Origin of the sequence: Streptomyces zingiberis, from assembly GCF_012034935.1 — a bacterium.
In the GTDB taxonomy this organism is placed as follows: Bacteria; Actinomycetota; Actinomycetes; order Streptomycetales; family Streptomycetaceae; genus Streptomyces; species Streptomyces zingiberis.
In genome coordinates this window covers 1-57,671 of the sequence record NZ_JAATEN010000023.1, presented here as the reverse complement: position 1 = coordinate 57,671, position 57,671 = coordinate 1, and the positions used below count along the sequence as shown (strand labels likewise).

Annotated in this window: 46 protein-coding genes and 1 tRNA gene (1 of these 47 running past the window's edge); 27 read left to right on the top strand and 20 right to left on the bottom strand. The window is 72.4% G+C overall.

The window, feature by feature from the left end:
* From HCK00_RS23000 to HCK00_RS22930, 15 genes are all read left to right on the top strand, one after another.
* A protein-coding gene (locus tag HCK00_RS23000; protein WP_168103937.1) for a hypothetical protein crosses the window boundary here: on the top strand, nt 1–347 show its 3' portion. 133 nt of this gene lie to the left of the window's left edge; the window shows 347 of its 480 coding nt (coding positions 134–480); its start codon lies off the left edge, out of view; the stop codon is at nt 345–347.
* Between the two features lie 19 nt (nt 348–366).
* The gene (locus tag HCK00_RS22995) at nt 367–963 is read left to right on the top strand and encodes a hypothetical protein (RefSeq protein ID WP_168103936.1); all 597 of its coding nucleotides are present in this window, start codon (nt 367–369) and stop codon (nt 961–963) included.
* A 29-nt stretch (nt 964–992) separates the two neighbouring features.
* Nucleotides 993–1,835 (top strand): hypothetical protein, encoded by an 843-nt coding sequence (locus HCK00_RS22990; protein WP_168103935.1) that lies wholly within the window; start codon nt 993–995, stop codon nt 1,833–1,835.
* 198 nt (nt 1,836–2,033) lie between these two features.
* On the top strand, nt 2,034–2,306 hold the full coding sequence (locus HCK00_RS22985) for a hypothetical protein (RefSeq protein ID WP_168103934.1): 273 nt from the start codon (nt 2,034–2,036) through the stop codon (nt 2,304–2,306).
* A 164-nt stretch (nt 2,307–2,470) separates the two neighbouring features.
* Nucleotides 2,471–3,409, top strand: a complete 939-nt coding sequence (locus tag HCK00_RS22980; RefSeq protein ID WP_168103933.1) for an alpha/beta fold hydrolase — start codon at nt 2,471–2,473, stop codon at nt 3,407–3,409.
* Nucleotides 3,410–3,432: 23 nt separating this feature from the next.
* Entirely contained in the window at nt 3,433–4,305 is an 873-nt protein-coding gene (locus HCK00_RS22975; protein WP_206320773.1) for an adenine nucleotide alpha hydrolase family protein, read from the top strand.
* Nucleotides 4,305–5,570 carry a DNA cytosine methyltransferase gene (locus tag HCK00_RS22970; protein WP_311765445.1) on the top strand — a complete coding sequence of 422 codons (1,266 nt, stop codon included), beginning with the start codon at nt 4,305–4,307 and terminating at the stop codon, nt 5,568–5,570. Before HCK00_RS22975 ends, HCK00_RS22970 begins: the two co-directional genes overlap by 1 nt.
* Nucleotides 5,570–6,703 carry a DnaB-like helicase N-terminal domain-containing protein gene (locus HCK00_RS22965; protein ID WP_168103931.1) on the top strand — a complete coding sequence of 378 codons (1,134 nt, stop codon included), beginning with the start codon at nt 5,570–5,572 and terminating at the stop codon, nt 6,701–6,703. The genes HCK00_RS22970 and HCK00_RS22965 overlap by 1 nt, the downstream gene beginning before the upstream one ends.
* A 63-nt stretch (nt 6,704–6,766) precedes the next feature.
* On the top strand, nt 6,767–8,137 hold the full coding sequence (locus HCK00_RS28555) for an SPDY domain-containing protein (RefSeq protein ID WP_168103930.1): 1,371 nt from the start codon (nt 6,767–6,769) through the stop codon (nt 8,135–8,137).
* 197 nt (nt 8,138–8,334) lie between these two features.
* Nucleotides 8,335–9,606: a helix-turn-helix domain-containing protein gene (locus HCK00_RS22955; protein WP_277348291.1), complete on the top strand. Its 1,272-nt coding sequence runs from the start codon at nt 8,335–8,337 to the stop codon at nt 9,604–9,606.
* A gap of 9 nt (nt 9,607–9,615) precedes the next feature.
* The gene (locus tag HCK00_RS22950) at nt 9,616–10,863 is read left to right on the top strand and encodes a restriction endonuclease-related protein (protein ID WP_168103928.1); all 1,248 of its coding nucleotides are present in this window, start codon (nt 9,616–9,618) and stop codon (nt 10,861–10,863) included.
* Nucleotides 10,860–14,171, top strand: coding sequence for a hypothetical protein (locus HCK00_RS22945; RefSeq protein ID WP_168103927.1), 3,312 nt, complete (start codon nt 10,860–10,862; stop codon nt 14,169–14,171). Before HCK00_RS22950 ends, HCK00_RS22945 begins: the two co-directional genes overlap by 4 nt.
* A gap of 39 nt (nt 14,172–14,210) precedes the next feature.
* Nucleotides 14,211–17,360 carry an RNaseH domain-containing protein gene (locus HCK00_RS22940; protein WP_168103926.1) on the top strand — a complete coding sequence of 1,050 codons (3,150 nt, stop codon included), beginning with the start codon at nt 14,211–14,213 and terminating at the stop codon, nt 17,358–17,360.
* 110 nt (nt 17,361–17,470) lie between these two features.
* The gene (locus HCK00_RS22935) at nt 17,471–18,994 is read left to right on the top strand and encodes a gamma-glutamyltransferase (RefSeq protein WP_311765441.1); all 1,524 of its coding nucleotides are present in this window, start codon (nt 17,471–17,473) and stop codon (nt 18,992–18,994) included.
* 416 nt (nt 18,995–19,410) lie between these two features.
* Nucleotides 19,411–20,487: a hypothetical protein gene (locus HCK00_RS22930; RefSeq protein WP_168103924.1), complete on the top strand. Its 1,077-nt coding sequence runs from the start codon at nt 19,411–19,413 to the stop codon at nt 20,485–20,487.
* Nucleotides 20,488–20,762: 275 nt separating this feature from the next.
* Here HCK00_RS22930 and HCK00_RS22925 read toward each other — a convergent pair whose 3' ends face one another.
* Nucleotides 20,763–21,653, bottom strand: a complete 891-nt coding sequence (locus HCK00_RS22925; protein ID WP_168103923.1) for a DUF5655 domain-containing protein — start codon at nt 21,651–21,653, stop codon at nt 20,763–20,765.
* A 210-nt stretch (nt 21,654–21,863) separates the two neighbouring features.
* On the opposite strand from HCK00_RS22925, the gene HCK00_RS22920 reads away from it, so the two are divergent.
* Nucleotides 21,864–21,936 (top strand) — tRNA-Arg (locus HCK00_RS22920).
* A gap of 476 nt (nt 21,937–22,412) precedes the next feature.
* Here the strand turns inward: HCK00_RS22920 and HCK00_RS22915 are convergent.
* Complete coding sequence (locus HCK00_RS22915; protein WP_168103922.1) at nt 22,413–22,895, bottom strand: hypothetical protein; 483 nt, start codon at nt 22,893–22,895, stop codon at nt 22,413–22,415.
* Between the two features lie 332 nt (nt 22,896–23,227).
* Between HCK00_RS22915 and HCK00_RS22910 the strand changes: the two genes are divergently transcribed.
* The 5 genes from HCK00_RS22910 to HCK00_RS22895 all read left to right on the top strand — a co-directional run bounded on the left by HCK00_RS22910 (nt 23,228) and on the right by HCK00_RS22895 (nt 25,988).
* Nucleotides 23,228–24,196: a hypothetical protein gene (locus tag HCK00_RS22910; protein WP_168103921.1), complete on the top strand. Its 969-nt coding sequence runs from the start codon at nt 23,228–23,230 to the stop codon at nt 24,194–24,196.
* Between the two features lie 158 nt (nt 24,197–24,354).
* Entirely contained in the window at nt 24,355–24,477 is a 123-nt protein-coding gene (locus HCK00_RS28550; RefSeq protein WP_311765440.1) for a Scr1 family TA system antitoxin-like transcriptional regulator, read from the top strand.
* A gap of 20 nt (nt 24,478–24,497) precedes the next feature.
* Nucleotides 24,498–24,701: a Scr1 family TA system antitoxin-like transcriptional regulator gene (locus HCK00_RS28255; RefSeq protein ID WP_206320771.1), complete on the top strand. Its 204-nt coding sequence runs from the start codon at nt 24,498–24,500 to the stop codon at nt 24,699–24,701.
* Nucleotides 24,698–24,922: a DUF397 domain-containing protein gene (locus HCK00_RS22900; protein WP_168103920.1), complete on the top strand. Its 225-nt coding sequence runs from the start codon at nt 24,698–24,700 to the stop codon at nt 24,920–24,922. The genes HCK00_RS28255 and HCK00_RS22900 overlap by 4 nt, the downstream gene beginning before the upstream one ends.
* A gap of 199 nt (nt 24,923–25,121) precedes the next feature.
* Nucleotides 25,122–25,988, top strand: coding sequence for a hypothetical protein (locus tag HCK00_RS22895; RefSeq protein ID WP_168103919.1), 867 nt, complete (start codon nt 25,122–25,124; stop codon nt 25,986–25,988).
* 152 nt (nt 25,989–26,140) lie between these two features.
* Here the strand turns inward: HCK00_RS22895 and HCK00_RS22890 are convergent, their stop codons facing one another.
* The 10 genes from HCK00_RS22890 to HCK00_RS22845 form a co-directional block, all read right to left on the bottom strand.
* Nucleotides 26,141–27,130, bottom strand: a complete 990-nt coding sequence (locus tag HCK00_RS22890; protein ID WP_168103918.1) for a glycoside hydrolase family protein — start codon at nt 27,128–27,130, stop codon at nt 26,141–26,143.
* Nucleotides 27,131–27,306: 176 nt separating this feature from the next.
* Nucleotides 27,307–28,674, bottom strand: coding sequence for a TRAP transporter large permease subunit (locus HCK00_RS22885; protein WP_168103917.1), 1,368 nt, complete (start codon nt 28,672–28,674; stop codon nt 27,307–27,309).
* Between the two features lie 8 nt (nt 28,675–28,682).
* Nucleotides 28,683–29,423, bottom strand: coding sequence for a hypothetical protein (locus HCK00_RS27940; RefSeq protein WP_240966049.1), 741 nt, complete (start codon nt 29,421–29,423; stop codon nt 28,683–28,685).
* A 371-nt stretch (nt 29,424–29,794) separates the two neighbouring features.
* Nucleotides 29,795–31,909: a hydantoinase/oxoprolinase family protein gene (locus tag HCK00_RS22875; RefSeq protein ID WP_168103986.1), complete on the bottom strand. Its 2,115-nt coding sequence runs from the start codon at nt 31,907–31,909 to the stop codon at nt 29,795–29,797.
* Between the two features lie 574 nt (nt 31,910–32,483).
* A complete protein-coding gene (locus HCK00_RS22870; protein ID WP_168103916.1) occupies nt 32,484–34,112 on the bottom strand; it encodes an FAD-dependent oxidoreductase in 1,629 nt (542 codons plus the stop codon).
* A 193-nt stretch (nt 34,113–34,305) separates the two neighbouring features.
* Nucleotides 34,306–35,391, bottom strand: a complete 1,086-nt coding sequence (locus HCK00_RS22865; protein ID WP_206320770.1) for a LacI family DNA-binding transcriptional regulator — start codon at nt 35,389–35,391, stop codon at nt 34,306–34,308.
* Nucleotides 35,392–35,851: 460 nt separating this feature from the next.
* The gene (locus HCK00_RS28545; RefSeq protein ID WP_168103915.1) at nt 35,852–37,018 is read right to left on the bottom strand and encodes a PP2C family protein-serine/threonine phosphatase; all 1,167 of its coding nucleotides are present in this window, start codon (nt 37,016–37,018) and stop codon (nt 35,852–35,854) included.
* A 100-nt stretch (nt 37,019–37,118) separates the two neighbouring features.
* A complete protein-coding gene (locus HCK00_RS27925; RefSeq protein WP_168103914.1) occupies nt 37,119–38,282 on the bottom strand; it encodes a PP2C family protein-serine/threonine phosphatase in 1,164 nt (387 codons plus the stop codon).
* Nucleotides 38,283–38,372: 90 nt separating this feature from the next.
* Nucleotides 38,373–39,503, bottom strand: a complete 1,131-nt coding sequence (locus HCK00_RS22850; protein WP_168103913.1) for a PP2C family protein-serine/threonine phosphatase — start codon at nt 39,501–39,503, stop codon at nt 38,373–38,375.
* A 365-nt stretch (nt 39,504–39,868) separates the two neighbouring features.
* Nucleotides 39,869–40,225: a hypothetical protein gene (locus HCK00_RS22845; protein WP_206320769.1), complete on the bottom strand. Its 357-nt coding sequence runs from the start codon at nt 40,223–40,225 to the stop codon at nt 39,869–39,871.
* Nucleotides 40,226–40,453: 228 nt separating this feature from the next.
* Between HCK00_RS22845 and HCK00_RS28250 the strand changes: the two genes are divergently transcribed.
* On the top strand, nt 40,454–40,579 hold the full coding sequence (locus tag HCK00_RS28250; protein WP_277348289.1) for a hypothetical protein: 126 nt from the start codon (nt 40,454–40,456) through the stop codon (nt 40,577–40,579).
* Nucleotides 40,580–40,755: 176 nt separating this feature from the next.
* Here the strand turns inward: HCK00_RS28250 and HCK00_RS22840 are convergent, their stop codons facing one another.
* Both HCK00_RS22840 and HCK00_RS22835 read right to left on the bottom strand, forming a co-directional pair.
* The gene (locus HCK00_RS22840) at nt 40,756–41,205 is read right to left on the bottom strand and encodes an SPW repeat protein (protein ID WP_311765439.1); all 450 of its coding nucleotides are present in this window, start codon (nt 41,203–41,205) and stop codon (nt 40,756–40,758) included.
* A gap of 193 nt (nt 41,206–41,398) precedes the next feature.
* Complete coding sequence (locus tag HCK00_RS22835) at nt 41,399–41,569, bottom strand: hypothetical protein (protein ID WP_168103912.1); 171 nt, start codon at nt 41,567–41,569, stop codon at nt 41,399–41,401.
* A gap of 425 nt (nt 41,570–41,994) precedes the next feature.
* Here HCK00_RS22835 and HCK00_RS22830 point away from each other — a divergent pair, with 425 nt between their 5' ends.
* Nucleotides 41,995–42,741 carry a hypothetical protein gene (locus HCK00_RS22830; RefSeq protein ID WP_168103911.1) on the top strand — a complete coding sequence of 249 codons (747 nt, stop codon included), beginning with the start codon at nt 41,995–41,997 and terminating at the stop codon, nt 42,739–42,741.
* Nucleotides 42,742–43,181: 440 nt separating this feature from the next.
* On the opposite strand, the gene HCK00_RS22825 is transcribed toward HCK00_RS22830, so the two are convergent.
* Nucleotides 43,182–46,496: a glycosyl hydrolase 115 family protein gene (locus tag HCK00_RS22825; RefSeq protein ID WP_168103910.1), complete on the bottom strand. Its 3,315-nt coding sequence runs from the start codon at nt 46,494–46,496 to the stop codon at nt 43,182–43,184.
* A gap of 257 nt (nt 46,497–46,753) precedes the next feature.
* A complete protein-coding gene (locus tag HCK00_RS22820) occupies nt 46,754–49,783 on the bottom strand; it encodes a helix-turn-helix transcriptional regulator (RefSeq protein WP_168103909.1) in 3,030 nt (1,009 codons plus the stop codon).
* Nucleotides 49,784–50,141: 358 nt separating this feature from the next.
* On the opposite strand from HCK00_RS22820, the gene HCK00_RS22815 reads away from it, so the two are divergent.
* Both HCK00_RS22815 and HCK00_RS22810 read left to right on the top strand, forming a co-directional pair.
* Nucleotides 50,142–50,954 carry a helix-turn-helix transcriptional regulator gene (locus HCK00_RS22815; RefSeq protein ID WP_311765438.1) on the top strand — a complete coding sequence of 271 codons (813 nt, stop codon included), beginning with the start codon at nt 50,142–50,144 and terminating at the stop codon, nt 50,952–50,954.
* A gap of 892 nt (nt 50,955–51,846) precedes the next feature.
* Nucleotides 51,847–52,422: a TerD family protein gene (locus HCK00_RS22810; RefSeq protein ID WP_168103908.1), complete on the top strand. Its 576-nt coding sequence runs from the start codon at nt 51,847–51,849 to the stop codon at nt 52,420–52,422.
* A 198-nt stretch (nt 52,423–52,620) separates the two neighbouring features.
* On the opposite strand, the gene HCK00_RS22805 is transcribed toward HCK00_RS22810, so the two are convergent.
* Nucleotides 52,621–53,064 carry an ATP-binding protein gene (locus HCK00_RS22805; RefSeq protein ID WP_168103907.1) on the bottom strand — a complete coding sequence of 148 codons (444 nt, stop codon included), beginning with the start codon at nt 53,062–53,064 and terminating at the stop codon, nt 52,621–52,623.
* A gap of 360 nt (nt 53,065–53,424) precedes the next feature.
* Between HCK00_RS22805 and HCK00_RS22800 the strand changes: the two genes are divergently transcribed.
* Nucleotides 53,425–53,697, top strand: coding sequence for a GlsB/YeaQ/YmgE family stress response membrane protein (locus HCK00_RS22800; protein WP_168103906.1), 273 nt, complete (start codon nt 53,425–53,427; stop codon nt 53,695–53,697).
* A gap of 175 nt (nt 53,698–53,872) precedes the next feature.
* On the opposite strand, the gene HCK00_RS22795 is transcribed toward HCK00_RS22800, so the two are convergent.
* A complete protein-coding gene (locus tag HCK00_RS22795) occupies nt 53,873–54,361 on the bottom strand; it encodes a hypothetical protein (RefSeq protein ID WP_168103905.1) in 489 nt (162 codons plus the stop codon).
* Between the two features lie 284 nt (nt 54,362–54,645).
* On the opposite strand from HCK00_RS22795, the gene HCK00_RS22790 reads away from it, so the two are divergent.
* Nucleotides 54,646–55,785 (top strand): PucR family transcriptional regulator, encoded by a 1,140-nt coding sequence (locus tag HCK00_RS22790; protein WP_168103904.1) that lies wholly within the window; start codon nt 54,646–54,648, stop codon nt 55,783–55,785.
* 246 nt (nt 55,786–56,031) lie between these two features.
* On the opposite strand, the gene arsB is transcribed toward HCK00_RS22790, so the two are convergent.
* Nucleotides 56,032–57,171: an ACR3 family arsenite efflux transporter gene (gene arsB / locus HCK00_RS22785; RefSeq protein ID WP_168103903.1), complete on the bottom strand. Its 1,140-nt coding sequence runs from the start codon at nt 57,169–57,171 to the stop codon at nt 56,032–56,034.
* Nucleotides 57,168–57,476, bottom strand: a complete 309-nt coding sequence (locus tag HCK00_RS22780) for an ArsR/SmtB family transcription factor (RefSeq protein ID WP_168103902.1) — start codon at nt 57,474–57,476, stop codon at nt 57,168–57,170. Before HCK00_RS22780 ends, arsB begins: the two co-directional genes overlap by 4 nt.
* Nucleotides 57,477–57,671 lie beyond the last annotated feature (195 nt).

Here is a 57,671-nt window from a genome sequence, read left to right as displayed (position 1 = left end):
CCCACCACCACCTCAACGAGGACCAGCAGACCTCCTCCGCCCGGCATCCGGCCGAAACCCTCAGCCAGACCGCAGGACATGTCGGCCGTGCCGTGGCCCACTACACCCTTGCCCTCACCCCGCTCGCCGCACGCGCCAAGCCCGGCGCCCGAGCCTCCCTCGACTGGCAACTCGACGCGATCGACCGCCACAGGGACCTGCACGCGCACCTGAGCCACGCCCACCAGGCCCTGGACGAGGCCCGCGCCTCACTGACCGGCCCCAACCCGCCACCCGGATCCCAAGGCTCCACTCCACCACCGCCCACCACAGCGGCGCGTACCAATCCGCGCCCGCTCTGCCGCTGACCCGACCACCCGGACTGCTATGGCCATCACCGACCACCACGACGTCTTCATCGGCTCGACCGACGACGGATGGACCTTCGTCATCGTCAACCGCCCTATCCGCAACGCCGCCCGCATGCTGACCGGGGCGGGATTCACCGCCCGCGAGCACCAGGGCCGCACGCTCTACCTCCTGCCACCCCAGACTGGCGAGGACGCGCACGAACGCGCCGGTGTCGCGGCCTATGGGCTCATGGCCCACACCCTGGACCTCGTCGACCTCGCCTGGACCACACGCCACCCGAGCGCCAACAGCGCTGAGCCCGAGGCGACCATCCGCTTCCACGACGGCACAGTCACCGCCACCGCCCTCACGGACCGCGCCGGCGATGTCCTCGCCCAGAATGGCTTCACCCCCACCAAGGCGTCGCAGAATTACACACTGTCTGCCGAGCTGAGCGAATCCGACGGCGTGAGTGCGGTCGTCCGTGCCGAGACCCACCTTTACTCCTACGGCGTCAACGTGCGCGTCGACCTCGGGATCCCGACCCTCCAGGACATCCCGCCCGCGCCCTCGCGCCCTCCGTCCGCGCCCGCGCTGCCCTCCCCGGGCCAGGCCCAGCGGCGCCGCCGCTAACCACCACGTCCCCTCCCCGGAACAGCACCATGCAACAGATCGATCTGAACGCCGAGATCGCCCGCCTGCGGCAGCTCGGCAGCGATTTCGAGGACCTGCACAGCGAGATCCGCTCCCTCACCCTCACACCCGGCACCAACGCCCGGCAGCAGCTCACCTCGAAGATCGTGGCCACCCACGAGCTGGTCCAACGGGCCATGGAACGCCTCGGCGCCCTCGACGGCAGTCAGTACACCGCGGTACCCGGCAGCCGCCCGTCTCTGGAAGCACTCGCCTCTGTCGTCTCCGCCGCCAGCATCGCCGCATCCGACCTGGCCTGCGCGCTGGAAACCAATCCGCTGGAGGGCGCCGCGTTTCCCGGCCCGCCGACCGATGAAGCAGCCGTGCGCCAGGCACGGCACGCGGAGGCAGTCCCGGCCATGGCGGGGCACCTCGCGGATGCCGCCCATCAGCTCGACCTGGCCCACACCGGCTGCTACTACCTCGCCAGCGGCATCACCCGGGACCTGAAGCAGCACGCCGAACAGAACCAGAACCAGGCGATCCCACCGCCGAAGATCACGGACAGCCAGTACGCCGTCCTCGCCCGGCTGTCCGCAGGCGGCGGCATCCGCTACGTGATCAGCCGATACGGCGTGCTCAAGGCCATCGACAAGGACAGGGCCACCGTGAACGTCGCCACGCTCAACGCCCTGATCAAGCGAGAACTCGTCGGCGTGGACACCACGACGTCCCTGCACCAGGGCCAGCGCCTCCAGGTCACCGCCAAAGGCCACCGTGCCCTCGCCCATCACAACCCCTCCACATCCGTCACCCAAGCAGCGGCGGTAACGCCTCCAGCAACGAAGCAGGCCGCGGGACGCACGCGATGACCGGCGCCCCGCCACCCCGCCCGCCCTCCCCTTCCACGGAGTGGCGACACCCAGCCCTGCGGCCCTGCCGAACCGCCGTTCTCCGCCTCCGGGCTGTCCGCCATCGCGCGCCGCCTGAGCTGGCAGCAGCGCGCCGCCCTGCGGGTCCTCGCCCGGACACCCAGCCGGGTCCGGCTGCGGAGTAACGGCTCGCCGTACGTGGACACCCAGACCTCGTCACACATCGCGATCACCACGTGGCACGCCCTGGAACGCAAGGGCCTGGCCTACCGCGACGCAGCCGCCCACCCCGCATCTCTCATCGGCCAGCGCCTGGCACTGACCCACAAAGGGCTGGCCGTCCTCAACCACCTCGCTCAGGCCACCTTCCCGGCCTCGGTGACCCACCTGTGGCCACCCGCGCCACCGCGGCACTTCACCGCACACCCCACCGCTCAGGACAGCAGCGCGCCGAGTGCCCGCCGCCGCTGAGCGCCCGAGCCCGCGAAGCCCGCTCCTTGGCCCCGCCCGTTTCACGTGGCCAGCCGCCATGTGGACCGGACGACTTCCCACCCAAGCGCCGCATGGACGGCGCCCGGACTCAACTAATCCCTCTCCGGAGTCCCTCTGTGCTCAATCCGCGTTCTGCCACGGAGGTGTTGTCGGTCCCCACCGCTGACGGCACGGCACTGTCCGTCTACCGCGACATCCCAGCCCGCCCGCAGCCCAACGGCGCAACGATCGTGCTGGTGCACGGCGCGTCGGTCACCGCGGACCTGTGGCGCCTCCACACCCGGCACCTGACCAGCCTGGGCTTCAACGTGCTGCGCTACGACCAGCGCGCGCACGGCCGCACCCCGCGCGGCCAAGCACCGCTGACCATCGAGCAGCTCGCCGACGACCTGCACCACATCCTGCGCGCCCTCGCCCCCACCGGACCGCTGGTGCTCGCCGGCCACTCCCTGGGCGCACTCGTCCTCCAGGAACTCGCCGCACTGCACCCCCAGCTTCTGCCCCGGATCCGGGGCATGGTGCTGCTGTCGGCCACCGCCCACGGCGCGAGCGTGCTGCCCGGCCGCAGCCCGCGCGCCCTGCTTCTGGCCGCCGGACGCAGCCTGTTCGCCCTGACCTGCGCCTACGCACCCCAGGCGGTAGACCGGGTGCGACGCCTGCTGCCGGACACCCACCGCTACACCCTTACCCCCCGCCCCGGCACCGGGCCGGACGACGGGCCGCCGCCGTGCCGTCACGGCGTACGCCACACACCCACCGCCGATCTCGCCGCGCTCTGGCAGTCCCTCCGCCGCTACCGGGCCCGCCACCTGCCCACGCTGGAGCAGCTCGGCGGGCGACTGCTGCTGATGGCCGGCGCGGACGACCAGCACATCCCCGCCACCCACACGAGGCAGCTGGCCGATCGCCTGAGCAGGTCCCGTCTGGAGATCCTCCCGCGCACCACGCACGCCCTGCCCATCCGCCACCCCGCACTCATCAGCGCGCGCATCGCCCACCTCGCCACCGGGCCAGACGCTGACTCTCACCTCCCGAAGGACCCGTCATTTCCGAACGTCCCGCTTTCCGAGCAATTTCACTAGGCGCCGGGATTCAGTCCAGCGCCATGCTCGCCCTGTCAGCCAAACGAATTCTCCCCAAGGTCGACTACGCGATTTTCGCCGACACAGGATGGGAACCCAGGGCCGTATATGCACATCTAGACCGCCTGGAACGCGAGATAGCCGAACCCGCAGGCATACCTGTCCTGCGCGTCTCCTCCGGAAACATTCGCAAGGACGCCCTGGACCCGGACCACCGATTCGCGTCCATGCCGCTCTACGTCCTCAACAAGGATGCCAGACCCGGTATGACCAGGCGCCAATGCACCGGGGAATACAAAATAAAGCCGATCAAGAAGAAAGTCCGGGAACTCCTCGGCTACCCCTATCCGGCACGCATCCCCAAGGGCGTGTTCGTCGAGCAGTGGGTCGGCATTTCCACCGATGAATTCCATCGGGCCAAGGACGCCGATGTGAAGTACATGCGCAACCGGCACCCGCTCATCGATATGGGCTGGTCGCGATCCGACTGCGTTCGCTACCTGACCTCGCTCGGGCTGGCCGACACCCCGAAGTCGAGCTGCCTCGGGTGCCCGTTCCACGGAAACGCCCAATGGCGGAATATCCGCGACAACTCCCCTGAGGAATGGGAAGACGTGGTGGAGTTCGATGCGGCCATCCGCAAGGGGAACGCCCGCGCCAACGCCACCGGCAACAGGCTGCTCGGTGAGGCGTTTCTCCACCGCTCCCGCGTCCCTCTCAGCGAAGCCCCGATCGACCACGTCACCGCCGCCGAATGGGCGGCGATGCAGGAGGAACTCACCGACACCGGACCGGACCTTGAGGAACTGGAGCAGGGCGTCATCGACGGTTGTTCCCCGTGGGCCTGCCGCGGTGAAGTCGAGCTGGCCCAGGACGACTTCGGACTGGCCTCTTGATCACTCTGGACCTGTTTGCGGGACCGGGTGGATGGAGCCACGCTCTGAACGTCCTCGGCGTACGGGACATCGGGCTGGAATGGGACGAGTGGGCCTGCAAGACCCGTGCGGCAGCAGGGCAGTTGACGATTCGCACGGACGTGGCCATGTATCCCGTCCGGCCGTTCCTCGGACGGACCGTCGGGCTCATTGCGAGTCCTCCGTGTCAGGCGTGGTCGATGGCCGGCAAGCGCCTCGGCTTGGTGGACCAGCCGCTGGTGCACCAGGCCGTCGCGGATCTCGCCGCCGGCCGCGATACCCGCGCCAAGCTGCTCGCCTCTTGCCGGGACGAGCGCAGCCTGCTGGCCGCCGAGCCCATGCGCTACCTCCGCGCCCTGAACACGGTGGGCGAACCGGAGTGGGTCGCGATGGAGGAGGTCCCCGACGTGTTGCCGCTGTGGCGCCAGTACGCGGCCATCCTCCGCCGGTGGGGATTCTCTGTGTGGACCGGCATTCTCAACGCCGCCGACTACGGCGTACCCCAGACGAGAAGGCGCGCGATCCTGCTCGCTTCCCGCGTCCGTACGGCCGAACCGCCCGCGCCCACCCACGCCCAGGTCGCCGAGCCCCATTCACTGTTCGGGCCGGGCCGCGCCCGATGGGTGTCCATGGCCGAGGCTCTCGGCTGGGGCGCCACCGACCGGCCCGTCCCCACGGTGTGTGCAGGCGGCGGACCAGGAGGCGGCCCCGAGCCCTTCCCCTCCGGCTCACGCAAGACCCTCTCCGACGCCCGCGATCGCGGCACCTGGGCACCCCGCGTCGGCGCGGAGATCGTCCTGGCCTCCCGGCGCGAAGGGTCGGGCTGGGCCACGCGCCCCAAAGAGAACCGTTCGGCCACCGCCCCGGCTCCCACGTTCACCGCCGAGGCACACCGCTGGTCCTGGTCCCTGCGCAGCAACAACCAGGCCAACGCCACCGTCAGATCGATCGAGGAGCCGGCCGGGACGCTGTTCTTCGGGCATCGGGCGAACGAGTGCACCTGGATCGCCGAGCCCATCGGCACCCGGCCAGAGGACGAGGCCCAGGCCGCGCCGGAGCCGATCCGGATCACCGCCCGCGAAGCCGGCATCCTCCAGACCTTCCCCGCCGACTACCCCTGGCAGGGAAACAAGGGCCAGAAGTTCTCCCAGATCGGCAACGCTGTGCCCCCGCTGCTCGCCGGCCACCTCCTCGCCCCGCACCTCCGCGTGTCCCTCGACCCCGACGACTTCACCCTGGCTGCCTGATGCCCCGCACCCTCGCCCCCGACGAACCCGAGGACGACCTCGACGACCTGCCCGACACGCATCCGTCCCAGCCCGTGTACTACGCCGAGCAGGCCCTCCTCGGCGCCCTCCTCCTTCAACCCCACCGCCTCACCGACGCAGCCGGGATCGAACCCGACTCGTTCTCCAACCACGCGCACGGCACCCTGTTCGCCGCAATCCGCGCCCTGCCAGCCCCCGACCCAAACCAGCACGCCAAGGACACCACCTGGCTGAACGCGGTACTCACCGCCGCCCGCGAGCACGCCCGCGGACTGACCGCCTCCTACCTGCACACACTCATCCAGGTCTGCCCCTGGCCCAAGCACGCGTCCGCGTACGCCCGGATGATCGAGACCGAGCATGCCCGCCGTACCCTGCGCGCCCACGCCGAGCGCCTCGCGCAGACCGCGACAGACGTCACGCTCCCGCACCCGGTACCCACCACCCTCGCCGCAGCCGACGCCCTCACCCGCGCAGTGGACAACATCGCCGCCAGGTTCCCGGCGCACTCCGGCTACCTGCCCCGCACCCCCGCACCCGCGCTGGCAGCCAACTTCGACAACGATGAGGAAGCATTCGAGGAGGAGCGGCTGCTGCTCGCAACCGCGACAGCGCACCCAGCTGACGTCGAGCAGATGCGGTGGCTGACCGCCGACGACTTCACCCATCCTCTGCACGCCGGTCTGTGGCAGTGCCTGACCGCTCTGGCCCGGCGCCGTGCCCCTGTTGACCCGGTCACCGTCCTGTGGGAGGCCCAGCAGCGCGGCCTCCTCGCGTCGGGGGCCGAACCGGCAGAGCTGCTCGACCTCCTCGGAGCGCCAGCCGGTTCCGCTGAGTACTGGGGCGAGCGGATCCTCCAGCGCTCCGTCCTGGCGACCGCGCATCAAGTGGGGCGCCGTATCGAGGCGTTCACCGACGACCCGGCGATCACGCCGTACCAGCTCGTCGTCGGCAGCCGCCGCGCGCTCGCCGACCTGTCCGCTGCACGCGCCCGCTGGCACCACGCCACCTCACCCGCACCCACGACCACGCCCGCGCGCACCAGGGCCACCGCACCGCCCAGGGCCGGCCCGCCACGGACCACGGTGCCACCCGCCCGTATCTCCCGCTGACCCCGAACCCGCCGGTGGCCGGCCCTTCAACGATCCGGCCACCGGCAGAAGCGAGCACCCTTCGTGACGTCCCCCTCCACCGACGCATATGTCTGCCTCGACACCCACCCCACCCACACCAGCGCCGTCACCGCCACGATCACCGGCCCTCAACGAGGGCAGGCCCGCGCTGCGCTGACCGCCCACGGCTTCGAAATCCTCGACGAAGACACCCTGGTCATGGCCCGCATCGACCACGAAGAGCCCCACTGGGCCGAGAAGGCCGCACAGGCGCTGGCCGTAGACGGCCTCATCACCGAGATCACCCCCCGGCTCCGCGAAGCGATCGAGGAGGAATGGACCTGGGCCAACTACCCGATGCCCTGGTGCACCCGGGCGGAGATCCGGGAGGTCTCCAACGAAGCTCAGAAGATCTACGACGACATCCGTCACGGCCGGCTCATCATCCACGCCCACGCCGACGACAGCGGCACCACCGTCGCCGTCGCCACGTACCGCGACAGCGGCAAGAGCGTCTACCTCCACGGCGAGAACCACCTGCGGCAGATCGCTGACACCTTCGACTCACCCGCCCAGGCCCTCACAGCCTTCGAACGCCTCCACGGCGACACCATGCGCCCTGGCCCTGCGCCCATGACCGACACCGAGCGCGCCGCCGCCGAAGCCCGCACCTCGCTCGACATACCCGCCACAGAAGCCGAACCACCCGCCCCGGAACCGGAGATCGTGCCCGCCTACGCCGCCGATGCCGGCGACCACGACGCCCTCCTCGACCAGTTCCTCGCGGCACACGGCGACTGGGAGAAATGGCGCACCTTCTCCGACGACACCACCCACGCGATCCACGAATCCCAGACCCTGCGCATCGAGCGCGTCCACGAAGCCCACCCCCGCGAGACCGCCTGGACCGTGGCGGCCTACGAGACGCCCGTCTCCGACCGGATGTGGCACCTCACCGCGACCGGCACCACCCCCGCCCCTGTGCTCCAGACCCTGCTGCACCACCTCGCCGAAGGCGACGGATGGGACACCGCCATCGGGAGCCCCGTCAACGAGAAGACCGTCACCGCCGCCACCAAGCCCCTCACCGACGCCGGATGGAAGCACACCATCGACGGACGCTGGATCCACTGGACAACCCCGTCCGGGGACGCTGGCATCCAGTTCGACGCCTTCGCCGCCCAGACGCCGAACAGCACGCTCGTCACCTGGACCCTCTGGGCCGGCCCCAGCATCGACCGCCCAACCTGGAACGTCACGGCATCCCCCTATACCCCCAGCTCGCTGCTGGCCGACCTCGCCGAGACCCTCGCCCACGGCACCGGACCCCGGACGCACAGCCCCGTGAAGGTGAGGCACACCATGCACCCCATCACCACTCCCACAGCACCGCCTCCGAGTGCAGCCACGGGACAGGCCAGCCGATCCCGCTGACAGAGTTTGTGCTCGGCGTGCCCATCACTGCACGTGCCACGGCCAGGTGGCTTATCTCGCGGCACGGACGCAACCCTGGTTCGGCGAGAACTGACTTGCGTACCACTGAGACGAATACCTATCTTTCTTGGATCTTTTGGACTCTAGCTGTTTCGGACGGTTGCGTGGAACTGTTCCATGCTGTTCTCTGAAGCGGTATGGGACGAGAAGAGTCGTTCAAACCTGAAGTTCTTCGGCAGTTGCGGGAACTAGGGGGAGTGAGCCGTCGCGCGCTCGCTGACGCGGTAGGCGTCACTCAGCGGACCGTCGCCTACTGGGAGAGTGGTCAGCGCAAACCGGAAGCCCGCCAACTGCACGCTCTGATGAGCTTCTTCAAGGTCGATGTTCACTACCTCACGAACCGCCCCAGGGGGAGTGCGACTCTCCGCGATCTTCGACGAGAAGCCGGGTTCAGCAGTGCTGACCACGCGGCGCAGGCCGTATCCGGCAGGAAAGTCATGCGCGGCATCAGCTTCGACAGCGCCAAGCTGCTCCGCCTTGAACGCGGCCTGCCCGTACGCGGTACAGCCTGCTCCACCCCCGAGCACGCCGGCCGCCTGGCCAAGGCCCTCGCCTTGGTTTACAAGCTCCCCGAGCACGTGGTCGTTGATGCATGGCGCAGAACCCGGCCTGACGAGCCCGCCCCGGTACTGCCGAGGCCGGGACCCCGCACGGAACTCTCCACCCACACGGAAACGTGGAACAGTCTCAATGACCGCCAGCGGATCTACCTGGAAGCCTGCTTCCTCCAAGACATGGAAGAACAGCGGGCAGAGCGTGAGCGCTACGCGCACACCGGCCAGCGCCGCCCCGCCGCCGAGTGGCGGAAGATGACGCTCGCCCTCTACGCCCCGCCGGAGATCACTGGCTACAGCCGTCTTCAGGAACGCCTCCGCGACCGCGGCGTCCATGACCCCGGCACTGGCCCCTCCATCGCCGCACTGAATCGGCGCGGCCTGATCACTGTTCACCACGACACCGTCACGATTCCCGGAGCCGGGCTGATCAAGCGGACCCGGGTCGAGATGACCAAGCGGGGTAGGGCAGTTGCCCGCGCCGGCCTCGGCGTTTCCCGTAGCCAGAGCACTCCCGCCCCCATGATGTCGGTGTGGTTGTGGCGCACATTGGTGCGCGTTGCCTATGCCAGTCAGGACGGCGGCGATTACGACCTGGTCGGCCGGGCTCGCCTCCACTTGACGGTCAAAACCGGTCCCGGCCAGGAAGCACCCTCTCGGGGCTACCTCGAACACAGACTCCCCGACGGAGCAACCTGGGGGCGGCACGCCTGGTATCCCTCAGCCTCCGGCTGGAGACACATCGCCGACTACCTCTCCCAGTACCGCGAGCTGTATCCGACGGTCCCCACCGACGGCCTTGAAGACCTCATCCCGCCGCAGTACCGGACCCCGACTGTCAGTGGTGGCTCGTAGGCTGCCCGCATGTCCGAGCACGGCGAAGCACACACTGACCAATGGCAGTTCGACGAGACAGTCCTGCGGGCCGCCAGCGCGTTTGTACTGTGCGAGGAGGCCCGCTACAACGACGGTCTCTCCTCCGGGCAGCGCGTCGAGAAGCTAATGGAGGCCCAGGGAGTGATCATGGCGACGGTCGGCCCCGGGCACCGCGTCACCTTCCGGGACCTTCTCGATCGTCTTTCCGGGGACCAGGCCGGAAGCCTCGTCGGCATCTTCCCCGAAGAGGCACTCACGGGCCCCCTGCGCAACCTCCGCTTCCTCGACAGTGTGGGCGTGTCCACCCAGGAGGGATGCGACCTGCTATGGGAAGCCGCGGAGATCTTCAAGATCGCCGACAAGAAGCAGAGACGCGGGGAGAGGTTTACTCACTTCGAGCTCGAGAGTGAGTTCGGCCAGGAGCAGGTATTCAAAGCCATTAAGGGCGGCCTCTACGAGCGGCACCGCCGGAACATCATCGAATACCCTGTCTGCGACAAGGAACAGCTGGAGGAACTCGGATTCCCTCCTGCCGTGGCTCAGGTCTTCTATCAGGACATCCCCTCTTACTGCCTCTACAAGCGGCAGTGGTGGTTCGGATGTCCCGCGTGCGCCTATCCCATGCAGGTGATTCCGCACGACGACGGCAGGACCTACGCCGTCAGATGCCTCTACCCGTGGCACCAGGACACCGGAGCCCGCTTCACCTTCACTGCCACCCGCGACCAGGCCCCGGTCCTCCATGCCGAGGACCGCATCTACATCCCCAGCAAGGCCGAGATGCCGCTCTATACGGGAGCATCACGTGAAACCCCAAGGGCCCGGCCTGCTGAGGGATACCGTGCGCTGGTGCGACGTGTCTGGCGCAGCACCTGCATCCCCGGACTCCCGGAACTCAGGCTTGCCGACGTCCTGAAGGAAGCCGCTGCCGGGACACGGTTGACGGTCCAGGTCTGGCCCGACAACGACCGCGTCGACATCGAGGTCAAAGACGGTGACACGGTCGTCTTCTCCATCGACGTCAAGGACTACACCTGGCCCGGAACCCTGGCCAAGAAGCTCATCGAGGACCGCGGGGACAAGGGCGGAGCCACCTGGCTCGTAGTGCCCGACCACCGCCGCCAGCAGGTCGGCTACCTCACATCCGTCATCCACCGTGAACGCATTGGTATGACGGCCATGGCCGCGTCCGACTTCCTGGCCCTGTTCACCGACCGCCTGAAGGAGTACATGTGAGCAGCGGACGCTCCCCCGAACAGGACGCCCTCCTCGCCGCGTTCGCCCTGGCAAGCCACCTCTTCCCGGCAACCAGCGACGACGGCACTCCCATCGCGTCCTTCCGGCACGTGGCCCTGCTCGCCGAACGCAAACCCTGGTCGTTGAAACAATGGGACCAGCTCACCACAGACGAATACCGCGTCTTCGCGCGTGTCGTCAGAAAGCTGCCCTCTTCCTACACGTCGGCCGACGCTGTCCGCGTTGCGTTCCGGGCCATGCTCGGCGACGACAGCGAACATTCCGTGGACCTGACCGACGGACTGTTTGCGCTGCCCTCCGACGGCACTACCGGGCATGTGCTCTGCTACCTGCCCGAGCCGCCACTGGACTACGCCGGCAGCATCATTCGCGGCTACTACACCATGGGCAAACGCCCGCGCGCGCTGGAATTCGCCGGCCCCGGCCACTACACGACCCGCGTCGCCTACCTCGGCAAGGATCTCGGCCGGGCCGCTGTCGGCCTCACCTTCCCCTCAGCCCCGGACTTCGACGAGGCCCCCGGTCACGACGCCCTTCCCCACATCGTCACCGTCCCTGAGACACCCGAGCTCTCGTTCAGCAAGAAAGAGATCCTGGAGGTCGCCGAACTCCTCAGCCGTCCCGAACGCAGGGCCGGGACCAAGTACATCCGCCGGACCGTGAAGAAGTTCCTGAAGAAGCTCCGTTGCCCCAGCGGCAAGGTCAAGGCCCTTGAGCTGATGAACGGAAGCTTCCAGATCCTCAACGCGCCCACCGGCAGTGGGAAGACGGTCCTGGTGCGGGTGCTGGCCGCGCTGATGGCCAAGCGGGACCTGCGTCTGGGGATTGTCGTCCCGGACGTCAAGGCCACCTTGAAGATGAAGCGGGACATCGGCAGCGATCTCGACTGGCTGTACCAGTTGGAGGAACTCCCTGAGCCCAAGACCTGCGCTGCGCTGATGTCCCCGGCCAAGCGGCACGAACGTGCCTTGGAGTACGGGGCGCTCATGAAGGACACGCCCATCGAGCAGTGGGACGGTAAGAACCTGGAAGATCTCGCCGAAGTGGGCTACGCGTGCGCCCAGAAGGCGTACATGACGGTCCAGGACCCGTTCCCGGCCGGCGAGGAGAACTGCCTGACGCTGAGCAAGCCCGGAGAAAGTGGCACCTACGCCTGTCCGTTCATCCCGGTGTGCGACAAGTTCCGGCCCCTCTACGAGGCGACCCGTGCCAGCGTCATCATCACCAACCACATGAACTTCGTGGAAGGAACTCTGCGAACCGGAGTCGTCTTCGACGGCGACTCCTTCCAGAACAAGCCCCGAGGGACCCGTGGAGCGTCCGTGTTCGAAGCAATGGCACGCATGTGTCATTTGCTCGTCGTGGACGAGGTGGACGCCCTCCAGCTGAGTGCCATCAAGGGATGCGCCAAGGAAGCGGTCCTCGCGTCTCTGATGAAGAAGTCGCTGCTGGACATCGTCGATGACGACAGGCGCAATCTCCCCCCGCACCTGCGCGAACTGCTCACGAACCCCCTCAGCCACGCCCGCTTGACCGCCGAGAACCTGCTTCTGTGGCTGGCGAACAAACAATTGATCCTCAACCCGCCCGCGCTCACCAAAGCCCGGGACGACAAGGACGACGCCTACCGCGACAACAAGGGGTGGCGGACCGCGACGTCCCGGGACCGGGAGATCATCAACTACCTGTTCCCCGACGATCACGACGTCGACGAGCCGATCCCCGATGAGCTGTTCAGCCTGCTCAACCAGCTCATGCCCGGCAAAGACTCTGGCGAAGACGAGCCCGTCGAGCTGCTGCCGATGCCGGAGGGAGCCGATTGGGAGCGTCTTACCGACCAGCTCTACGACCTTGTCTCCCCACGCGGCCGGCACAACCTGCTTCCTGTAAAGCAGGCCATCCACGAGTCCATTGAGGAGACGGTCACCGAGGACACCGTACGTGCCCGTCTCGTCAACCTCATCACCGTGCGCGCCATCCTGCTGGAACTGGGACAGGCACTTTCTCTCCTGCGTGAACAGGCGCAGAAGGTCCAGGACCACGACAGCGCCGCAGCCCGGGACATCCTCGCCATGACCTACCGGAGCACGGTCTCCAAGCTGTACCCGACCGGCATGCTGGGCCGCGACATCCACGGATACCAGGTGACCGGAATCGGTGACGACAGCAAGCCGACAGCCGAACTCCGCGAGAGCGCCACCATCGGTGACCCTCACACGTTCATCGGCGAACTCGGCCGTCTGACCTCGTTGATGGCGGCCGGGGTACGACGTCCCGTCCTTGGCCTGTCGGCCACTGCGTTCTTCCCCCACGCCTCCGGAGAGCACGTCCACGCTCCGGTGGCCTGGTGGATGCCCGACGTCAAGGAGTCCATCAGGGCCAACAGACTGCCCGTCACCAACAGCGACGTGCCAGGCGGAGAGGGAATTCAGATCGCCGGCCTCTACGACGAGCACAAGCTCTCGGCATTGCGGGAGATGGGCCAGGCGATCTACGAACAACAGCTTCGGGGGCGTCTGGACTGGCTTGCCCGCAACGACCCCGACCGAGCCCGCTGCATCCTCCAGGTCAACGGCTACAAGCAAGGGCTCTACCTCGCCATCGGCATGGCGCAGGCGGAGGGGATGACACATCGCGTATGCGTGCTGCTGCGCCGTGAAGATCTCGCGGAGTACAGAAACATCCTCCCCAAGGGGGTGCGCGCGATCGTTGCCGAGGAACTGGAGGACTTCCACGAGTTCGGTGACATCCTCATTGCCCCCATGGCCCGGATCGCCCGCGGCCTGAACATCGTGGTCGAGACCCGCTCGGCCATCAGCGACGTCTACCTGTGCGTCCGGCCAGTCCTCAGCATCGAGGACCCAGCATGGATGCATGGCAGCGTCAACGCATGCGGCCAACGTGCCGCGCGCTCCTTCAGCGGGGACGACCCGTACGAGGCGATCGAGCACGCCCGCACCGCATCCCGCGAGCACCTGGTCAAAATCCTGCGCTCTCCCACGCGGTTCTCCAGCATGCATCAAGACCTTCAGATGGAGTTGATCAGCTCCATGCTCGTGGAGCTGATCCAACTTGCCGGACGGGCACGACGCGGCGACACCGACATGGATCTATTCGTAGTCGATCAGGCCGCCTTGGGCACCAAATACACGACGGGCCTCGCAGAGGTCATCCGGCTCATCTACGATGCTTGGTCACCGGAGGAACGCGAGATGATGAACCGTTTGTACGGTCGAGCCATCATCGAATTCCTGCGCTACGCCGAGGTCTCGCACTCGTTCTCCTGACCCCGGCCGGTCTAATCGAAGAGAGGTTCCGGCAGCCGCATGGCCAAGCTCACCACCATCTACACCTCTTCTCTCCTCCTGAACGACGCTGTGCTGGCCGGCCAGTACGCGTACGTGTGGTCCTTCCACGACTGGAGCGACTTCGGCGGAGAAGGAAGAAAAGACAAGCCGGAGATTCTCGTCGAGTGGCACAAGTATGTTGCGTGGGCTGGGGAGAGCCGGAAGAACAAGAATCTCCCCGAGGGTGTGGACGCGGCGATGCTGTGGCCGCTCAGCATTGCCACCACCGCCCTGCAAGCCCTCGCCGAGGGCTACGTCTACCTCGACAAGCACTTCCGCTACATGATCTCCCTCAAGGAGATCGACCCCGGCAAGCTCGCCAAGCTGTTTACCTACCTCGAAGCCGCGGTCAAGGGCACGTCGCTCGACAGCGCCTCCGACACCGGGAAGTCCACACTGCCGGGCCTCGTCCGTGCCACCACGCCGGCGAAGCTCTCCCTGGCCGATGTCATCCTCAACCGCGGCAGCCTGGCCCCCAACCCGCCTGACTGGGCCTACCAGGCCGTGCGCTGGTGCATGGCCGACAAGTTCGCCGGGACTCACTTCACCGAGTACGCCATGAAGCCGGTAATCCCGAAGAACGAGGAGTCCGAACAGGCAGAGGACGAGAAGGAATCAGGGGAGACGGCCAAGCCCCGGCAAGCGGGATGGGCAAAGGACACCGAAACCGCCGTCACGCTCGCCTACCGACCACTCAGCGACGGCAGCGTCATCGCCTGGGACCACCCCTTCGGACCTGCCTTCGCACACATCGGACACCCCCCAAGCGCCGAAGCGACACAACAGATCGCTGACAACTGGTCCGAACTCCCCGATGACTGGAGTTCCCGGGACTACGCGCTCTCCCGCGTTGACACCAAGATGGCCACCTTCACCGGCTACGCCAACCCCGTCATCCACTTCCACGGCAGCAACCGGCGCATCAGCAACGCCGTCATCTACGCCAAGACCGCCATGGTTGACTGCGGCGGCGACAAGCCGGTCCTCTCCCTCAAGCTGGACGGCCCCGGAGGCTTGAAGTCCGCCAACCGATACGGACTGGAGATCGCCGCCCGTCTGGACGTCGACCACACGGGCCTGCTCGCTGTCCAGACCCGGGCCAATACGGAGATCGACAAACGCAACAAGGACGAATCACTCACCATGGAGGCGCCCGGCAAGGTCCGGCCCCTGCATGCCACCATGCCCAAGAGCAACGGTGTCGGCACCGGCACCGGCACCCATCACCACCGTCTGATCATGGAGCACCTCCACGCCTCCTTCGCCCCGGAACTGACCGGGAGCGGCGAAAGTGACAGCGAAAGCGGCGCGGTACCCGTGATGACCCTGGTCAGTGACAGCAAAGGCTTCGGCAAGCGGTACTTCCAGGACACATCCCACCTGCAGTGGGCGCAGGGGAAGGCAAGCGACGACGAGAGCAGCAAGAAGGCGGCTGCCCGTTTCCAGGACAAGGTCGGCCTCCCCTCCCCAGAATCCATTCAGCGCTCCATCGAAAATCAGGGTGAGAGCGAGCTGGTGTATCTCGGCCTGTGGTACCGGTACCCCACGCGTCGGCGCATGGTGCAGGCCCTCGCCTGCGCCTATGGCATCGATCCGGAGACGATCAAACCCTCACTCAGCGAGGTCGAACTCCGCCCCGGTATCCGCCTGGTGCTTCACAAGGCAGAAGAACTCCTTCAGCACGGCACAGGACGCGCTGGCATCCGCCGCGCTGAAGTCAACGCGATCATCAACCGCTACAAGGAGCCGGGGACCCGCCTGGTTGTCTGGTGCGAAACCGAGATGCCCCGCGCCGACCAGGACGGTGCAAACACGCCGGCCAACGGCAGCCGCATGCGGAAGAGGGCTGAGGAGAGCGAGAGGAACGAGAAGGACGCCAAGCATGCGGTGCGTGGTCTCTTCGCTGAAGCACGCGTGCCCAGCCAATTCACCATCGGCGCCAGGCTCCAGTACCGCAAGGGAACGGCCGAACGCGTCCTGACCGAGATTCAGCCCCAGAAGAAGGAGTACCACAAGGACCACGCCGCGTTCGCCGCTGTCCTTGACATGCACCGCAGCCTCGGCGTTGTCGACGACCGGTACGAGGCCATCCTGCACCCCGAGAAGAACCCGCTGCCCCGCATCGCCTACTGCGGCCTGCACTGCCGGATGCAGACCAAGAGCAACAGCTACCGGGGCGAGCCCCTCTGGATCACCACTGCTGCTGTGCTCATCCCACCCAGCAAGCCCGGCGGTGTGTGGTCCATGCTCGGCTGGAGCAACATCACCAACACCTGGGCCCCGTATTACGACGCGAACACCGCCTTCCACGCCAAGAACTATCCCCTGCACAACGAAAGAGACGCGAGCAAGACGCGAATGGACCGGTGGTGCGAGGTCGGCAGCGACGCGGCCCGTGCGCTGGTTCAGCTCCAGCAGAGGCCCGAAATGGCCGGTCTCGATCTCGCAGTCATGCTCGATGGCCATGCGTGGCGTCGCATTTACCCTGGCTTCCACAACAGGAGCTTCGGCCTGACCCGCGACAGTCTGCCCGAGGATGACAGGCGTCTATGGACTCCGCACCAGGACATTGCGGACGAGCGTCTGCACCCGATCAGCTACATCCGCGTCAACACCATGCAGGACGAACTTCCCCGCTTCGTCTACGCCGAGAAAGAGGGCATGACCAAGAGCCGGCTGGCCAAGGGACTGGACCCCTTCATCAAGGTCAGCCAGTATCTCGCCTGGCCCGGCCACCGGCCCGAGGGACACCCCTGGTTCCTCTTCAGCGAATCCCGTACCCACAACCGCAGCCGCCTCGGGGACGACCGCACCCGCTGGCGCGCCAGCGACGAGAGGGACACGCGGGGTGAGAGTGAACTCAACGGCAACTGGCACTCCATCACCACCCGGGAGATCAATCCCATGTTCACCAACCCGCGCTACTCCCGGGAAGACCTCGCCCGAGCCACCGCCTGTCTCTCCCACCAGGCCATGGCCTGGTCCGAGCGCACCCGCTACCCCGCCCCCCTGCACGCCGCACTCCAGATGGACCTCGACCACCCCCAGTACAGGCGATCCGCCCCAAGTAACAGGGACGCCGACCAGGAACAGAAGGACATCATCGACTCAGCCACCGGAGCCCGCTGAATACCGGCACGCACGAGCGTTCCGCATTCAGAGCCCCCGAACGCGATCAACTCCGACCAGCCACGCAAGGTTGACACGAGAGAAAGACAGCCGGTGCCACAGTGACTGGCGTGATTCCCGCACACGTGAACGACGCTCCGCCCCCCGTCTACGCCGACAGCCTGGACATACCTGTGCTGTTCCGCGACGGCCCGGCACGGCGCCCCTATCCCCAGTGGCGCACCGCCCCGCACGCACCCTGGGACACAGCAGCTGCCTTCCCGGCCGGCGACGGGTGGTATGCCCCCACCACCACGTGGCGGGAGATCATCAAAGCGGCGACCGAGGTGGGCCGCGACGTCACGCCGAACCTGCAGCAGGTTCCGCAGCTCGCGCGGGGTGAACTCGTCGCCCGGGTCTCCCCGCTGTATGCATATCTCGGTCTTCACGATGTCACGCCTAAGCACCCCCTCCCGCATAGCGTGGGGCGGCGCCTGACCCTCAACGCGGTCTACGAATACGGCACCGAGCGGACCGCGAAGAACGCCCTCGGCTACCGGCTGGGCATGACCATGGCCGAGTGGGCCTGCCGCTCGCTGATGGGCCTTGGACAGACATGGCACCTGGAAGACGGTGGCCCCCACCCGGCGCTCGCCGACACCTTCAAGGACCCCACCCGGCGCCTGCCGGACCTGTGGGGCCTACACGAGGCGGAGAACGCGTACTGGCTCATCGAGGCGAAAGGCGGCAACGTCGGCAAGACGACCCTCAGGGATGGCTGGAAGCAGCTGAGCGAAGGAAGCAAGATTCTCCACGCCTACGCCCACCGCCGGATCCTGGTCGGTGCAGCGGTACAACCCCAGGGCGACCTCTTCCTCACCATCGACCACGACCAGCACCCCGGCCAACCACCTCTCGATACCGGCGGCATCTGCCCCACGGCGACCATTCCCGGCAGCCCCGAAGACCACCTCGGCGCCAGCGACGACGCCCTCATGGGCACAGCCCGCACACAGATGCTGGTCTACCTCGCCCTGCGCTCCGCGCCACCATCCCAACTACGCACCATCGCTCTGGCCGCCGACCGCACCACCCGCCGCCGTCGGAGAGAGGGCATCACCACCCCCTTGGAAGGAGACGACGCCACACGCGCCCTGCGCGCCGACGCCCGCGGTGCAGCCAGCAACCTGGGCGACGAACAATCCCTCCGTGAGGGGGCACGTCTGATCGGTCTCGACGACTTCCTCACCTGCCGTATCCCCGGCACCGAACTGCACCTGGGCATGTCCCGCCGCCTGTTCGCTGCCTGCGCACGACTGCACCACGAGGACCGGATGATCGCCGAACGCACCCCCGGACTGCGCGCCGAAGATCAACGTTTCGCCGAAGAACCAGCCGACGAGGAAGCCGAAGAGGAGCGCCGCCGCACCCAGCGGCGCATCTTCCGCGAGCAGCAGGAAGAGGCCCGCCCTCAGCTCCGAAGGCTCGTCCGCCAGGCATACGACCAGGGCGCGGACCAAGAGTGGAGCGACCTTCTCCCAGACCAGCAAGAACCTCGACTCGACCTCGATGACCATCCGGGCCTGCTGGAAGCCGCAACCCCGGAGACCTACCTTGCCCTGCGCCGGGACGACCTTCCTTACCGCCGCCGCTGAATGCGGGGCTTCACGAGCGCTGACCGGTCAATGCTGCGCACGGTCCCGCGCCACGGTGCTCACTCCGACGCATGGTCTCAAGTGATCATGGAGATGGGGATCTGCGTCGCGGCGGCTGATTGCTGATGCGTCGCAGGGAAGGCTGAGTGATTCTCAGCGACGGCTGGCAACCGACAGTGCGCCATTCGGGTGACGCGGCGGTGCGTCACCCCGGTGACCAGGGCCCGCCCCCGGTCGATGTGGTCGAATCCGAAGTGGTGGGCCCGGCGGGGTCCCTGCCCCGTGCTCGACCCGACATCGAGCACACCGTGGAGAAGCCAACTCGGCCGGCACCGCTGCATGGTCCTTGTTCCTCGTGGCTCTCAGCCGCGCGCGCCGTGTCGGGACGGCTCCGCGGTATTGAGGGGCTCCGAGTCATGAAGACAACTACCATCGAACGCCGCGCTGAACTGCTGCGCCTGTACACCGGGCTGCCCTGGCAGTCCGCCCGGCGCCGGGTCGAGGCCGCCGCGCCTGATTCCCTGCTGATCCCACAGCCGGACGCCGACCAGCTACTGCTGGAGGCACGGGTGATGGCCGCACTGGCCTGGCGTCGGATCACCACTCTGCACCCGTGGGGCATTGAACACGTCGACCCGCGCCCCGACCGCCTCCTGATCCGATTTGAGGCCGACTCGGTCGAGCGGCGCGACCCGGACGAGACCCAGGCCCTTGACCTGGCCGAGGTGCTGCTGCCACGCGCCGACGAGTACGGAGACATCAAGGGGGTGCCCGGGGCCCGTACCCACGTCGGCGGCGGGCAGGTGGTGCTGCGCATGCTGGACACGTCCGCCTCCGTCACCCTGCTGGGTCTGGACCCTGACGAGTGGCTGCGCGCGGTCGACGTCCAGGACCAGCAGATGGGCACCTACGGCATGACGCCGTGTCACCGCGAACTGCCGGCCCGTTGGCACCCGGCCGAGCGCCCCTACCGGCGGCCGGGCCGCCGGGGCACCGCGGTGTCGGCCTGGCTGACCAGCGGACTGTTGCGCCGGGTCGGCCTGATCCGCACCCTGGGGGTGCCGCTGGCCGTGACCGGCTGGCTCGGCCACCACGAACGCGGCGGTGGCGAACGCTGGATCATCGACCCCACGTTCGCGGAAGGTTCCGGCGCGACCGGCCACCGGCGGCTGATGGCGCTGCTCGCGGCACCCGGCTGGGGCCTGCCCGTCACTCCCTTGGACGACCACTGCAACTGCCATCTGCCGCCCGGTTACAGCGATCAGTGCACCACCATCACCGCCGCCCTGGCCGAGCGGCCCGGAGTGCTGGAGGTTCGCGCCATCCAGCGCCGCGGCGACCGCCTGAAGCGGATCCAGGAGCACCGCCCAGCGATCTACGCGGCCCGGCAGCAGCTCGCCCTCCCCGTGCCCACCTGGGTCTACCGCTGGCTCGAGCGCGGCGGATCTCCTGTTCCGGACCTACCGGTCGGCGCCGTCACCAGCCTTCGCTGAGAATCACTCAACTTTCCTGCGACGCATCAATTGCCTAATCCGTTGCCCTGCGATGTGCGTCCAGCGAAAGGAAAGGAAGGCGCAGATGCCTGGGAACGCACGCTGCTGCAAAGCGGAGCAACATAGCGCGGGATCGCCGGTTAGCCAAACCGGCGATCCCGCGCATCATTGATGGTCCACCGCCACTATCTGCCCGTACTTCGGAAGGCACGACCACCCCAACATCCACAGCGGCCCAGTCCCGCACCCGCTCACGTCACAGACGCACCGGACTGCTACGCCGCCGCATAGCTGGCGCGGAAGAGGTCCACAGCTCGCTCCACGTCCCGCTCGGAGCGCAACTGCACCTCCAGGTCGCCCGTGCCGTGGTGGCCCAGTCCCGTCACGTCCCGGGTGAAGCCGGGCACGAGGTCGACCTCCTTCGGGTCGGCCTTGAGGTAGACGAGGAGCTTGGTCTTCTGGGGCGGGCAGACGCAGGCGAAGTTCCGCAGGCGCTGATACGCCCGGTACTGCTTGCGCTGCACCCGGCTGACGCCGTCCCCGAGGCCGAGCAGCACCTCATCGACCGCCTCGGCCAGCTCCGCCAGCGCCCCGCCCTGCCCGCGGACGGGCGGCAGCCCGGCCGCGCCCCGACGTACCCGCCTCACGGCCGGCGTCCGGCCGGTGACGGAAGCCACGGTCTCAAGGCCGATCAAGTCCTTGCCGAAGAACCGGTAGCGGACAAGGTCGATGCTGCGCCGGTGCTCGCGTACGGCGTGCGCGTCGTAACGGGTGAAGTCGCCGGCGACACAGATCAGCCGGGGTGCGCTCCACAGCACCTGGGACGCGGCCGATACCCCGAGCCGGTCGCGGACCAGGTGCCGGAAGGCGTCCTTGTGAGCCATGAGCCACGACATGTAGTAGAGGCCCTGGTTGATCACCCCGGCATCGGTGCCGCGCTTGTACTCGACGACCACCGGCGCCCCGTTCTCGTCAAGGCCCAAAGAGTCGATCCGTCCGCCGTCGGCACAGTCGATGACGTACTCGCTCGCCAGAAACTGCACCCCCAGCATCGCCTCCATGTGCGCCTCGACGAGACCCTGCACATCCGCCTCGACGTCAGCAAGACGCGGCACGACCTCGGTCACGCTGCTGTCCGTCGCGTGGAACAGCTTCAGGCCCGACACCTTCCCCTCCTCGACTCGAAGATCGAGAACGCCAGGAAGGGGCAAGATTGTTTCCGCGAGACCCTGCGGGCGAGTGAAGATGGTGTGAGAAGCTACCTCGGGGCCACGGGGGCGCACCAGCGTCCCACGGGTCCCAGGGATCGCCGAATCCCACATACGTCCCACAGGTACCGGGGACGAGCGCCCGGAAGACTGCGTCCGCGCAGGTCAGCCCCCGTAGCTCAGCGGATAGAGCACGTGCCTTCTAAGCACTTGGCCGCAGGTTCGAGTCCTGCCGGGGGCGCAAACAGCCTCTCACCAGCATAGATGGGTGAGAGGCTTTCTGATGCGCGCGGAGCACAGCGCCGATTGGCCACGTGCCTGTCAGGACGGCGAGTCGGGGCCACGGCTGCGCCGGGTGGCGCTGTCACCACGGTCGGCCGCCGCCCCGGGCGAGCGCCCGCGCGAGGAAGTACCGGCCGCCGGGCAACCCGGCGGCGGTCGCCGCCGGGTTGCCCGGGCCTTCAGGACGGCATCGCCGTGCTCAACGGGCCCGGCGGCGGTGAAGCTGCGGTGGGTGCGCTTGCACCCGTTGCTCGCGGCGGACGCCGCAGCCGTCCCGGCAGTGCGGTCCGGCATCGGCGCCGGATGCCGCTCGTACGCGTGCCGCACGTGCGTGTCCCTCTGGATCTTCCTGACGCCGCCCGTCGAGGACGCCCCTACGGGAGGCCTTTCACCCTTCGGCGTCCGGGCACCCACCCACGCAGGCCCCGCGGCATCTCAGGAACCTGTGACTACACCGAGGTCTGTGCGCATCACGTCTCGCATCCGTTCCCAACGGATCCAAAGCCGCTGGAAGTCCGCTCGAATCTCGTCGAAGGAGCCATCCCGGTCCGGGTTCCCTTCCTCCAAACACATCGTCCTGCGATACACCTCGGAGAGGGCCGTCGTCATCCCATCGAGCTCGGCCAGGACCTCTGGCGAGGCAATCATCTGAGCTTCGGCGAAGGAAGCGTGGTGGGCGCGTCTGGCCTCCTCCATCACCTCACGGGCCTCTGGCGTCACCTCTCCCTTGTGTACAAGCCACAGGAAGTCCAGTAAATGAGTTCGGTACTGCCGGAAGATCGCATTCACCGACATGTAGCATTGCCGCCTGCGATCCAGCTCAGCGGCTCGCTGCTCACGGAACCATTGAGCCGCTTCGATCTGCCGTTGCCGCTCGAATTGCTCTCTCTGAACCCGGCCCATCAGTCGTTGGGACACGACGGACGCGCTGAGTGTGCCGGCCACACCGACTATCGCCGCAGTCAGTCCGATCAACGCGTCCCCCATGGACCCCCCAGCGTCTTCATTCCGGTCAACCACCGCCATCTTTCCCTGAAAGGTGGCGCGCAGGGGGCGACTTTCCACCTGCTATCCGGCCCGCGCCTGACAGCCCGTCCGCAGCCTCTCCCCTGTCTGTAGACCAGGTGCCGACGACGTTCGACGCACGAGCATTCGCCAGAGGAAGAACCTTTTGACCGGTCAGTTCCGGAGGCCGAAGACGGGCCCGCCCGGGGAAAGCGGAGCTGGTCCGGGAAGGAACGGGGAGCCTGATGACCCTTGACGAGGAGATGTACCGCGCTTTCCGGGAGGAGGAGGCCAAGCGGCAGGCCGCCGACGCCCTGGCGAAGCAGGCCGCTTACGACGCCGCGCTGAGCCACCTGTCCAGGGCGCCGGAGGAGGTGCCCCGCACCCGCGCGGTGATCGCGGTAGTGGCGAAGGACCGCTGGTGGGACGATGTCGCCGCCCTTCTCATCTTCTTGTTCGCCCTGGCCGGGGCGTTGCCGTCAGCCCTAGGCGCGAACCTCGCGCTGCGCGGGGCTCCGCAACTGGCCGTCAAGGCCGGTACCGTCGCCGCTCTCGTCTCCGTGCTCGTGCTGCTGAGCGCGGCAGGGGTGTGGCTGGCCGGCAGACTGGACCGGGCCCGGCAGCGGGACGCGCTGATCCACACGGGCGCGGACACGGTGCTCGCCTGCGTGAACGCCCTGGCGGCGCCGGACGCCGAGCGCGCCGCGCTCCTCCAGAAGGTTGACGATCTGTACCGCCGGACCGAGGCGGGCGTGCTCAACGCCCACCGGACCCGCGGCACCATGGGGCGCTCCTCACCGCGGCGGACCACCGCCCGGCGCCATGCCGAACTGGTGGCGGGCGCGCTCCGGCGCGACCTGTGCCGGGTGGACGTCGACCCCAAGGACGCGCTGCGCGACCTGGCGGGGAGGCTGGTGGAGGTCTGCGAGCGGTACGCCGAGGGCCGCGTGGGCCGGCTGCTGCCCGAGACCGACCTCACGGGGGTGACGCCGGTGACCCTCACCCGCCGGGCGCTGCGCGAGTCGGCGCACATGGCGGTCGTGGTGGTCGCCGGGTTCTGCGGCGCCCTGGGGGGCTGGCTGGGCGGCCAGTCGCTCGGCCTGCCGGACGACTTCCCCCTGGGCGCCGCGCTGGTGGGCCTGCTGCTCGGCGGGACGCTGACCGGCGGCTGGCACCGCGTGGCACGGCTGGCGGAGCTCCTGCCGGGCCGTTGACGTCCCGGACCCGGCGCCCCGAGTCACCGATGCCCGGCACCCGGGGCGTCGGGGTGGCGCGGGGCGCCAGGACGACACGCGCCGGCATGACACGGGCTCACGGCGACTCGCGGCAAGCCGTTCTCTCCAGGCCTGGCGCGGCACCGGAGTTCTGGGCCGTGCTCCACGAAGCCGCCCTTCACCACCGCTTCACCGTGCGGCCGGTGACCATGCGCGAGCAGTTGCGCCGGCTGCTCGACGCCTCCGAGCTGCCGAACGTCACCGTGCAACTCATGCACTGAGTTCCACCGCCCACCCCGGCATGGTGGGTGGCTTCACGCTCACCAGCTTCCCCGGCCCCATGCCTCCCGTCGTCCTGCTGGAGAACCTCAGCGGCGCGACATACGTTGAGGGCCACGAAGCGACGCCTTTCGTGAAAGCTTTCGACCGCATCCGCGCGACAGCTCTCTCCGTGGAGGACTCCCTCGCGAGGATCGCCACGATGGAAGAGGGGCACCGGGGATGAACGCTGCTGCCAAGGCCGAGCTCTACGCATACGACCTGACGGAAGCCATATGGCGGAAGGGGTCCGCCAGCGGCCCTGAGCACAACTGCGTCGAGGTCGCCGGTCTTCCCGGTGGCGGCAAGGCGATACGTGACTCCAAGCGGCACGACGCCGCACCCCTGCGCTGCACCGCCTCCGCCTGGCAGGCTTTCCGGCACGGGGTCCTCACCGGGGAACTCTGACCCGACCCGAACAGCCGATATCTGGGGTCGGCAGAAGAGGGGCGGTGCCGAGAGGTCGGGGCCGGGCTGGTCTCTGTCGGGACCGCTGATGCCGGAGCCAAGGGATACCGGCCTGGTTCGGTTCAGGTCCTCGATGGGGTCGCGGCACGGGGGATCGCTCCATGCCCGAACCTTGCCGCAACGGCCTAGAGTTGGCCACGTGAGCGAGTACCAGTACTACGAGTTCCAGGCGCTCGACCGTCCGCTCAGCCCCGAGGAGCAGGCGCAGTTGCGCGCCATCTCCACCCGGGCCCGGATCACGGCCACCAGCTTCACCAACACGTACGAGTGGGGTGACCTCAGTGGCGATCCGCGCCGGATGACCGAGCGCTACTTCGACGCTCATCTGTACGTCACGAACTGGGGCACCCACCGGCTGCTCCTCCGCCTGCCCAGGCAAGCCTTGGACCTGGCCACGGCGCAGTCGTACTGCCTGGGCTCGCAGACCGACGCCTGGACCACCCGCACCCACCTGCTCCTCGACCTGAGCAGCGAGGACGAGGGCGGCGACTGGATCGAGGGCGCCGACGAGTCCCTGGCCGCCCTGGTCGGCGTACGTGACGAACTCATGGGCGGTGATCTGCGCCCCCTGTACATCGCCTGGCTCTCCGCCCTCGCTGCCTGGGAGCTCGAGGACGACGACGAAGAGGAATACCAGACCTGCCCGGAGCCGCCCGTCCCCGCCGGGCTCGGCGAACTGACCGCCCCGCAGAGCGCGCTCGCGGAGTTCCTGCGCGTGGACGGTGGCCTGCTGGCCGCCGCGGCCGAAGCCGCTCCCATCACGGCCACGGCACCGAACCGTCCCACGAAGAAGGAACTCGCCCCGCTCGTCGCCGCACTGCCTCCGAAGGAGAAGGACGCGCTGCTGCTGCGGCTCGCCCTCGGCCCCGAACCCGGGTTGCGCACCGAACTCCTGCACCGCCTGCGCCCCGCCACCGCCCCGGCCACCGCCCCCGGCCGCCGTTCCGCCGCACAGCTCCTGGACGCCGCCCACATCCGGCGTACCCGGCACAGGCAGCGCGTCTGACCTGCACGAGCCGCGCCACTGCCTCCCTGCCACCCCGTCAACCCCAGCACGCAAGAGCGGCAACCTCCCGGTCCTGTCCGCAGCCGTTCCGTCACGGCGGTCCCGGGGGAGCCCTCAGGCCGCCGGGGACGCGCGGCAGCCGGGGCGTGGGGTCAGCCGCGGGCGACCGCGATGGCGCCGGAGAGCCGTTCGCCCGCCTCGTAGATCATGTACGGCACGCCGCGGTCGGTGCCGAACGACGGGGCGGCCGCGCGCCCGTTCTCCGGTGATCCGGAGCGGGAGTCGTAGAAGACGCCGAGGTGGTTGCGGCGGGAGAAGTCGGCGCCGACCTCGGTGATCAGGATGTTGCCGCCGCTGCCCTTGTCGGTGTGGTAGACGACGTACGCGCTGCCGCCACGGGTGAGCAGGTGCGGTCCGCTGAGGTCCGAGGCGCCGACCGCCGCGTGGCCGATCAGCGGCTCCTGGGCGAACTGCCAGTCGCGGCCGTCCGGGGACCAGCCCCAGCCGATGTCGCGGTGGTTGGCCGTGGTGTTCCTCATGAACAGCATCACGTAGCGGGCGCCGCGCCCCGGCAGGTCGTGGCGGAAGACCCGGGCGTAGGAGGCCTCGGTGGTGCCCGCGGGCAGCATCGCGGTGGTGAGGACCGTCTTGTCGTAGCTGAAGCGCACGCCGTCCGTGGAGCGGGCGAGGCGGGTGGTGGTGTTCTCGCCGTGGAAGTACAGCCACATCTCGCGCGCGTCGGCGTTCCACAGGACGTGCGGGGAGGCGACATGGCTGACCTTGTAATGCGGTGACCAGGTGCTGGAGACGATCGGGTTGCCCGGGTACTCCGTGAACGGGCCCTCCAGGGAGTCGCCGTAGGCGAGGCAGATGCCGCCGGGGGCGTCGTGCGGCCCGTAGTAGAGGTAGTAGCGGCCGAGGGGGTTGCTCAGCCGGTCGTAGACACCGCGGATACACGGGAAGATGATCTCCCCGGTGGGGTTGTACGCGAGCCGGTCCGCGGTGAGCAGGGTGCCGACGTGGCGGTAGTCGGGGAAGCCGCCCGGGGCGGCGGCGGCCGGGGCGGCGCCCCGCGCGCCGAGGGCGAGCACGGCGCCGCCGGCGGTGGCGGTGCGCAGGAAGAGGCGGCGGTCGAAGGTCATGGCGTCACGGCTCCTCTGGTCGGTGTTATCGGGGTTCGCCGGGTTTCTCGGGATTCGCCGAGTTCGTGGGGGCTTCGCTGTGTTCCTGGAATTCGCTGTGTTCCTGCGGTTCGTTCGCCGCCGCCGGTGGTGCGGCGTCGCTCCGCACCGGCCGGCGAGATGGTGCTCCGTGCGGCTCAGAGCTGGGTGGTGGCGGTGACGATGAGGCCACCGAGGGCGACGCACCACACGTACGGCAGGGTGCGGAGCATGACCTGCTGCGGGCTGACGCCGGAGTACTGGGCGGCCCACACCGTCTGGGTGCTGGTCGGGTCGCTGACTCCGAACACCTGGTTGTACGAGGCGGTCAGGCCGAGCACGGCGACGGCCGGGTAGATGCCGGCGGCGATGAGCACCCCGGCGATACCGGCGCCGAGCCCGTAGACGTTCAGCGGGCCGCGGTACAGGCACAGCGGCACCAGCAGGGTGAACACCAGCACGAAGACCACGGGGTTGCCGGGGGCGACGGCCTTCACCAGCGGGTCCAGCGCCGCGACGGCCCCGGGGAGCTTCACCGCCGCGAGCAGGATGCCGATGGCGATGAAGAGGGCGATGGGCGGCGCGGCGACCTCGAACCCGCCGTACAGGGTGCGCAGCAGACGCTTGCTGAGCTGTCCCGGCCGGGTGGTGGTCACCAGCGCCCACAGCACACCCGCGAGCATCGACGGGATGATGGCCAGCTCGAAGCCGAGCGCGAGCACCAGCGGCACGACGGGGGCGAGCAGCGCGTACCAGGGCGCGTCGCCCATCCGGCGGGCGCGGTCGCGCCGCCGCCGGGCGGCGCCCTTCCGCCCGTCGCCACCGGACGCCCCGCCGCCCGCGGAGGACCCGCCGTCCCCGGCCCCGCCACCGCCGGAACGCTCGCCGGCCGACGCCAGCGACCAGGCGTGCTCGACGCCCTTGCGGCGGGTCTCGACGAGGACGAAGACCACGGCGAAGAAGGCCGCGAACGGGAAGAGCCGCAGCATGAAGGAGCGCACCGTCTCGACCGGCAGCTCCAGCGCGGTGGAGAAGAACTGCCAGACGGGCAGCTCGAACGGGAGTCCGGCGGCGATGCCCATGAGGATGGTGCCGGCGGCGGTGGTCTTCGGCACGCCGACCGCGATCATCGCGGGGATGCCGATGATGCCCGCCATCATCGCCGCGGGCGCGGAACCGGTGACGGTGCCGACGAGCGCCGAGACGGCGAGGACGCCGAGGGCGACGACGGTGGGCCGGTCGCCGCCGAACTCGACGATCTTGCGGACGAGGGTGCCCGCGATGCCGGTCTCCTCCATCAGCTTGCCGAGCCAGGAGCCGATCAGCACCGCGAGCATGGTCGCGGCCAGCGTGGTCGAGCCCTCCTGGACCACCGTGTCGAGCACGCTGTTCTCCCCGGTGAGCGGCGCTCCGACGACGACCGCGACGGCGAGGCCGAGGAGGACGAGGGCGAAGGCCGTGGGGAGCTTGCGGGTGAGCATGAGCCCCACACCCGCCAGCATGAGCAGCAGGATGACGATTCCCATGGCGCGCCTCAGTCCTCTCCGAGCGCCCGGGCCGCGCTCAGCAGCGCGGCGGTGAGCAGTAGCGGGGTGCGGCCCAGGCCGCAGGCGGCGCCCGCGTAGGCGTGGGCCGCGAGTTCACCGGCTCCGGCGACGTGCCCCGGGACGCGGAACCGCCCGATCCGCAGCGCGGAGTGGTCGAGCCGGCCGCGCAGGGCCCGGCGGACGCGGGCGTCGCCGTGGAGCAGGCAGTGGGCCTCCTCGTGGGCGAGGGCGGCCGCCCGCAGCGACCCGGCGGGGTACCAGTGGCGCCAGCCGAGCAGGTCCACGAGGCTCTCACCGAGGTCGAGGGTGTCGGTGAACAGCTCGACGGTGGGCACGGGACGGGAGACGTACCGGGCGAGGAGCAGCCGGCCGAGCCCGCCGGTGGTCTCGGTCACCCGCACCCCGTGCGGCACCGCGCGGGCGGCGGCGGTGGTCGCGGTGGCGTGACCCACGGCACCGGGGCCGGCGGGAGCGCCGGAGGCAGCGGGGGCACCGGACACGGCGGGAGCACCGGACACGGCGGGAGCACCGGACGTGGTGGGTGGCTCGCCGGCCGGGCCGCCGGGCGCGGTGCCCGCCGCCAGCTCCGCGCCGAACGCCGTGGCCGTCTCCGCCCAGCGGCGCAGCAGCCCCTCGTCCCGGGTCTCGTGCGTCGGCGTGGCGGCGAGCAGGCGGACGCCGAACCCGGCGTCGTCCAGCGCCGCCAGTTCCGCGCAGGCGGCGCGCAGCGCGTCGCGGCGGGCCGGCGGGAGCGCGTCGAGTGCGGTACCGGCCGGGCGCGGGCGGTGCGCGGGCCGCACCACCTCCGCCGGTCGGCCCCGGCCGGACTCCCCGGCGGGGCCGGTGCCCCGGTGGCCTGCCGAACCCACCGGCTTCCCCGAGCCACGCGCGGCCGGGGCGGGCGGGGTGGGGACCTCTTCGGCACGGCCTCCCCCGTCCCGCCCTCGCGCCCCCGGGGCCGGGACGGAGGCGGGGGCCGAGGCCGAAGCGGACACCGGAGCCGAAGCCGCCGAGGCCAGGCCCGGGACCAGGCCCGAGGCCGGGGCCGGGACAGACGCCGGAGCCGGGCCCGGGCCCGGGCCGTGGTTCGTCCGCCCGCTCATGTGCGGGCCTCCACGACCGCCACGACCGGTTCCTCCGCCGCGCGTGCCCGCAGTTCGCCGCGGGCCAGGGCCAGCAGGGGGCCCGCCTCCAGGACACCGGAGAGGTCGGCGATGCGGGAGCCGATCAGCAGCCGGACCGCGGGGGCGCGGACGCCGCCGTCGCCGTAGGAGGTGGCGCCCCGCACCAGTTCGGCGAGGAGTTCCGGTGCCTCGCCGGCGGTGGTGGAGGCCACCGTGGCGTCGGCGGCGTGCAGCCGCACCACCCCGTCGGCGTCGAGGACGCGCACCGGGTGCCGGGTTCGGCGGAGGCGCCGGCGGCGCTCGGTGCCGTAGACGGTGTGCGTGGGCGTGGCGGCGAGCACCCGGACGGCGGACGGGTCGGCCCGGAGGCTGGCCGCGGCCGCGTCCAGCCGCTCGGCGTCACCGGCGCGGCGGGTGCGGTCCTGGGTGCGCAGTTCGGTGGCTCCGGTGGCGACGGCCCGCACGGTGTTGGTCTGCGGGTCGACGGTGACCTCGACCTCCACGGCGCCGGGGTCGGCCCCCTGGGCGACGACGGCCGCCTCGGCCTCGCCGCGCACGCCGAGTATCTGTTCCTGCGTCGCACCGGGGAGGATCCGCTCGATCTGCTCGCGGACGAGGGCGAGGGCCACCCCGATGGGGCTGATGACCTCGCTGTGCCCGGCGATGCGGCCGGGCAGCCCGGTCGCGGCGGCCAGGTGCGGGGTGACGGTGGCGGCGCCGCCACCGCCGCCGACGAGGACGGTGGTGTCCCGGTCGAGGCGGTAGTCGCGCATCATCGCCTCGGTGACCTCCCTGACCTGCCGCACCCCGGCGTCGAGCACCTGGCGGGCCGCCCCGGCGACATCGGTGCCGAGGGCGTCGGCGAGGGGCTTCAGGGCGGTGCGCGCGGCCTCGGGGTCACAGGCGGCGAAGTCGCCCTCCGGCACCCGGCCGAGGGCGTTGGCCGCGCAGGTCAGGGTGAGGGCGAAGCGGCCCCCGGCGGCTTCCAGCACGGCGTGGTCGCCCGCGTCCCCGTCGAGCGGCGCCACGGTCACGAGCCGGGCCCCGGCCAGGTCCGCGGGGCCGGCGAAGCAGGCGTACGGCAGGCCGGCGATGTGGGCGCTGCGCGGGCCGACGGCGTGCACCCGGCCGCCCGCGATCCGGACCATGGAGCCGCCGCCGACCCCGACGGTGCGGACGTCGAGGGCGGAGAGGTACGAGGACCGGCCGAGGATCGTGGCGTGCCGGACGGCGACCTTGCCGCGGCGGATGACGCTGATGTCCGTGGAGGTGCCGCCCGTCTCCAGGAACACTCCCTCGCTGACCCGCTCCCGCATCAGCGCGCCGGCCACCCCGGCGGCGGGCCCCGACAACACGGTGAGCAGCGGGCGGCGGCGCATCTCGGCCAGCGACATGACCCCGCCGTCGCAGCGCATGACCATCAGCGGCGCCGTGACCCCGGCGGCGGCGACGGAACGGTCCACCAGGTCGGCGGTGGCAAGCATCCGCGGCAGGATCGCCGCGTTGACCACGGCGGTGCGGGTGCGCTTGCGCAGCCCGTACAGCGAGGTGATCTCGTGGGCGGCGGTCGCCGGCAGCCCGTACTCCCGGGCGGTGTCCAGCACGGCCCGCTCGCCGTCCGGCAGGTCGACGCCGAACGGCTCGCTGGCGACGAGGACTTCGGCCCCGGCGGCGGTCACCGCGTCGACGGCGGCGCGGACGGCCGCGGTGTCCCCGGGGTCGGCGACGTGCGCGTAGTGCAGCGGGAACCGCTTGCCGGGGGTGAGTTCCAGGGTGGCGAGCCGCGCGAGGCGCCTGGTGGGCAGGGCGCCGGGACCGGTGCCGATGCCGATCAGGCCGACGGGCGCGACATCCCCCTCCAGCAGGGCGTTGGTGGCCTGCGTGGTGCCGTGGGCGAGGAACGTGATGTCCCCGGGGGCGCGGCCGATGTCCTTCAGCAGCCGGTCGAGCGCCTCGACGATGCCGTGGGCGACACCGTCCTCGTGGTGGTGGCTGGTGGGGACCTTCACCTGGGCGACGAGGCCGAGGGTGGCCGCGTCGACGGCCACGGCGTCGGTGAAGGTTCCGCCGACGTCGATGCCGACACGGATACGGCCCGACGGGGCCGGGGCTCCGGCCGGGGCCGGCGCCGCGGCCGGGGCCGGGGGTGACGGCTGGGACGGCGGTCGCGGCGAGGACTGTGGGGAGGACTGCGGGGAGGACTGGGTCACGAGGGGAACACCTCCTTGGGGGGTGGCGCGGATGGTGCGGGCGGGGCACGGACGGAGTGCGCCGGGCGGGTGGGGCACGGGCCGGGCGGAGGGCTCGGGGTGCGAGGGCTCGGGGTGTGAGGGCTCAGGGTGCGGGGGCTCAGGGTGCGGGGGCTCAGGGTGGTACTTCCGGTGCGGTGCCGTACCGGCGGTGCGGTGCGGTACCGGCGGTGCCGGGTCGCTGCGGTGCTTCTCAGGGTTGGTGCGGTCCTCCCGGCCGGTGCGCGCCCCCCGTCCCGGCGGCGGCGCAGGACGCGGCCCGGGGAGGGCGGTGCTACGCGGGACGCGCCCGGCCGCCCGGGGCCCCCGCCGCCCCGGCCACCGGCCGGAACCCGACCCGGGCCGAACCGGCCCAGGTCGAGCGGGCCGGGCCGAACCGGCCCAGGTCAGGCCGCCCAGGCCAGATCCGGCCGGCTCAGTAACCGCGCACGTCCGGCCAGTGCCGCTGGACGCCGGCCCGGTCGAGTACGCGGCCGAACTCCGCCAGCCGCTTGTCCTCCTCCTGCACCTGGTGCGGGCGGACACCCTCCTCCAGGCAGTGCGCGGCAAGCGCGCCGGCGACCTCACCGACGTTCCACTCGACGGGGTGGAGGCGGTAGCAGCCGTTGGTGATGTGGGTGGTGCCGAGGTTCTTGCCGGCCGGCAGCAAGTTGCGCACCCGGCGCGGCAGCAGGGCCCCGAGCGGGATCTCGAACGGCACGGAGCCGACGTCCACGTAGTTGTCCCCACCGGTGGAGGGGTGCAGGTCGATGCGGTAGCCGCCGACGCCGACGGAGTCCCGGTGCCGGGTGCCGCCGTACGGGCCGACGAGGTCGATGGCGACATCGTGTTCGGTCACGGTGGTGACGGCCTTGATCCGGCGGGACTCCCGCACGTACGGCGCCTTGGCGAGGCCGTCGGCGGTGCCGGTGACGTCGGGGCGCAGCCGCAGGCCGGGGAAGCCGGTGCCGCCGTCGGTGCGCGGGGCCTCGGTCTGCAGCCAGTACAGGACCGCGAGCGAGAGCTGCCGGGCCCCGGCGAGCGCGGCGCGGCCGGTCTCCTCGCCCGCCCCGATCAGCGGCTTGAGCCAGTAGTCGTTGAGCGGCCAGTTGACGAGGGTGATGTCGGAGTCGAAGGCGCCGGGGCGGTGCAGTTTGCGGGCGAGGATGCGGCGGAAGCCCCACAGCTCCTTGTCGCCGGCGTCGGCGCTCTGGTCGGCGGTGACGTCGAGCGGGTCGATCGCGGGGTTGGGCTCGAAGGTGCGTTCCACGGGCGCCAGCGAACGGGGGTCGGGCGCGAGGAAGCCGAGGAGCGGCCCGGGCCAGAAGTCCGGCCGGTAGGAGCGCCAGAAGTCGTATCCGTCCGGGCGGTCGACGGTGTGGTCCTCGCCCTCGTGGTGGGAGAGGGCGAAACAGACGGTGATGCCCTGCTGGTTGAGCGGGTCGGCGGTCCCGGGCGCGTGCGGCTCGTCGTACTCGGAGCGGGCCTCGGCTCCCAGCGCGTACTCGACGTCCGCCAGTTCCAGCAGTTCACCGGTCTCGGTGGCGTCGAGGACGTAGGGGGCGGTGACGGTGTGCCGGGCGCCGTCGCGGACGTCCTCGACGGTGACGGCGCGCACGGTGTCCCCGTCGGTGTCGGCGGCGACGGGCCGGGTGTGGGTCAGCACGGTGAGCCGGCCGGCGGCGACGTGCGGGGCGAGCATCGCCTCCAGCACGGCGAGGGCGACCCGCGGCTCGTGGCAGAGCTTGCTGACGCGCCCGGCACCGGGGTTGAGGTACGGCAGGTCCAGGGCCTCGGCCCGCAGGGGGTACCAGCGCCGGTAGTGGGCGCGGATCGACTCGCGCAGCGCCCGGTAGGTGGCGGTGACCCCGAACTGCTCGACCCACGGGTGCTCGTCCGGCGGGACGGCCTGCGAGGTGAGCTGGCCGCCGACCCAGTCGGTCTCCTCGGTGAGGACGACGGTGCGCCCGGCGCGGCAGGCCGCGAGCGCGGCGGCCACGCCGCCCGTGCCGCCGCCGACGACGAGGATGTCGGTCCGGGTGGGGGTTCCGGTGGGGATGGGCATACGGTGCTTGCTCCTCGGGGTCGCGTGATCGGGTCGCGGTGGTCGGGTCGGGTGCCTCGGGATCAGTCCTCGGGTCGGGCTTCTCGGGTCGGGCTTCTCGGGTCGGGCGTCCGGGTCGCCGGTGGCCGGGCCGGTGGCGGCGGACGGGACAGGGTGCGGGGCAGCGGACGGGTACGGGCGGGGCCGGCGGCCCTCAGCCCGGTCCGCCGGGTGGCGGGCCGGTGGTGTCCCCGGCGCGGAAGGCGCAGGCCACCAGGGGCTCGGCACGCTCCTGACCGGCGAGCTGCGCGACGAGCAGACGGACCGCCGCGGCCCCCAGCTCGGCGCGGGGGATGTCGAAACCGGTCGGCGGCCGGACGGCCGCCAGGTCGGCGGGGGGTGAGCCGAGCAGTGCCAGCGACAGATCCCGGGGCGCGTCGAGCCCGGCGGCGGCCACCGCCGTGTGGAGGGCCCGCCAGGCGCCACCGGTGTCGGTCTCCTCGGCGACGAAGGCGGTGGTGCCCTCGGCGAGCCGGGCACGCACCCAGGCGGGCGTGATGTCGGCCGCCGGACGCCCTGTCCGCACCACGGCCGCCGGGTCGTCCGCGCCGCGCCGCCCGGCGCACTCGGCGAGCGCGGCGCGGAAGCCGTGCTCCCGGTCGGTGGAGGCCGGTGCGTCGTCGTCCTCACGGACGAGGACCACCCGCCGGTGGCCGAGCCCGGTGAGATGCCGGACGACCTCGGCGCTGGCCGCGACGTAGTCGGCGCCGACCCAGGCCAGCCCCGCCGGCTCGTCACGGCGGCCGATGTGCACGGCCGGATAGCCGTCGGCGACGAGCCGCCGCAACTGGTCGCCTCGGACATGGCGGCCGAGGAAGAGGCACCCGTCGGCGAGCCGCACCCGGTCCAGCGCGCCGGGCTCCCCCGCCTGCGCGCCGCCGGAGCTGGAGCCGGTGAACAGCACCAGGTCGTACCCCTGGGCGGCGGCCTCCTGCTCCACCCCGGCGAGGAACGGGTAGTACGAGTGCTCCACGGCGGTGGGGAAGGTGGCGGTGAAGCTGAAGACGCCCAGGAGGTTGTTCCGGGCGGCGGCGAGGCGGCGGGCGGCCGGGTCGGGCACGTACCCGAGTTCGCGCGCGGCGGCGAACACCCGCGCCCGGGTGTCCTCGTGCAGGGCGATGCCCTGCTTGTTGCCGCCGAGCACCAGCGACACCGTCGTCTGCGACACCCCGGCGAGCCGGGCCACCTCGGCCTGGCGCGGCCGGCCGCGCCGCTGCCGGGCGGGTCCTTTCTCGGCCATGCCCCACCCCTCTCCGACTCATGGGCTAATGCGCATTAGTCACCGCGCCGCGGGCGGCGCGTGCGGTGCTGATGCGGATTAGCGAGCACTTTGCCGCTGCGTTACGGGAAGGGTCAAGAGGGGCCAGACGACTAATAATTGACTAATATCCGGCACCCCGCACGAGCCGTCGGTACCCCCCGGACGGCCGGAACACGGGAGGCCGGAACACGGGAGGACCGGAAGGCGGGAGGACCGGAAGGCGGGAGGACCGGAAGGCGGGAGCCGGGATGCCGGAACGCGGGAGCGGGGAACGCGGGAGGCCGGAACGCGGAGCCCGGAGGACCGGAACGCCGAGGGCCCGGGGCCACCGCACCGCCACCGGCCTCGCGGTCCCGCGCGCGGGGGCCGTCCGCCGCGGGGGCCGTCCGGCCCGCGGGCTCCGTGTGGAAAGCGCGGGCCCCGTCCGGAAAGCGCGGGCTCAGTCCGGCGCGCGGTTCCCGTCCGGGCCGCGGGCCACGGCGAGCAGTGCCAGGTCGTCGGCCGTCACCCCGCCGGTGTGCTCGGCGACATCGGCCAGCACCTCGTCCAGCAGCGCCGTCGGGCCGGTGAAGCGGCGCCCGGCCAGCCGCGCCACCGGGTCGTAGAAGACGCCGCCCGCGTCGCGGGCCTCGGTCATCCCGTCGGTGTAGAGCAGCAGCAGCGCGCCCGGCAGGAACGCGGCCGATTCCACGCCGGGGGTCTGCTGCCCCAGGTCGTCCAGGCCCAGCGGCAGCGAGAACGACCCCGGCTCCAGCGGTTCCACCGCACCGTCCCGCAGGAGCAGCGGCGAGGGGTGGCCACGGTTGACGATCCGCAGCGTGCCGGGGTCCTCCGCCGCGATCTCCACCAGGATCGCCGTGACGAACCCCTCCGTCCGCTCCAGGCCGTCCCGCTGCCGCCGCTCGCGGTGCAGCGCCTGGTCCATCCAGTGCGCGACCTCCGCCAGTTCGGCCACGCGTTCGGCCGCCTCGCGGAAGGCACCGAGCACGACGGTGACGGCGTCCACGGCCGGCAGCCCCTTGCCCCGCACGTCCGCCACCATCATCCGCACCCCGAACGGCGACGCCGCCACCGCGTAGAGGTCCCCACCGATCCGGGCCCCTTCCTGCGCGGCCTCGTACCGCACCGCCACCGACAACTCCCCCACCTGCTCCGGTGGCGTGGGCAGCACCGAGAGCTGCGCGGCCTCGGCCACCCGCCGCGCCGACGCCAGCCGCACCACGCTGTGCTGGAGCGCCCGGTTGATGACGACGGACATCGCGCAGACCACCAGCACCGTCAACAGCCGTACCCACCGCTCCAGCGGCAGCAGGGCGTCCCGCGCGAAGACGAGCCAGCACAGCGCCCCCACCGTGACCACGCTCACCGCGATGGTGCCCCGGAAGGTCCACAGGGCCGCCGCGGCCAGGGGCGCCGCGACGAGCGCCGAGGTGAAGGCGATGTTGTTGGGGAGCGAGTAGTCGATGGCCACACTGAGGACCACCACGCCGTAGGGGAGCAGCCACGGCATGGCGCGGTACAGCCAGGTCCCGCGGAAGCGGTCCCAGAAGGTGCCCCTGCCGGCACGTCCGGCGCTGCCGCCGCCGCTGCCGCCGCTGCCGTCCACCGTCTCACCTGTCCTTCCGCCGTCCGGCCCGCCGTCCGGTCATCCGGTCCGCCCGGCTGCTCGCTTCCCGGCCCGCGCGGCCGGGTCCCGTCCCCGGCCCTCAGGCCGGGAGCGGATGGCTCCCCCCGGGCGCGCGGGCCACGGCGAGCAACGCCAGGTCGTCGGACGTCACCCCGCCCGTGTGGCGTGTCACGTCCCTCATCACCTCCTCCAGCAGGGCCGCCGGCCCGCCGAACCGGCGGCCGGTGAGCTGTTCCACCGGGTCGTAGAAGGCCCCGCCGGCGTCGCGCGCCTCACTCACGCCGTCCGTGTAGAGCAGCAGCAGCGCGCCCGGCGGGAACCTCACCGACTCCACCTCCGGCGCCGGCTCGCCCAGCTCGCCCAGGCCCAGCGGCAGCGAGAACGAGCCCGGCTCCAGCGGTTCCACCGCACCGTCCCGCAGCAGCAGCGGCGGGGGGTGGCCGCGGTTGACGATCCGCAGCGTCTCCGGGTCTCCCGCGGGGATCTCCGCCAGCACCGCCGTCACGAACCCCTCGGCCCGCTCCACCCCGTCCCGCTCCCGCCGCTCCCGCTCCAAGGCGTGTTCCAGCCACCCGGCGACCTCACACAGTCCCGCCGCCCGCTCCGCCGCCTCCCGGAAGGCCCCGAGGATGACGGTGACGGCGTCCACGGCGGGCAGCCCCTTGCCCCGCACGTCCGCCACCAGCATCCGGACACCGTGCGGGGTGCGTTCGACGGCGTAGAGGTCGCCGCCGAGCCGGGCGCCCTCCTGCGCCGCCGCGTACCGCACGGCCACGGACAGCTCCCCCACCCGCGCCGGCGGCGTCGGGAGCACCGAGAGCTGCACCGCCTCCGCCACCCGCCGCGCCGACGCCAGCCGCATGACGCTGCGGTGCAGCGAGCGGTTGATGCCGACGGCCAGCAGGCAGACCACGACGATGGTGCCCAGCCGCACACACGCCTCCAGCAGCGACAGGGTGGCCATCCAGAAGACGACGTCGACCATCGCCACGACCGTCACCGCGCTCACGGCGACGGTGCCGCGGAAGGTCCACAGGGCTGCGGCGATCAGCGGCGCGGCGGCGAAGGCCGCCGTGAAGGCGATGCCCCTGGGCAGCAGGAGATTGACGATCAGCCCCACCAGGACCATGGCGTAGGGCAGCGCCCACGGCAGGGCGCGGGGCAGCCGGCCGGCGCGGAAGCGCCCCGGGGTGCCCGCGCGCGGGCGGCCCCGGCCGGTCGCGCCCTCACCACTGCGGTCCACCGTCTCGTCCGCCCTTCCGCCGTGCGGTCACCCCCGATGCCGCGAGCCGCTGTCCGGTCCCGGTCCCTGCCGGCCTCTCCCGGCCGCCGTTCACCCCGGCCGGGGCGGAGGGCCCTCGCCACGGTCGCGTCGCACCGCGAGCAGCGCCAGGTCGTCGGCCGTCACCCCGCCGGTGTGCTCGGCCACGTCGCCCAGTACCCCCTCCAGCAGGGCCGCCGGCCCGTCGAACCGGCGGCCGGCGAGCTGTTCCACCGGGTCGTAGAAGACCCCGCCGGCGTCGCGCGCCTCGCTCATCCCGTCCGTGTAGAGCAGCAGCAGCGCGCCCGGCGGGAACTCCACGCACTCCACCTCCGGCGCCAGTTCCCCCAGGTCGTCCAGGCCCAGCGGCAGCGAGAACGAGCCCGGTTCCAGCGGCGTCACCGCCCCGTCCCGCAGCAGCAGGGGGAAGGGGTGACCACGGTTGACGATCCGCAGCGTCCCCGGGTCTCCCGCGGGGACCTCCGCCAGCACCGCCGTCACGAACCCCTCGGCCCGCTCCACCCCGTCCCGCTCCCGCCGCTCCCGGTGCAGCGCCTGGTCCACCCGCGCCGCCACCTCCGCCAGCCCCGGCTCCCGCTCGGCGGCCTCCCGGAAGGCGCCCAGCACCACGGTGACGGCGTCCACGGCGAGCAGGCCCTTGCCGCGCACGTCCGCCACCATCATCCGCACTCCGAACGGCGACGCCGCCACCGCGTAGAGGTCCCCGCCGATCCGCGCCCCTTCCTGCGCGGCCTCGTACCGCACCGCCACCGACAGCTCCCCCACCCGTGCCGGTGGCGTGGGCAGCACCGAGAGCTGCACCGCCTCCGCCACCCGCCGCGCCGACGCCAGCCGCCTCACACTGTGCTCCAGGGCCCGGTTGATGAAGAGCGCGATCCCGCAGACCACCGCGGTGGTGGTGAGGCGCACCGTGCCCTCCCGCAGCCCCAGCGGGGCCCACCAGTAGACGACGAACCCCAGCGCCGCCGTGGAGAGCACGCTGATGAGAAGCGTGCCGCGGAAGGTCCACAGCGCGGCGGCGATCAGCGGAGGCACGGGGAAGAGGGCGGTGAAGGGACCGAGCACGTTGAGCGCGATCCCCGCGGTCAGTACGGCGAACGGCAGCAGCCAGGGTGCGGAGCGGAAGAACCAGGTGGTCCGGAGACGCTCCCACATGCCCTCGTCCTCGACGCCGTGGGCCATCCGTCACGTCACCTTCCGCCGTCGCCGCCGTCCTCCAGCCGCGGGTGCGGGCCGTTGCCCGCCGGGCCCGGCACGGCGGGCAGCGCCGCCCGCGCCTTGGCCTCCACTGTCCCGGCCCCGCCCGGACCGGACGAGCGGAGCGCGGCCGACCGGATGACGGGCCGGGCGGGGACGGGGCGCGGCGTCGGGGCGGGGCCGGGCGGGCGCGGCCTCCGCGGGCCACCACCGCCCGGCGGGGACCACGGAGAGGGCGGGGCCGGACCGGCCGGCGGGGTGACGGGGACGGCCGGGCCCGGGCCCGGCCGCGGCGAAGCGGTACCGGGCCCGGGGGATCCCGGGGCGCGCCCCGGGACGTGCCGCCCGGGTCAGGCGCGGGGCGCGCCGGGGACTCCGTCCGGCCGCACCGGGCCGGCCGTGACGTCCAGGGCGAAGAACATCGAGCACTCGTCCTCGGGCTCGGCGGTGACGGCCTGCCCCCAGTGCTCGCCGAGCGCCCGGCCCACGGCGGCCAGCCGGGCGCGCTCCTCGTCGGACCAGGCCGGGATGCGGGCCCAGCCCTTCTCCGCGAGGGCGTCCCCGACGAGGGTGAACAGGGCCGCGCGGAACTGCTGTTCCTCCCGCGAGGTGAGCGCGCCGGGCGCGCCGTCGAAGAGCGCGGTGCCGGTCGCGGTGCGCGGCTCGGCGCGGGGCAGTTCGGTGACGTCGGCGAGGTCTCGGGTCATGTGGTCTCCCCTTGGATCCGGGCGGAGTTGGGCCGTGGGCGCGCGGTGCCGGCACGTCCGGCGGGCCCGCTTGCGCGGCATGATCCCAAAGAGGTGATCTTGCTCGTCGGCCGGGTCACCCGGTGAGACCTGCGGGGCCCCGCCGCGGGCCCCGCAGGTGCCCGGTGGGCGGGGGCCCGGCACCGCCGGCGGCCCCGCGGCAAGGACGGCCCCGATCGCCCCCACCGTGTGGCCGTTGGAGGAGACGGTGCCGACGCGGTCCCGGATGCGCTCGACGGGCTCGTGACGACCGCGGTGGACCAGTTCCTGCGCGGCGCGCACCCCCACGCCCGGCGTGACGGCCCGGACGCCTGACACCGGCCCGCGCCCGGCGACGCTGCGCCGGGCGGGCCCGGCGCAGCGTCCGGAAACGGCGAACGGGGGCGTGGCGCCCATAGGCACCACGCCCCCGGAGGTCCCGGCCGGCCGCCCGGAAGGGGTGTCCGGTCACGGGCCGCGCGGCCCGGGCCGGCCGAGGCCGCCGCTTCCGGTCAGGCGCGCGGCTGACGGGGCCGGCCGCGTGCCGCCATGGCCGCGGTGGCCAGACCCAGGAGCGCGGCGACGCCACCGCCGACGGTGTTGGCGATGATGCTCCGGGTGGTGGACACGTCCCCGACGATGGCCCACGGGGCGACGACGGTCCAGATACCGATGCCGATCGCGGCCCAGCTCATGGCGTGGGTGCGGTCATAGGCACTGGCGCCGCCCACGCCGCGAACCAGCAGCACGAAGGCCAGGCCCGCGATGAGGTTGGTCACCGCGAGGGTCGTCAGGCCGCTGAAGCCGACGATCCACGGGGAGGCGGCGATGAAGAGACCGGTCAGCAGAGAGACCGCCTCGACCATCTGCGCGCCCGGTGTGGCCACCGCCCGCTCGGACCGCGCTTGCAGGGCCATGATGTCGGGGTGCTGGGTGATGCTCGGCGAAGTCGGCGCATTCACCTGAACCCCTCCTTCCCTTACTTCTGGGGTACCTCTGGGATTCGTACCTCGTACGGCGTAGCCGACCCGGACAGCACTAAACCGGCATCCCGCCCCAATCGGGCCTTTCCCGCGGAAAGCATGGACGCCGCGTGGCCGGACGTCACGAAGGGTGCGCGAGTACGGCACACAGGTGACCGGCGACCCCGGTGCGTCACCGTCCGGCCGCGCCCTCTCCGGAGTCCAGCACGTCACGGCGCCCGCCGTGACGTGCCACGTCCGCCGCCGTGACCCGCGGGGACGCCAGTCGAAGGCCGGCGTCGTCGACGGCCACCAGAAGGGGAAGGCCGCCGGACACGGCGAAGACGATCGCACCGAAGAGCATGCAGCGGAAGGGGGCGGCGACGACATGGCTGCCGGCCCCGACGGGAGCGGACGCGGGCCGTTCAGTACCCGGCCGGGGTACACCCGAACGGCTCCGGCACCTCCCCGTCCGGGACGGCCGAACGGCCCGGCGGGCACCGGGCCGGCCCTCCGTGGGCGGCCGCGCCGGGCCGACCGCACCACCGCCCACGCGGAGTTGGCGTGAAGTGCGTCACTCCGGCGTTCCGCAGGTTTCCCGACTGCCGCGTGGACCACGCGAGTTGGCTCCGGCCCCCGGAAGGGCGGGCACGGCGGGGTCACGAACGGGACAGAATCGGCATGGCGGTGTGGGCCTCGGGTACGCGCTGCTCGGCCTCACGCGGCACGGCCGAGCCGCCCACGCCGCGTGGCCGTCCCGCCCCGCGTCCCGAACGAAGGAACCTCACCGTGGCCGCTCCCACCGCTACCGCCACCGCGAACACGCCGATCTACCAGGACCTCGTCGAGGAACAGGGAGACGTCCTGGCCGCCAGCCGCGCCGCCGCCCAGGAGACGCGCCGCGCCGCGAACGAGCTGCTCGGCTGGGCCCGCCCGCAGGAGGCCGGTGAGAGCCCGGCAACCGGGACGCGGCAGCCCGGCCCCGCGTCCGGCGCCGGAGCCCCCGACGCGTACAGGGCCAACGGGACTGACGGGACGGACGGAACGGAGGGCCGGGCGAACGGCTCCTCCGCCGGCACCCCGGAGACGGGCCACGCCCCGCCGTCCCGCCCCGGTCACGAGAGCGGCGGCCGGCCCGGCCCCGCCCCGGAGGGCGCCCACCGGCCCGGCGGCGGCCCGGAGAACGCCCCGCGGTCCGACGGCGTCCCGGAGTACGCGCACGCCGGCCGGTTCGGGCCCGCCCCGGCGGCCACCCCGCTCCACGACCGGGCGGAGGGGAACGAGCCTCGCTACGACCGGGCGGAGGAGAACGACCCCCGCTTCGACCGGGCCCAGGAGCAGGACCGGAACGACCCCCGCTTCGACCGGGCCCAGGAGCGGGACCCGCGGTTCGGCGAACCCGCCACCCCCGCCCCCGGGCCCCGTCCGCTCTCCCCCGGGCAGATGGCCGCCGTCGCCGGCGGTGCGCGGGAGACCGGGACGGAGCGGGACGCGGAAGCCGGCAGCTGGTTCGACCGGACCCCGGGAGCCCACTGATCCACCACCCCGGTCCCGGGGCCCCCGGGACCGGCGCGCCCCACCACGACGTCCCTCTCCGGACGTCTGCCGCACGCGCCCCCGGCTCCCCCGGGACATGCCGCGGCCGCCGTGCCGCGTGGGCACGACGGCCGCGGGGCGCGGTCAGGCGCGGTGGTCTGCGCCACCACTGCCCGCCTCCGTTTCCCGGGTTACCCGCCCCGGCCCGCTCATGCCCACCGGCGCGCCGGAGCCGGGTACGGGCGCGGGACCGCGGTGCGGGGGAGGCGGTCCCGCGCCCGTGGCACGGCGTCCCCGGCGGGCGTCCCCGGGGCGCGTGCCGTTCGGAGCGCTCGCCCGGCGGGCGGGTGCCGGGCGAGCGCCGCGGGGACGGAGCGACCCCCCTCAGGTTGCCCCGTCCCCTTTCCGACCGACCGCGGCGGAGGGTCGAGCCGCCGCGGTCAGCGGTCCATGCGGTGGCTCTCCGGCGGGCCCAGGTAGCTGGGCTCCAGGCCGCCGGTGTCCACCACGAGCTTCTGGACGATCACGGTCGGGTCGACCATCCAGAGCGTCAGGATGTGCCGTCCCGGTGCGTCGATCGTGTGCTCGGTGACGGTGAGATTGACGTTGTCGGAGGTGTTGCGCGCCCACTGCCGGTTCATGGCGGTGTCGTCGGCTCCGGTGGCGGCGATGACGTCCACCGTCCGCGGCGCGGCGCCGTCGAAGGAGACCGCGTAGCGCAGCCCGTCCGCCGGCAGGACGTTGTTCCGTGGCGAGAGGTACGCCCACACCTCGACCTTCCCGGCGGTCACCAGCGTCACCTCGTACTCCAGGCGCGGGCCCTCGCCCGGCTTCCGGGAGGCGGCCGTGACGGGGAAGGGCGTCACGCCGGAGCCGGTGCGCCCGATGCCCGGGATCACCCGCCAGCGCACGCCGCGGTGGGCGACGGAGCGGGTGAAGTGCGCGGCTTCCAGGGAGAGATACCCGCCCGCCTCGACGAAGCCGGAGCGGGGCCGGATCCGCGGGTTCTCCACGACGGCGCGCACCTCGACCCGCGCACCGTCCGGCCCGGTGACGGTGATCGGCACCTCGGTGGTCCCCTTCGGGGCGCGTCTCCAGTCGGCGCGGAGGGTGGCACGCACCTGTTTCGTCACCCGTCCGGACGGCCGGTCCACCGTGAGCCACGGCACCGACGGCCGGATGGTGTACGCGAACGGCCGTGAGCCGCGGTTGAACACCTCGATGTACGGGGCGGGCCCTGTACGGTACGGGCTCAGGGCGGGGAGCACGGCCGGTTCCCCGGCCTGGGGCCACCAGGCGTCGGAGCCGTCGATGCCGACGCCCATCTCGGCCCGGTCGGGCAGCTCGATGCGGCGGACCGCGGGGAACACCTCGTCGGGCAGGGCGACATGGTCAGGGGTCTGCGGCTGCTGCCAGCCGGCGTCCGGCCCGTACCGCTCCTTGTCGCCGTAGCCGATCTTGGGCTGGGTCTGGAACCCGTTCCACTTCCCGCCCGCGAGCACGGTGTTGTAGTGGTCCGACAGCGCCTGGTCGTCGGCGAAACGGGCGTCGGTGGTGTCCGCGAGGTCGTTGGTGAGGGCGCGGCCCTGGCCGGCGTAGTGGAGATTGGTGAACTCGGCGAGGCGCAGGGCGTAGAGGTTGGCGGTCGCCTTCACCTGGTAGTGCACGAGCTGGTGGTAGGCGTCCCGCGCCGCGCGGGGGATCCGGCGCGAGACGCGCTCGGCCCGCCCGGCGAGCGCCGCCCACTCGGCGGTGACGCGCTCCAGCTCGCGGTGGTGGCCGAGCCGGAACGGGCTCGCCCGGTCGTCGTACACGACGGCGGACGCGTCCGTGGCCAGGTCCTTCGCCGGGTCGACGGTGATGCGGCGGTTGAGCAGCTCCGGCTTGCGGCGCGCCTGGAGACGTCCGTAGTCGCGCAGGATCCCGGAGATCGCGGCGGCCTCCGCCGGGCCGAAGTTCTCCTCGGCGTAGGCGTGTTCCCACGCCTCCAGCCGCTCCAGGGGCAGGCTCTCCGGGTCCCAGGCGTAGTCGAGGAAGAACTGAAGCGGCAGCTCCTCGGCCTTCATGTCACCGACGTTGACCACCCACAGCCGGTCCACGCCGTAGCGGTGGGCGAGGTGGAGCTGTTCCCAGGTGTTCGCGAGGTTGACGGTGTCGACCCACTTGTAGTTGCGGCCGTCGCCGACGTAGTCGAAGTGGTAGTAGATGCCGTATCCGCCGGCGCGGGCGGGGAGCGAGGGGTCGGGCAGCTTGCGCATGTTGCCCCAGTTGTCGTCGCAGAAGACGACGGTGACGTCCTCGGGCGGGCGCAGGCCCTGGTCCCAGTAGCGCTGCACCTCCTTGTAGAGCGTCTGCACCTGCGGGACCCGGGTCAGGCCCGCCTCGCCGAAGAAGCCGGTGAGGATCTCCCGCTGGGCGGCGAGGATGGACTCCATGAGGTCGATGCCGTCGCCGTCGGGGAGGCCGACGTCGCCGTTGCCCCGCATGCCGAGGGTGACGACGCCCTCGAAGTCCTCCTCGGTCATCCGGCGGATGCCGTCCGTCCAGTACTTCCGGACGGCCTCGCCGTTGCGGCGGAAGCTCCACTCGCCGGTGCCGCCGTAGGGGTCCCGGCCCGGCTCGGTGACGTTGCCCTCGGCGTCGCGCCGCGCGGGGACGGCGTGGCGGTTCCACTCCTCGATCCCGCGCATCATCGGCGCCTCGTGGGAGGTGCCCATGACGATGCCGTAGCGCTGGGCGGTGGCGTGGTTCTCCGGGTCGTCCTCGGCGAAGGCACGGCCCCAGACCGCCGGCCAGAGGTAGTTGGCCTTCAGGCGCAGCATGACCTCGAAGACCTTGGCGTAGAAGCCGCTGTTGAACCCGTTCGGGTACTCCTTCACGGCGCCGGGGCCGAAGAAGGCGGGCGCCCAGGTGCCGAGGGCGGGGTTCTCGTCGTTGATGAAGAAGCCCCGGTACTTCACCGCAGGGGTGCCCTGGCTGTGGCGGCCGGGCAGGACGTGCAGCTCCGGGTGGCGGAGCGGCGGCACGTCGTTCCACCAGTACCAGGGGGAGACGCCGATCTGCCGGGAGACCTCGTAGACGCCGTAGATGGTGCCGCGCTGGTCGCTGCCGGCGACGACGAACGCGCGGTCGACGCCGGGCAGCGGATCGCGGACCACCTGCTGGAGGGAGGTCTCCCACCTCCCCTCGATCCCGCGTACGTCCAGGCGGCCGGCGGCGACCAGGCTGTCGATCAGCGGGCTGCGGCCGATCGTCCCGACGATCACCAGCGTCGCGCCGCCCTCCCCCGCGCGGGGCTGCCCGGTCCCGGCGGTCTCGGCGGACGCGGCGGTCTCGGCGGGCTCGGCGGTCGCGGCTGTCGCGGCGGGCTCGTCCAGGTCAGCGGTGCCCCCGGTCGCGGTGGCGGGCCGGACGCCGGTGACGTGCTCGATGTCGGCGCGCAGGTCGCCGACGGCCCGCACCACGCCGGGGTGGTCGTCCGGGCTGACGGCGATCCGGGCCGCCCGGCCGCGCGAGACCAGCGGGAAGGCCCCGCGCCGTGCCTCGAAGGCGATGAACCGGCCCCGCCCCGGCCGCCCGCCCCCGTCCGGCGCCGCCGCGACACCGAAGGGGGAGGCGGGCGCGGCCACGGCGGCACCAGCCAAGGGACCACCGGCCGCGGCGGTGACCGCGGTGGCGGCGGTGGCCGTGGCGGCGGCCAGGAGCGAACGTCTGCTCGGACAGGCGGAGCCGGGGGAGGTGCCGAACGGTGTCATGGCGCGGCCTCCGGAGAGCCGTGAGGGGGTGACGCCGCGAAAGTTATCGGAAACCTTCCGGAACAACAATGGATCCGGCACGCCCTTCACTGCGGCCGCGCGGAGCCAACCCCCTTGCCAGCCGGATGACTTGGGATAACTCCGAGCACCCTCGCCGGAGACCACCCGAAAAATTCCGGGAACCCCTCCTCACGCCCACCCGGCCACCCGCCCGCGCCGGCTCCGCCGGACACCACCACCCCCGCCCGCGGGGGATCTCACCGTTCCGGTCTCGGTGTGGGGCGGGTTTCGGCGAGGGGGGCCAGGGCGGTGGGGAGTTCGGAGCGGCGGCGGATGCCGAGCTTGCGGTACGCGCTGGTCAGGTGGGTTTCGACGGTGCGCCGGGCGAGGTGGAGGAGTTCGCAGATCTCGGCGTTGGTGCGGCCCTCGGCGGCGAGTCCGGCGATGCGCCGTTCGCTCTCCGTCAGGGCGTCCACCCCGCTGTGCACGCGCAGGACGCGGGCGCCGCTGTCGGCCAGGGCGCGTTCCGCGCGGGCCAGCGTCCGCAGGGCGCCCAGTTCCTCGGCGAGGACGGCGGCCTCACGGAGCACGGTGCGGGCCCGGCCGCGTTCGCCGGAGGCGGCGAGCGCCTCGCCCAGCGCGATCAGTGCGGGCGCCAGCTCCAGTCCCAGCTCCGCACCGGCGGGGGCGGAGCGCAGCACGGTGACGGCGCGCCGGTTCAGTTCGGTGCCGCGCCGGCCGCCGGTGACGGTGCCCAGGACGCGCAGCGCCCGTCCGACGGTACGGGGGGTGTTCCAGACGCGGGCGAGACGGTACTCCTCCTCCGCGAGTTCCAGGGCCTCCCCCGAGCGGCCCAGCCGGCGCAGGCTCTCGGCGGCGGCGGAGCGCCAGGGGGTGACGACCGGGCTCAGCACCTCGCGGCCGGACTGGCGGCGCCCGCACTCGCGGAAGTCGGCGAGCGCCCCCGCGTGGTCCCCGTCCGCGGCCCGCAGCAGGCCGCGGGCGTAGAGGTAGCGGTTCCACTCCCAGGAGTCACAGGGGCCCCCGGCGGCGATCGTGCCGGAGAGACGGCGCGCCTCCTCACGGCGGCCGGTCTCCAGCAGCGCCAGGACGGTGTGCGCGAGCAGGTTCGTGGTGCCGTGGCGGGCGATCGGGCGGGCGGGGCCACCGGGTCCGCCGGGCGCGCCTGACCCACCGGGCCCGCCCGGCCCCCCTCGCCAGGGTTCGGCGAGCGCGGCGCGGACGACGGGCTCGGCGAGGAGTTCGGCGTACCGGCCGCGGGCAGCCGCCGCGTCGTGGCGGACGTCCGTCAGAGCGTGCAGCGCCGGGTGCAGTTCGGCCGGGCGGTACTCGGAGAGCCCGGTCGCGACGAGGCGGTCCACCTCGTCGTAGCGGTCGGCCCACTGGAGCACGGCGACCGCCGTGGCGAGCGCGTAGGGGGCCAGGACGGGGTCGGCCGGCACGGTGGACAGGGCGCAGAGCCGCTCCATGGCGTCCTGGGCGGAGATCAGCCCGGCGGTCGCCTCGTAGCGGACCAGCAGGGCGCGTTCGGCCTGGTCGAGCCGGTCGGGCGAGTGGGCGGCGACATGGCGCAGGCCCCGCATCGCGCGCAGCCAGCTCTGCGCGTCGTACGCGGCGAGCAGCGCGGCCGCGGCCTGGGCGGCGCGGGCCTGGGCGGAGCTGCCGGGGAGTTCCTCGCAGAGGGCGCGCAGGGTGTCCAGCGCCCCGTGGACGTCGCCGCCACGGGCCAGGGCGGTGCCGAGGGCGACGGTGGTGCTGAGCCGGCCGAAGCCCTCGGGCTGCCGCAGCGGGACGGCCTCGGCGAGGTGGCGGACCCCGACGAGACGGCCGGCGTCCGCCTCCAGACAGCCGAGTTCGGTGAGCACCCGGCCCCGCCGCTCGCGCGAGAGCGGTTCGTCCAGGACACGGCGCAGGCAGTCCCCGGCGGCGCGGTGACGGCCGTCGCGGACCGCGGCGGAGGCGGCCTCCAGCAGCGCGGCCACCGCCCATTCGGCGCCGACGGCGGGGAGGGCCAGCAGCCGGCGGGCGACCGTCTCCGCGGATTCACCGCGGTGGTACAGGAGTTCGGCGGCGGCCCGGCGCACGTCCTGCCGGCGGCGGAGCGGCCAGCCGTCGAGCACGGCCTCGCGGAGCAGGGGGTGGGCGATGCGGGGTCGGCCGTCGTGCGGTTCGCGGACGACGAGGCCGGCGGCGCGCAGGGCGGCCACCCACCGGTCGGTGCGCACCGGATCGGTGCCGGCGACCTCGGCGAGCAGCGCGGTGTCCCCCGTGGTCTCCAGTTCGGCGAGGATGCGGGCCAGGTCGGCGGTGGCCGGGCCGGCGCACTCCAGTGCCCAGGAGACGGCCCCCGTGTAGGCGCCGGAGTGGAACCGGGCGGCGGACGGCGGGAAGGGACCGCCGACATCGGCGGCCGCCCCGGGCAACGCGGCCAGGTCCTCCAGCAGGGCGCCCAGCAGCAGCGGGATGCCGCCGGTCGCGCGCAGGCAGCCGTCCAGCCAGCCCGGCCGGAGGCCCGCGCCGAGCCGCTCGCGGACCAGCCCGGCGACGGCACGCGGGGTCAGCGGGTCGAGCCGGTGGGCGGTGAACAGGTGGGGCGGCAGGGCGCGCACCAGGGAGGGCCGGGCCGGTTCCAGGTCGTACTGACAGCGCTCGGTGAGCACCACGAGCACCGGTAAACGGTCGATCAGCCGGGCGGCGCGGGCGATCCACGCGCGGGAGGCCGGGTCCGCCAGGTGCACGTCGTCCACGGCGAGCAGCAGCGGCCCCCGGGCCGCGTAGGAACGCAGCCGGCGCCACAGTTCCGCGGAGCGGCCGGAGCCGTGCAGCGAGTGCTCCCCGCCGGGCTCCCCGGACCCGGAGCCCACGGCCGTGGGACGCGGCCCGAACCACAGGTCGGTGTCGAGGAGTTCGGTCACGGCGGCGAAGTCGGTGCCGGACTCCTCAGGGGAGCAGCGCACCTGGAGCACCCGGAAGCCCTGCCGCTCCGCCCTGGCCACCACCGCCTCCAGCAGCGCGCTGCGGCCGGTCCCGGTGGCCCCGCGGACCAGGACGAGGCGGCCGGAGCCGGCCAGGGCACGTTCCGCGTCGGCGGCGACGCGGCTCAGGACACCCCCGCGTTCCCGCAGGCCGGGCTGGCCGGGCCGGCCGGGGACGACCGGGGCCTCGAACGCGTCGAGGCAGCCCGGGAGGCCGGGGGGCCGGGAGGGCGCGGCGCCGTGCCGGAGGGAGTGATGATCAGCCGTCAGGCCCGTCACCGTGCCGTTCATGGGACCTCGCAGGGTGTCTCACTGCCCGCCGGGTCGCGGCACCCCGGGGGCGGGTGGGGGAGTCTCGCTCTCCGTATCTCCCCTCCATAGATGCCGAGAGCGGTCTCGTGGTTCGCTGCGCCGTTCTCGTGGTGAACCACGATTGCAGGCTAAACCTTCCGCAGGGAAACCTGGCTGCTGGAGTGTCGGACACAAATTCCGTCACTGAATGAACTTTTGTCGCGCTTCACTCGTCAACGGCGATACGGGAAAGGGCGGCAAGCGGCCTCATGGAGGGCGGCGGCGGAGTGGTCGCCGTGTCAGGCCGCCGGACAGACTCGGAGCCGGTGTCCCGGTTATCCGCTATTTGGGGGTTCGCGTGCGTACCACATTCACCAACACCACCGCGGCGGAGCGAATACCCGTCGTGATCCACGCATCCGATCCGATCACCCGGGCCGGAGCGATCAGCCAGCTCCGGCAGCGGCCGGAGATCGAACTGCTCGGCGAGACCCGGGGGCTGGAGCCCCGGGGCACCGACCCACGGGCCGCGGGCCGCGCGGGGGCGGCCCTGCGCGCCGCCGACGGCGCGGTCCTGCGCGCCGCGGACGTGCGGGCAGCCGAGGGGCGGACGCCCGACGGCCGCGCCCCGGAGGCCCGCGCCGGTGAGTCCCGGCTCCCGAGCCGCACCGTGGCCGTGGTTCTCTCGGACCGGCTGGACGAGGCGACCATGCTGCGGCTGCGCCGCCTGGTCCGCACCGACGGGCTCAACGCCGTCCTGGTCACCGGGGTCATCCGGGAGGCCGAGCTGCTCCAGGTCATCGAGTGCGGCGTCGGCGCCATCCTCTGGCGCCACGAGGCCACGGACCAGCGGCTGCTGCAAGCCGTGGTGGCCGCCGCGCGCGGCGACGGCGACCTCCCGTCCGACCTGCTGGGCCGGCTGATCAACCAGGTCGGGCGGTTGCAGCGGAACGCCGCCCAGCAGCCGGGCGGCAACCCGGCCGGCCTCGCCCCGCGCGAGATCGACATCCTGCGGCTGGTCTCGGAGGGCCTGGACACCCGGGAGATCGCCGCGAAGCTGTCCTACTCCGAACGCACGGTGAAGAACGTTCTGCACGGACTGACCACCCGGCTGCAACTCCGCAACCGGGCCCACGCCGTCGCCTACGCCCTGCGTGAGGGCTACATCTGAGTCGCGGTCACGCCCCGGTGGTTCCGGCGCGGCGGGCGGCGCCGCGCATCCGGGGAGCATGCCCGACGGTGTCACGCCACCGGAAACGGGGGACGGCGTGCTGACGGGCTGACGGGCTGACGGGCTGACGGGCTGACGGGCTGACGGCGGAACCTCTCCGGCGGCCGCGCCCTCCGCATGCCCTGCGTTTCCCGCGCACCCTGCGTTCCTCGCGGTGCGGAAGCGCGGACGGCAGGGGCAGCGGGAACGCGTACGCAAGGGCAGCCGCAGGACCGGGGACGGCGGCACGGGGAGCGCCCCCGCCGATCGAGGCCGGAGCCGCGGACGAGGCCACGGGGGCCGCGGCGCGCACGAGGAGCGGGAACGGGCCGGACAGCACGGTGATCCCGGGGAAACGACCAGATCCTGAGGCGCCGCCTGCGCGGCGGTGTACTCGCCGGCACGGACGCCGGCGCCTCCCTGCGGCACCGAACCCACGACCGGGCCGACCCGTGACCGGGCCACGCCGTGACGCCCCCGCCATCGACGCGCACACCTCGGCGCCATCCGCCATCCGTGAGAGCACCGCTCCGGGCCCAGGCGGGTCCGAACCCGGGCCAGCCCGCATCCGGACCCTGGCCTGTACCGGGACCGGCCGATCCGGGACACGCCCCGCCGCGAGTGGCCGCACCACGGACCGCCGCCCGGCGCGGCCCTCCGGCCCCGGCCCGCCCCCGGTCCCGCCCCCACCCCGGCCCGGCGCCGCCCCGGCGCCGCCCGACCCCGTCCCCACTCCGGCTTCCCGCGGATTCCCTCCTCGCGGCGGGAACCGCCGCCCGTCCGCGCCCGTTGCCCTATTGGGCAAAGCAATCGTCAAGGGCGCGGCCCGCGCCGGATTGAGCAGGGGAAATCCATGGGTGTCAGCCTCTCCAAGGGTGGAAACGTCTCGCTGAGCAAGGAGGCCCCGGGCCTCTCCGCGGTCACCGTGGGTCTGGGCTGGGACGTCCGCACCACCACGGGGACGGACTTCGACCTCGACGCGAGCGCGCTGCTCGTCGACAGCTCCGGCAAGGTCGTCTCCGACCAGCACTTCGTCTTCTTCAACAACCTCAAGAGCCCGGAGGGCTCCGTCGAGCACACCGGGGACAACCTCACCGGTGAGGGCGAGGGCGACGACGAGTCCATCAAGGTCAACCTCGGCGCGGTGCCCGCCGAGGTCGACAAGATCGTCATTCCGGTCTCCATCCACGACGCGGACAACCGCCAGCAGAGCTTCGGCCAGGTGCGCAACGCCTTCATCCGCGTGGTGAACCAGGCGGACAACAACGAGCTGGCCCGCTACGACCTGACGGAGGACGCCTCCACGGAGACCGCCATGGTCTTCGGCGAGCTCTACCGGCACGGCGCCGAGTGGAAGTTCCGGGCCGTCGGTCAGGGCTACGCCTCCGGCCTGCGCGGCATCGCCCAGGACTTCGGCGTCAACGTCTGAGGGACGCCCGGAGCGGATACCGGCCGTGCGGGAGCGGTGCCCACCGGGCGCCCTCCCGCCCGGACCGGGCGGACCGGAGCCGCGCCGCGCACACCCGCTCCCGTACCGGGACACCTCCGGAGGGTGCGGGGCCGGTCCACCGGCGGGCCGCAGGACGCACCCGGGAGTCCGGGGCGCTCCCGCCGGGCCGGCGGGGACTCACGCCGGCGCTTCGCCGCCGAGGGCCATGGCCAGCGTGACGACCGCCCCCACCACAGCGGGAACCACCTCCAGCCGGTCCGTGAGCAGGCGGGTCAGCCAGAGGCCACGGCCGCCCTCACCGAACTCCTCCCCGGGCGCCTCGGCGGGGATGACCGCCGCGCTGAAACCGGGCCCCCGGTCGCTCACCCGGCAGCGCAGCACCCCGGGGGCGCGCTCCACCACCAGCACACCCGCCCCACCACCGTGCTCGACGGCGTTGCAGGCCACCTCGTGAACGGCGAGGACGAAGTCACCCAGCCGGGGCTCGGACAGGCCCGCCTTCCGGGCGCAGTCACCGACCCGCGACCGGACCTCGGACAGATCCTCCACCGTGAAGGCCAGTTCCAGCAGGGGGCCGGCGGCCCCCGCGGGTGGACGGCTCCCGGCCGCCGGCGCGCTCACGCTTCCGCCTCCTCGGTCTCCGTCGAACCACCCGGGGCGCGCGCCCGCCCCGGGCGGGCCCGGAACGGCGGAGGGGGCGGGGCGGCTCCGGCCGGCCCCGCGGCGCACGGCAACTCCGGCTGCGTGGACGGCCGGCGACGGCAAGCTACTGGTGTCAGGCACGCCCGCAGAGGCTACGCGGAGTTATCGGCAAACACCACGTGTAACCGGATTTCGTTGCGTGTCCCTCCGATCGTGACCGGGAGGCACCTGAACACCGATCGAAAGCGTCGTTGTAGTGTCCACAACGGTGTCGTCACGGATTCGATCAAGGGATTCGGCGGACGGCATGAACCGCCTTCACACGGGGAGAACTCGCGCATGAGCATCATCAGTTGGATCGTCCTGGGCCTGATAGCCGGCGTGGTCGCCAAGATCCTGCTCCCCGGGCGGGACCCGGGCGGCTTCTTCGGGACCACCCTCATCGGCATCGTCGGCGCGTTCCTCGGCGGCTGGCTGTCGTCCGAGTTCCTGGACCGGCCCATCAACCACGACGTCTACGACCCGGCGCTGTGGATCGCGGCCGTGGCGGGCTCCCTGGTGCTGCTCATCCTGTACCGCATCCTCTTCGGCCACTCCCGCGAGCGCCGCTGAGGGCGCACGCCCCACGGCGGGCTCCCCCGGACCGGCCCAAGGCGGAGGGGACGGCGCGATCCGCGCCGTCCCCTCCGCCTTGCCGCCCCCGTCAGCGCCCCCGTTCGCGCCGCCCCCGTCAGCGCCGCCTCGTCAGCACCGCACCGCCGGTGTCGCCCCGCCGGTGTCGGGACGCTCAGGGGCTCGCCGCGGCCTCCGCCGCCCGGCCGGCCCCCGTCCGTCCCGGCGCGGCGGACGGCGCGCGCTCCCCCTCCGGCCCCCGCTCCCCCTCCCGCGCCGGGCCGCCCGGGCCCTCCCCGCCCCCGGGGAAGAGCCGCCGCAGCGGCCGGACCAGCAGCACGGTGGCTCCCCACGCGAGCAGCAGGGCCGCCGCGAACAGACCGATCGCCGCGAGGCCGTGCGCGAGACCGCCGAGAGCGGCGCGGCGCAGCGCGACCGTACCGGCGAGGTCGGCGCCCCACCCGACCAGGGTGAGCAGGGACAGCGACAGGGCCACGGGCACCCCGCCGAGGCGCAGCGCGGCGGCGTCCACATCCCCGTCGAAGGTGTCGTACGCCGTGACCCCGCAGAGCACCAGCAGCCAGAAGGCCGTGCTCACCAGCAGCGCGGAGGTGAACGGCACGGACGGAAAGGCGAGTGCCGCCCCGACGAGCTCCCCCACCATCGCCGTGCTCCTCTCCGTCCGTCTCCCCGCCCGTTCCCCCGGCGGAGGTTCCGCGCTCCGGTGCCGGAGTCCGCTTCCGGACTCCGGCACCGGAGCGTCCCCCGTTTCCCCCCGCGGACGCCATACTGGCAGTGCGCACCGCCCGAACACATTGCCGGATCCAGGCAGTCTTGACGGCCTTTTGATGCCGTCCCACCGCCCCGCGCCGGGGTCCGGGACCGCCCGGGCCGGAAACCGGACACCGGCTTCCGGCCATCCGCCGCCCGACCCCCGAAGGAGCCACCGTGACGTCCCCGCCCCCGGAGGAGAGCCCCGCGCCGGACGACCACCTGGCCGGCTTCCCGGAGATCCTGGCCGAGGTCTCCGCCACCGGACGCCGGCTCACCCGCGACGAACTGGACTCGCGCCGCCTGGCCGGGGAACGCGCCGCGGAACACGCCTACGGCCTGCGCCGCCTGGTGGCCGAGCACCTCGACGCCGCCCGCACCGGCTGGTCCGCCCTGCCCGGCGCCACCGCCGCGCACAGCACCCGCGAACTGCGCAGGGTGGTGGACTGCGTCCTGGCCGCCACCCAGCAGACGGTCGACGCCGTGGCCGAGGGCTACGAACGCGCCCAGCGCCTGGCCGTCCGCAAGGAGGAGGCCGCCCGCCGGGAGTTCATCGACGACCTGCTGCACGGCCGCAGCGACCTCGGCCGCCTCGCGCACCGCGCGGAACGCCTCGGGCTGCGCCTCGCCCACGAACACACGGTCGCCGTCGCCGAGGGCCCCGTCGCCTACGACGAGACGGACCCGGCGGCCCGCCGCGTGGAGTCCGCCCTGCTGGCCCGCTTCGGCGACCGGCGCATCCTGCTGACCACCAAGGAGGGCCGTCTCGTCCTGGTCGCCCCGGCCACGCAGGAGGATGTCGTCCGCTCCTTCGCCAAGCAGGCCCACGCCGCCATGGACGCCATGGACACCGAGGGAACCGCCGAGGGGACGGGCCGCGTCGCCATCGGCCGCGCCCATCCGGGCCCCGGCGGCGTCGTCCGGAGCTACGAGGAGGCGCTCGGCGCCCTCGAACTCGCCGACCGCATGGACCTCCCCGGCCCCCTCCTCCACGCCGTGGACCTGCTGGTCTTTCCCGTCCTGAGCCGGGACCGGCAGGCCATGGCCGACCTGGTGCGGACCACCCTGGGCCCGCTGGAACAGGCACGCGGCGGCGCCGAGCCCCTGCTGCGCACCCTCGTCGCCTGGTTCGACGCGGGCTGTGTGGCGGCCGAGACCGCCCGCCGCCTCTCCCTCTCCGTCCGCGCCCTCACCTACCGCCTGGCCCGCGTCCACCAGCTCACCGGCGCCGACCCGGCCGACCCGATGCACCGCTACACCCTCCAGACCGCCGTCATCGGCGCCCGCCTCCTGGACTGGCCGGCACGACCGCTGTGACGGTGACGGGCGGTGCCACCGTCCCGGCCCGTGACGGGCCACGGGCGTCCGCAGGCCCCTCTCCGCACCGCCGTACCGGCAGGACGCGCGGCGCCCCACCGGCCGGCGGGCCGGGGTGGGGTGGGCGCGCGGCGGGGTGGGGACGCGGCAGCCGCTCGCGGCGGCCGTGCCGCTCTCCGGCGGGCCGGCGCTCGCGCGCACCCCGGGCCCGCCGGCCGCGCCGGCTGTACCGGCCGTGGGGGGAGGTCAGCCGGTGCCCGCCCCGGGCCGCGCCGGGCCGGTCTCCGTCCCCTCCCGGGCCGCGAAGCCGCGGCGCCAGGCCAGCGAGACATGGACCAGGGCGACGAGGACGGGCACCTCGATGAGCGGTCCGACGACCCCGGCGAGGGCCTGGCCGGAGGTGACGCCGAAGGTGGCGACCGCCACCGCGATGGCCAGCTCGAAGTTGTTGCCCGCGGCGGTGAAGGCGAGGGTCGCCGTGCGCCCGTAGCCCAGGCCGATCACCTTGCCCAGGGCGAAGGTGCCGAACCACATCACGGCGAAGTACACCAGCAGCGGCAGCGCGATCCGGGCCACGTCCAGCGGCCGCGAGGTGATCTCCCCGCCCTGCAGGGCGAAGAGGACGACGATCGTGAAGAGCAGCCCGTACAGCGCCCACGGGCCGATCCTCGGCAGGAACCGGCTCTCGTACGCGGCCCGGCCGAGCCGCTTCTCCCCGATGCGGCGGGTGAGGAATCCGGCGAGCAGCGGGACGCCCAGGAAGATCACGACGTTGAGGGTGATCTCCGCCGTGGAGACGTCCAGGCCCGCGCCGCCGTCCAGTCCGAGCCACCCGGGCAGCAGGTCGAGGTAGAACCAGCCGAGCAGGCCGAAGGCGAGCACCTGGAAGACGGAGTTGAGCGCGACGAGGACGGCGGCGGCCTCGCGGTCGCCGCAGGCCAGGTCGTTCCAGATGATCACCATGGCGATGCAGCGGGCCAGCCCGACGATGATCAGCCCGGTGCGGTACTCGGGCAGGTCCGGCAGGAAGGTCCACGCCAGGACGAACATCACGGCCGGGCCGGCCAGCCAGTTGACGGCCAGGGAGGAGATCATCAGCCGCCGGTCGCCGGTCACGGCGTCGAGCCGGTCGTAACGGACCTTGGCCAGGACCGGGTACATCATGACCAGCAGGCCCAGCGCGATGGGCAGCGAGATGCCGCCGGCCTCCACCGCCGCCAGCGCGTCGCCGAGGCCGGGGAGGAGCCGGCCGAGCCCGAGCCCGGCCGCCATGGCGGCGAGGATCCACACCGCCAGATACCGGTCGAGGAGGGAGAGCCGGGCGGCGACCGACGGCGCCGCGCGATCGCCGCCGGCGGTCCGTGTGGCGGGGCCGGTGGAGGTCATGGGCAGGCCCTCCTGGCGCCGGCGTGGGTGCGGGCGGTCCCGGCCAGTGCGGTGAAGCGGCCGGCGAGCGCCTCGATCGCCTCGGGCCGCAGCCGGTAGTAGGTGTACCGGCCGCACGGCTCGGTCTCCACCACCCCCGCCTCGCGCAACACCTTCAGGTGGTTGGAGAGGTTCGTCTGGCGGGCGCCGGTCTCCTCCACCAGGTGCGTCGTGCACAGCGTCTCGCGGGCCAGCAAGGTCACGATCCGGAGCCTGAGCGGGTCGGCGAGCGCCCGCATCAGGTCAGTGTCGACTGACATCAGCATGGGCTGATACTTTCACATCGGCGGAGGCCGATGCCGGAGCCCCCCGATCCCCCCTGCCCATCCCGACCCGCCCCGCCCCGGCCCACCCCGGTCCGCCCCACCCGCCGCGGCGCCGCGAGGCCCGCGCCCCGGCCCCGGCGGAAAGCCCTTCCGCCGCCGGACCCGGCCCCCCACCCGGCAGGCCCACGCCTGGAA

Coding starts and splice junctions, on each gene's coding strand:
- HCK00_RS22995 (WP_168103936.1), top strand. CDS start 367: ATGGCCATCACCGACCACCACGACGTCTTCATCGGCTCGACCGACGAC.
- HCK00_RS22990 (WP_168103935.1), top strand. CDS start 993: ATGCAACAGATCGATCTGAACGCCGAGATCGCCCGCCTGCGGCAGCTC.
- HCK00_RS22975 (WP_206320773.1), top strand. CDS start 3,433: ATGCTCGCCCTGTCAGCCAAACGAATTCTCCCCAAGGTCGACTACGCG.
- HCK00_RS22965 (WP_168103931.1), top strand. CDS start 5,570: ATGCCCCGCACCCTCGCCCCCGACGAACCCGAGGACGACCTCGACGAC.
- HCK00_RS22955 (WP_277348291.1), top strand. CDS start 8,335: ATGGGACGAGAAGAGTCGTTCAAACCTGAAGTTCTTCGGCAGTTGCGG.
- HCK00_RS22950 (WP_168103928.1), top strand. CDS start 9,616: ATGTCCGAGCACGGCGAAGCACACACTGACCAATGGCAGTTCGACGAG.
- HCK00_RS22940 (WP_168103926.1), top strand. CDS start 14,211: ATGGCCAAGCTCACCACCATCTACACCTCTTCTCTCCTCCTGAACGAC.
- HCK00_RS22930 (WP_168103924.1), top strand. CDS start 19,411: ATGAAGACAACTACCATCGAACGCCGCGCTGAACTGCTGCGCCTGTAC.
- HCK00_RS22910 (WP_168103921.1), top strand. CDS start 23,228: ATGACCCTTGACGAGGAGATGTACCGCGCTTTCCGGGAGGAGGAGGCC.
- HCK00_RS28255 (WP_206320771.1), top strand. CDS start 24,498: ATGGTGGGTGGCTTCACGCTCACCAGCTTCCCCGGCCCCATGCCTCCC.
- HCK00_RS22900 (WP_168103920.1), top strand. CDS start 24,698: ATGAACGCTGCTGCCAAGGCCGAGCTCTACGCATACGACCTGACGGAA.
- HCK00_RS22890 (WP_168103918.1), bottom strand. CDS start 27,130: ATGACCTTCGACCGCCGCCTCTTCCTGCGCACCGCCACCGCCGGCGGC.
- HCK00_RS22885 (WP_168103917.1), bottom strand. CDS start 28,674: ATGGGAATCGTCATCCTGCTGCTCATGCTGGCGGGTGTGGGGCTCATG.
- HCK00_RS22870 (WP_168103916.1), bottom strand. CDS start 34,112: ATGCCCATCCCCACCGGAACCCCCACCCGGACCGACATCCTCGTCGTC.
- HCK00_RS22865 (WP_206320770.1), bottom strand. CDS start 35,391: ATGGCCGAGAAAGGACCCGCCCGGCAGCGGCGCGGCCGGCCGCGCCAG.
- HCK00_RS22850 (WP_168103913.1), bottom strand. CDS start 39,503: ATGGCCCACGGCGTCGAGGACGAGGGCATGTGGGAGCGTCTCCGGACC.
- HCK00_RS22845 (WP_206320769.1), bottom strand. CDS start 40,225: ATGACCCGAGACCTCGCCGACGTCACCGAACTGCCCCGCGCCGAGCCG.
- HCK00_RS22835 (WP_168103912.1), bottom strand. CDS start 41,569: ATGCTCTTCGGTGCGATCGTCTTCGCCGTGTCCGGCGGCCTTCCCCTT.
- HCK00_RS22825 (WP_168103910.1), bottom strand. CDS start 46,496: ATGACACCGTTCGGCACCTCCCCCGGCTCCGCCTGTCCGAGCAGACGT.
- HCK00_RS22820 (WP_168103909.1), bottom strand. CDS start 49,783: ATGAACGGCACGGTGACGGGCCTGACGGCTGATCATCACTCCCTCCGG.
- HCK00_RS22810 (WP_168103908.1), top strand. CDS start 51,847: ATGGGTGTCAGCCTCTCCAAGGGTGGAAACGTCTCGCTGAGCAAGGAG.
- HCK00_RS22800 (WP_168103906.1), top strand. CDS start 53,425: ATGAGCATCATCAGTTGGATCGTCCTGGGCCTGATAGCCGGCGTGGTC.
- HCK00_RS22795 (WP_168103905.1), bottom strand. CDS start 54,361: ATGGTGGGGGAGCTCGTCGGGGCGGCACTCGCCTTTCCGTCCGTGCCG.
- arsB (WP_168103903.1), bottom strand. CDS start 57,171: ATGACCTCCACCGGCCCCGCCACACGGACCGCCGGCGGCGATCGCGCG.
- HCK00_RS22780 (WP_168103902.1), bottom strand. CDS start 57,476: ATGCTGATGTCAGTCGACACTGACCTGATGCGGGCGCTCGCCGACCCG.